Raw genomic sequence first — 57,671 nt, 5'->3', positions numbered from 1 at the left:
GGGCGCTCAGCCGGCGGACTCGGCCTCAACTTCGGCCAGCAGCGCCGACCCGGTGACAACGGTGTCGGCGAAGTGCCGGTGCATCCACGCCAGGTGGTCGTGCCGGCTGCGCATGATCCGCAGGGTGTCCCAGTTCGGGAAGGTCTGCTGCAGCACGTGTTCCTGCATCAGCCGGGCGTCGACCTCGTAGACGTGCTCGAAGGTGGTGATCGCGACGTCGCTGACCGAAGTGCCGGCCGGTGGCGTGTACTGCTCCAGATAGCGGAATTCGGCGGCCGCCGAGGGGCCGGTGGGTTGCCCGTTCGTCATCAGCGGCTCCCGTCATACGCACGGTCGAGCAGGTACTTGCCCGGATTCATGATGTTGTTCGGGTCGAGTGCTCGTTTCACGTCGAGCATCACCCTGAAGCCCCGGCCGAGTTCGTCCGGGAGAAGATCGACCTCGCCTTCCCGGCAGGAGCCGTGGCACGCGCTCATGGAGCCGTTGTGGGCGATGGCGACCGCGGCGATCTTCCGCTTGGCGTCCACCCACGCCGCCCAGGCGCGATCGTCCAGTCGCTGTTCCCAGATGCCGACGTCGATCTCGGTGAGGTAGTCGACGCCGGTGTTCGCCGAGGTATAGGCGAACATGCCCCAGTCGTCGAAGACATCGGTCTTCCGCCGGAGGTCCGCGAGAATGGCGTGCCATTCCCGGCTGACCGCCGGCACCTGCGAGAAGTTGATCGCGGCGTCCTCGCAGTGCCAGGACATCGGGATGACCTGACCGTCCTTCGTCCGGCCGTGCAGGGGGGTGGCGTAACGGTCGTGCCGCGCCGCCCAGTCGCCCTCGGAGATCTCGTCCCCGAGATAGCGCGCGCCGTGCTCCTTCGCGATCCGGAACAGCCGCTTGCCGCCGACCTTGACCTCATCCTCGTAGCCGTACAGCACCGAACAGACCAGTGCCCGGACGTCGGCCGGCTGCGGGATGTAGGCCTCGTCGTCGCGCCGCAGATAGGCAACCTTGTGCTCGTCGAACAGGACCGCCCCGGCGAATGTCGCGACGCCGGCCCGGGCCAGCGCACCGGTGCAGGCGTGCGCATCGAGGTAGTTGTCGAATGCCCAGAACGGGGAGAGTTCCGCCTCGGGTTTCGGATACAGCTTGAGCGTGGCCTTCGTCGCGATGCCGAGGGTGCCCTGGTGACCCATGAACAGGTGCTTGAGCTGGTAGCCGCTGGACGACTTGCTGATCTTGCCGCCGATGCCGTCGCCGACGTGCAGGATCTCGCCGGTCGGCAGGACGTGGTCGAAACTCAGCACCAGGTCTCGGGTATGGCCGTACCGCGCGCCGATCAGCGACCAGCCGCTGGTGCCGATCCGGCCGCCGACCAGCGAGCACGGATATGACGCAGGGTCGTCCGGGTAGAACAGCCCGTGCGGCGCGAGTCGCTCGTTCAGCTTGAGCATGTTGATGCCGGTGCCGACGGTGACAGTGCGGTTCACCAGGTCGATCTCGTGGATCTGGTTCATCTTCTTGACGTCGATGACGATGCCCCGGCGCATCGGGACGGCGCCGTCGGTCAAACCGGTGCCGCCATCACGTGGCACCACGGGCAGCCCGAGCTCGTTGGCGATCCGGACCACCCCGGCCACCTGTTCGGTCGACGTGGGCAGCACCACGAGGTCGGGCAGTCGCTCGGACCAGCGGTGGACAGGGAATGGTGCGGGCACCCTGGCCCGGTTGTAGCGATCGGTTTTCGCGGTGAGGATCTGCTCCCGCGGCAGCACCGTCAGCAGGGCGGTGACGACGCTGTCCAACCTCTCGGCGTCCATCGGCGGCGGCCGCAACGGGTCGCTGCCGATGCTCTCCAGGCCGATGCCGAAGCTGCCGACGGTGGGTTCCGAGGTCGACGTCATCGGTCAGGACCCCCCGCAGCCGCAACCGCCGGCGTGCCCGCCAGAGCCGGAGCTGTTGGCAGAGCCGGAGCCGTTGCACGAACCGCCACAGCCACCGCCCGCGCCGTCCCGGCAACTGCCCCGGGTACGCCGTGCGCGTCCGGGAACCCCGGTCCGCTGCTGCGCGAGCCGCCGATCGCCGACATCGCCCCGCGATCCGCCGACGGTGATGCCGAGGGACTGGGCGAAAAGCTCGTGCAGGTCGATGACGTCGATGTCCTGCGCATCACCGGCCTCGCTGAGCGGGCGTTCCGACCAGGGGCAGGCACTCACCAGGGTGTCGACATCCAGTTCCACCGCCCGCTCCAGCCGGAGTGCGCTGATCTTCGCGGTGAGATCGGGCTTCTCGACGGGCAGGCCGCCGCCACCACCGGAGCAGTACGACCACTGGGTCACCCGGTCGACATCCTCGAAGCGGAGTCCCGGAATCGCCCGCAGCAATTCCCGCGGCTCCTGCCAGATTCCCTTTCGCTTGTTCAGCCTGCAGGGGTCGTGGTAGGTGATCGCCCGGTCAACCGGCACGGTCGGGCTCAGCCGTCCCTCGCGGAGGAGCGACGCGAGAAGGTCGAGTACCAGGACGATCTCGATGTCGAACTCATCGCCGAAGTACTTTGGATAATCCTCGGTGAACGAGATGTAGTCGTGCGGGTCGAGTACCAGTACCCGCCGTGTCCCGGTGGCCCGCCAATTGTCGAGATTGTGCCGGGCGAACCGCTTGGCCTGGTCTACGTATCCCATTTCGGCGGCCGGCCCGCCGCAGCACCACTGGTCCTGCATGAGCCCGAATTCGTATGCCGCCAGTTGCAGCATCTGAGCGACGGCTCGGGGAACAGAGGTGCGGTAGAAGGCGGCCTCGCAATCGACGAACAGCACGGTCTCGCCGCCGATCGGGATGTCGAGCCCGTCGGCCCAGTTGCGGACCCGCTCCTGCGCGACCGGGACGTCGCCGAGCACCGGTTCGTGTGTGACCAGGTCGGTGCGCTCGTTCCACACCTTCCAGTTCGGTTGGTGCACCCCGCTCTCCACGGCCAGCGCCCGCACGGCCTTGACGACGTCGACGGTCCGGGTGCGGAACCGGTAGAAATCGCCGGTGAACAGCGTATTGGGACAGCGCAGCTCGCAGGCCCCGCACTGCGTGCAGTTCACGTAATCGGCTGCCACATCAGCGATGTCGAGCTCGCCGCGTTCCATCGCGATCACGTTGGCGTGGAACGCGGTCGGCGTCCATGACTCGTTGCGCTCGACCTGGGTGACCGGGCAGACCTCGCGGCAGAACTTGTGCCCCGAGGAGAAGCAGTTGTAGGAGGCATTGCGCCACTGCTCCACGAACGCCCGGGTGCGGGGCTCGGCCAAGGGCACAGGAACCGGACCGGCGAGCGTCTCCGGGAAGTCGGCCAGTTCGGGTGGATTGGCCGGGGATCCGGGCGTGAAGGGGACGGACAGCGCGTCAGGCGCCGGTGATCGATCGGGCTGGACCTGGGTCATCGATGCTCCTGGGTGCCGGGAGGGTGACGCAAGGAGAGATGTGTAAGAACCCTAGCCGGAGAAACCTATGCCTTCAATGGTTAAGGTGGCCCGTGGGTGTGGTGGGAGGATTCCCAGCGGGGACCCGGACCGTCCCGCGCAGCGTCTATCGAAGCAGCGCGTATCTAAGCAGCGTGTGGCGAAGCAGCGTCTCGAGGAGGACACGTGCAGGTGCTCAGCGGCGACGCGTGGCGCGCCGTCTTCGCGCCGCTCGACGACGGGGCGCTGCGGAGCGAGGCCGTCGTCCGGCAGGTGGGCAGTGCGATCGCGCTCGGCCTGCTCGGCGACGGGGAGCAGCTCCCGGCGGAGACGGAACTGGCGACGATGCTGAACGTCTCGACTGTCACGCTGCGCGAAGCACTCGCCGAACTGCGCAATCTCGGGCTGGTGCAGACCCGCCGCGGTCGCGGCGGCGGAAGCTTCGTGCGGTCCAGCGAGGACGCGCTCGCCGCCCTCGCCGATTCCCGGCTGGCCGCGCTGGGGACCACCGACCTGCGGGAACTCGGCGACGTGCATGCGGCGGTCGCGGCCGGGGCTGCCCGGCTCGCGGCCACCAGGGCCTCACAGCGCGAGATCGCCCGGCTGCACGACATCGTCGACCGATTGGCGGCGGCGGAGTCGGTCACCGCCCAACGCCGTATCGACGGGCGGTTCTACATCGAGGTCGCCGCCTGCGCACAATCCGTCCGGTTGACGATGCTGGAAATGGATCTGCACGTCGAGCTGGGGCAACTGCCGTGGCCGCCGAGCCGCACACCGAAGCTGCGCGGCAGCATCGTGGCGAGTCACCGCGCGGTGATCGACGCCATCGAGGCCCGGGACGCCGATCTCGCCCGCGCGCTCACCGAGGAGCATATCGAGACCCGGACGCTGTGGTCGATCGACCTGCACCTGCAGGCCATGCGCCGCCGCATAGGCACCGATGCCCGGGCAGGACAGCGGCCGTCCGCAGGAGTCACCCCATGACACGCGCGCCGCGCAGCCGCCCGCCGCTGCGTCATCCGCCGCAGGCTCGCACACAGGGCGGCCGCACGCAGGACGGCCGCACGCAGGACGGCCGCACGCCCCCGGCGGACCCCGACCGCACCGCGGCAGGCATCTGCGGCGCTGTCGCCGCGGTGGTGGAGCAGGTGTTCGGGACGGTCCAGCGCGTTCGCGCGGCCACGGTCGGCGCACTCGATGATGAACCGGCCGCCATGGCCGACCGCATCGATGCCGTTGTCCGGGAGCTGCTGCTCGAGCCGGCACAACCCGCCATCGGCCTCGGCGTGGTCTTCGATCCCGAGCAGCTCGGTGAACGGCCCGCGGACCGGCCGGGAGTCGTTGACGTGCAACAGCTTCGCTGGTGGCAGGTCGACCCGACCGCGGGTTCGCTGCAATTGCTCAGCCCCGACCTCCGGCCGTCCAGCCTGGGCTACTACGACTACCTGGCCGCCGACTGGTTCGACGTTCCCCGGCGGACCGGGCGGCGGCACGTCGTCGGCCCGTACATCGACCTGAACGGCACCGGTCAGTACCTGTTGACGCTGACCGGTCCGGTGACGGTCGGCGGTCGATTCGTCGGCGTGGTCGGTGCCGACGTCCCGGTCCGCAGGCTGGAGGCCCTGCTGATGACGGTGGGCGGAGCCGTGCCCGGCCCGTACGTGCTGCTCAACGACGAGCGCCGGGTGGTGCTGTCGACATCGCCACGGTGGCTCGTCGGGGCAATGGTTCATCTCCGCGAGGGCGAACCCGATCCGCTGCAAGCTGGTCGCCCCGTGGCCGGGGTGCCCTGGACCCTGCACCTGATCGGTCCCGGCACCTGATCGATCCCAGCACGTGATCGGTCCCGGCACTTATTGGGTACCCGCACCTGATCGGCCCAGAGTCATCCGGGTGACAAGTGGGTCTTGCCCTATGACATCTACCTCTATAGGTTTTCTTCCATTCGCGAGACAGGGTCGGCGACGTCCCGATGCCGAACGCTGCCGCACGGACAACCGCTGCACTGACAACCGCTGCACCGCCCGCTGAGGAGACCCGGTGAGCCCATCACCATCACCGAACGGCGCCCCTGCCGACGAGGCGCAACTCGCCGCCCTGGGGTACACCGAGGAATTCCATCGCAGCATGGGCTTGTGGTCGAACATGGCGCTGGGGTTCACCTACCTTTCGCCCCTGGTCGGCGTCTATTCGCTGTTCGCGTACAGCCTCTCGGTTGGCGGACCACCGTCGATCTGGTGGCTGGTCATCGTCGGCGCCGGGCAATTGCTGGTGGCGCTCGTGTTCGGCGAGGTCGTCTCGCAATACCCGCTCGCCGGCGGGATCTACCCGTGGACCCGGCGGTTGTGGAATCGCAAGTTCGCGTGGATCGTCTCGTGGGTCTACATCTGGGCGATCGTCGTGACGATCACCGCCGTCGCCGAATTCGGCAGCGGCTTCGTCGCCGCACTGCTGGGCATCGCGGCGACCCCGGCGATCACCCTGCTCATCGTCTTCGGATTGCTGCTGGTCGCGCTGGCCATCAACTACAGCGGCACCCGGATGCTCGCCCGCATCGCCCGGATCGGGCTCGCCGCCGAGCTGATCGGCGTCGTCGCGCTCGGGCTGTACCTGGTGATCTTCCAGCGGCAGCAACCCTTCTCGGTGTTCTTCGACAGCCTGGGGGCGGGCGGCGAGCAGGCCTATCTGGTGACGTTCCTGGCGGCGGCGCTCAGTGGCCTGTTCCTCTTCTACGGGTTCGAGGCGTGCGGCGATGTCGCCGAGGAGGTCAACGACCCCACCCGGCGCATCCCGGTCGCAATGATCCTGACGATCGTCGTCGGCGGCGTCTCGGGATTCCTGTCCTATGCCGGCTACGTGCTCGCCGCGCCGGACCTGCAGGCAATCGTCGACGGCGAGGAGACCGACCCCATCCCGTCCATCCTGCAGGCAACCCTCGGCACAGCCGGATCGAAGATCTTCCTCGTGGTCACCGTGGTGGCCTTCATCTCCTGCGTGCTGTCCCTGCAGGCCGCCGGGAGCCGGCTGCTGTACGCCTTCGCACGGGACCGGATGCTGCCCGCAAGTCCCTGGCTGGCAAGGGTTTCCGACAAGCATGCCGTGCCGACCAACGCGCTCACCGTCGTCTGCGTCGTCCCGCTGCTGATCGCCCTGTTCGTGTTCTGGCGCCCGGACACCCTGGCCAGGGTCACGGCCTTCGCCGTGCTCGGTATCTACATCGCCTTCCAGGCCGTGGTGCTGGCGGCGCTGCGTCAGCGGCTCCGCGGCTGGCGACCGGCCGGCTTGTGGAACCTCGGCAGCTGGGGCCTGCTGGTCAACATCCTGGCGCTCGGCTACGGCATCTTCGCCATCTTCCTGTTGCTGCGACCGGCGGAGGCCGACACCTTCCTCGACCGGTGGATCGTGGCGATCGGTGTCTGCATCGTCGGTGTCACCGGACTGCTCTACCTGTTCATCGCCCGCCCCGATCGTCATTCCAGAGATGTCCCGCAGGGCGACGCCATCGAGGTGGCGGAGCAACTCCGCCGGCTCAGGGCCGACGCCGCCCGAACCCCTCGTGAGGAGATCCGATGAAGTTCAGCTACGTCATGCTCCCCGATTACCCGCTGGAGGAATCGCTGCAGGCGATCCGGCTGGCGGACGAACTGGGCTTCTACGCCTGTTACGCGGCGGACGAGACGTGGCACAAGGACCTGTGGCTGCTGTTCGCCGCCGCGGCCCAGCAGACCAGCCAGATCCGTTTCGGCCCCAGCGTTTCCGCCGTCGTCCTGCGGGAGCCGACGCTCATCGCGCAGGCAGCGGCGACGCTGGATGAACTGACCGGCGGGCGGGCCGAGGTGGTGCTCTCCAGCGGGAACTTCGGGCTGCTGAGCCAGTACGGCATCGACTGGGCGAAGACAAAGCCGCTGTCCAGGGTGATCGAGGGCGTGCACGTCATCCGCACGCTGCTGGATGACGGTGCGATCACCTTCGACGGCGAGTTCTTCCAGTACAACGGGCTCTTCACGTTCGCCCGGCCGGTGCAGGAGCGGGTGCCGGTGAAGATGGGCGCCATGCGCGGGCCCCGGTCGTTCGAGGCCTCCGCCGAATTCTCCGACGGCTGCCACCACGCGCTCAGCTACACCCGCGAGGCGTACGACTATGCCGCCGAGCACCTCCGGATCGGGGCCGAGAAGGCCGGAAAGGATTGGCGCACGCTGGATTTCGGTGCCTGGGTGGTGCTGTCTGTCGGCCGTGATTCGGCGGCCGCGAAGGACGCGGCCCGGAGCATGGTCGGCATCTATGCGTCATCGATGCCGGCCGAGCAGCTCGAGCGCAACGACGTGGACCCGGAGAGCCTGAAGCCGATCATCGACGCCATCGGCGGCGGAGATCTCGCCAAGGGCATCGAGCTCACGACGCCGGAGATCGCCGAGAAGCTCTCGTTCGCCGGCACGCCGGAGGAGGTGACGGCCAAGATCAAGGAGATCGAGCCGGCCGGCGTCAACCACCTCATCGCGGCCATCACGGACGCGTCGCTGGTGAAGGCGTTCACCGGGCGGTCGATCCCCGGCGTGGCGACCGTCGACGAGCAACTCCGGCTGCTGCACGACGAGGTCATGCCGGCGTTCGCCTGACGGCGCCGCGGAAACCGCCAGAAGTCAGGTCCCGCAGAAGGTCTGGTAGGCGCCGAAGTCCACCGGCGCGCCCTCGGCGTAGCGGTCGAGCCCCGGCCGCGCGTCGTACGGGGAGCCGATGGCCTCCAGCAGCCGCCCGAGCGGTTCGAGGTCGCCGTCGGTGGCCGCTCCGAGCGCCTCCTCGACCAGGTGATTGCGCGGGATGTAGACGGGGTTGACCCGATCCATCGCCTGCGCGTCCGGTGCGAGGGCTCGCCAGCGCTCCAGCCACCCGTCGAAGGCCGCGAGGTCCAGGAACAAGCCGCGGGCGGGCTCCGCGTCACCCCGCGCGGCCGTCGCGAGATGCCGGAACAGGGAGGTGTAGTCGACGGGATTGCTCTGCAGCAGCGTGATCAGGTCCCGGACGATGGCCGACCCGACCTCGTCGTCGAGACCGTCCGGCAGCCCGAGCTTGGACCGCATACCTGCGGACCAGGCGTCGGAGTACTGCCGCCCGAACGCGCCCAGCGACTCGGCCGCAAGCTCCACCGCCCGCTGCTGGTCGTCGTCGATCAGCGGCAGCAGTGCCTCCGCCAGCCTGGCGAGATTCCACTCCGCGGCGACCGGCTGGTTGCCGTAGGCGTACCGCCCACCGGTGTCGATCGAGCTGTACACCGTTGCAGGGTCGAAGGTCTCCATGAAGGCACAGGGCCCGTAGTCGATGGTCTCGCCGGAGATCGTCATGTTGTCGGTGTTCATCACGCCGTGGATGAAGCCCACCAGCATCCACTGCGCGACCAGCGACGCCTGCGCCGCGACGACCGCGTCGAACAGGGCCAGCGCAGGCAGTTCGGACTCCGCGGCGGCGGGGTAGTGGCGGGCGATCGCATGGTCGGTCAGCCGGCGGAGCAGGGCGACATCGCCGGTGGCGGCGGCGTACTGGAAGCTGCCCACCCGAAGATGACTGCTCGCCACCCTGGCCAGCACGGCCCCCGGCTGGACGGTCTCGCGGTGAACGTCACGCCCGGTGGCCACCACGGCCAGCGACCGGGTCGTCGGGATACCGAGGGCGTGCATCGCCTCGCTGATGATGTACTCGCGGAGCATCGGCCCGACCACCGCCAGCCCGTCCCCGCCCCGCGAGAACGGGGTGCGACCAGAGCCTTTCAGGTGAAGATCGTGGAGTCGGCCGTCGGTGCCGGTGATCTCGCCGAGCAGCAGCGCACGACCGTCACCGAGCCGGGGGGAGTAGCCACCGAACTGGTGTCCGGCGTACGCCTGCGCCACCGGGGTCGCGTCACCGGGCAGCAGGTTCCCGACGAGCAGCCGCACGCCATCGTCGGTCCGCAGCCAGCCGGGATCGAGTCCGAGGTTGGTCGCCAGCGGCTCGTTCAGCACGAGCAACCGCGGTTCGGCGACCTCGGCGGCCTGCCAGGGCAGCGACAGCTCCGGGAGTTCGCGGGCGAAGCTGTTGCCGAGGCTGATGGTCGGGGGGAGGACGACAGTCACGTCATCGAGGGTACGTGGCCCGTTACCGTCGCTAGCGGTTGTGCCTCGCCCCGCAGGCGGACGCCGGTGCAGGCGCCGGGCTCGTCCAGTGACGCGTCAGCAGGGTTTTCGCGGCCGCTGGGGCAGGATTTCCCTGCTCGAGCGGCAGTCGGCGCGCTCGCGAACCTAGGAATGGTCCGCAAGCCTGCTCAAGAACGCTAGCGGGGAGCAACCGTTCCGACCCGCCCCCGACGACGAGTCGAACCCGAGGGTGCTCCCCACAGCGTTGACAGTTCCCTCAGCCGGGCGGTCAAAACACATGCCCTGGAGAACGAGCCCGCTCAGCTCCGGGCGGTCTGCGCCTTCGCGACGGGCCCCGACGTGCCGGCGGCGTGCTGCGACCGTCGCTTCTGGGCGCGGCGGCGGTTGTCGGCCAGCACGTGCAGCACGTCGGCGACGCGGCTCGGGTCGGTGATGCGGACGTCGGCGGCGGTGCGGCCGGCTCCGACCTTGATTCCGACGTCGCCCTTCTCCAGCACCCCGAAGGCGTTCTCGTCGGTGATGTCGTCACCGATGTAGACCGTCGCCGTGGCGTGGTTGGCCTTCATCAGGGCTTTCAGCGCGCGGCCCTTGTTGGTCGTGACGACCGTCAGCTCGAGCACCATCTTCCCGCGCAACAGGTGGACACCCGGCCAGCTCGCCGGGTTCTCCTCGATCTGCGTGGTGACGGCGGCGGCCTCGGCAGGGTCCATTCCACGCAGGTGCACCGCGATGCCGGTGGGTTTGGGTTCGAGACGGACACCGCGGTACTCCGCGGTGATCTGCTGGAGCTCAAGGCGCAGCCGGCTGAGCCGCTTGGCGTCCTCCGGGGTGAGCGCCGCGGCCTCGTCGCGGTCCTCCGCGGAGGTCTCCGCGCCGTGCGAACCGACCAGGTGGACCCGCTCGACCGGGCCCAGCAGGTTCTCCAGATCGGCGAGCGCACGGCCCGAGACGACGGCGACGATGGTCCCCGGTGTCACGGTCAGCGTGCGGAGCGCCTCCATGGATTCGGGCAGCGGGCGGGCCGCCGCGGGGTCGTCGACGATCGGTGCCAGACAGCCGTCGAAATCGGTGGCGACGAGCAGCCGGCCGGTCTCGCTGACCTCGGCGATGGCCGCGGTGACATCGCCGGGCAGCCGCGACATCGCGTCGGCGACATGGTCTCTCGTCTGTTCCAGCGCGGACAGGAACGCCGCCGCCCAGCGGTCGACGTCGTGCGTGAGCACCTGCCGGCGGAGGGAGCGCATGCGCCGCCGTGCCTCGACCGTCGGCATGGTCAACGCGGACCGGAGGCCGTTCTTCACGCCGTCCGTGTCGTACGGGTTGACCAGCAGGCCCGCCCGCAGTTCCTTGGCCGCGCCGGTGAACTCGGAGAGCAGCAGCACGCCGCCGCCGTCCACCCTGCAGGCGACGTACTCCTTGGCGACCAGGTTCATCCCGTCCCGCAGCGGTGTCACCGTCATGACGTCGGCGGCCACGTAGAACGCGGCCAGCTCCTCACGCGGGAGGGACTGGTGCAGGTAGTGCACGGCGGGGTGGCCGATCTTGCCGTAGTCGCCGTTCAGCGAGCCGACCTGCTGCTCGATGGCCTCCCGCATCCGCTTGTACGACCCCAGCCGCTCCCGGCTCGGGGTGGCGATCTGCACCATCACGGCGTTCTCGACCGCCGGGTCGCCCTCGGCCAGCAACTCACCGAAGGCGCGCAGCCGGACGTCGATGCCCTTGGTGTAGTCGAGCCGGTCGACGCCCAGGATGATCTTGCTCGGGTGACCGAGATCGTCCCGCAGCTTCTTGGCGGCGTTGTGGATGCGCGGGGTTGCGGCGAGCGCCGACTGCTCCGCCGAGTCGATGGAGATCGGGTAGGCGCCGGCCTTGATGGTCCGGCCGTCGTGCTCGATCGTGCCGCCGGTGGTGATTGCCCCGGTCAGGGATTTGGCCAGCCGGGCGAAGTTCCGCGCCCCGCCCGGCAGTTGGAAGCCGATCAGGTCCGCGCCGAGCAGGCCGTTCACGATCTGGGTCCGCCACGGGAGCCGCATGAACAGCTCGACCGGCGGGAACGGGATGTGCAGGAAGAAGCCGATCCGGACGTCCGGCCGGAGACGGCGCAGGAACTGCGGAACCAGCTGCAGCTGGTAGTCGTGCACCCAGACCGTCGCGCCCGGGGCGGCCAGCTCGGCCGCCTCCTCCGCGAACCGGGCGTTCACCTTCTGATAGGCCTCCCACCACTCGCGGTGGAACTGGGACTCGACGACCGCGTCGTGATACAGCGGCCACAGGGTCTCGTTGGAGAAGCCCTCGTAGTAGTCGTCGACCTCCTGTGCCGACAGCGTCACCGGATGCAGGCTCAGGCCGTCGGTGGTGGTCGGCTCGAGGGTCACGTCGGCGGTGCCCGGCCAGCCGATCCAGGCTCCGTGCCGGCGGGACAGGATCGGCGCGAGTGCCGTCACCAGGCCGCCGGGCGCCTGCCGGGCCTTCGTGCTGCCGTCCGGCATCTTCTCCATGTCGAACGGCAACCGGTTCGCCACGACCACCATCTGCACCTGGCCGCTGAGCGCGCCGTCCTCGATCGCTTCCGACTCGCCCGCTGCCTGTGCGCCGTCCCCGCTGGAGCTGCCGTTGGTGCGACCGTCGGCCGCATCGGTATCGGAAGCATCGGTGTCGATCGGGTCGGTCTCGATCGACTCGGTCTCGACTGCTTCGGTGTCGGTCCCAGTGCTCACGCCGAGCATCCGATCGTCAGCGGGAGCGCAGAAGTCGGTGATGCGGCGGCGATGGTGCGGGACTGTGGGTTGGCGGTCGACACAGGGCTCACCTTATCGGCAGCTCACAACACCCCGACCAGCCCAGCGTGACAACCTTGTCACCTCCGGTGAGTACCTGTCGGCATGTCCGGCTGTCCGCCGGACGTCCCGGTCGGGCGTCCGGCGCTCAGTGTCCGAACGGGTCCGGATCCTTGCCCGGCTGCCAGGTCAGGCCCGGGACGCCCCAGCCGTTCGCCTTGACGGCCTTGCGGGCGGCGCGCGCGTTCTTGCCGATCAACCGGTCCAGATACAGGTAGCCATCCAGGTGATCGACCTCGTGCTGAAGGCATCTCGCGAAGAACCCGGTGCCCTCCACCACGATCGGCTCACCCGCCCGGTCGACGCCTCTGACCTTCGCCCAGTCGGCCCGGCCGGTTGGAAAGCTCTCCCCGGGTACGGAGAGGCAGCCCTCCGAGTCGTCGTCCGGGTCGGGCATGTTCGTGGGGACCTGGGAGGTCTCGATGACCGGGTTGACGACGTAGCCCTTCCGCCGGGTGCCGTGGTCCGGGCAGTCGTAGACGAACACCCGCCGGTCGTCGCCGATCTGATTCGCCGCCAGTCCGGCACCGTAGGCAGCCTCGTTGGTCTCGAGGAGGTCTTCGATCAACATGTCGAGTTCGGGGGTGGAGAACTCGGTGACGGGACGGGTCGGGCGGTGCAGGACCGGCTCTCCGCAGATCACGATGGGTCGGATGGTCATCCGAACAGGGTACGGACCGCGTCCCGGATGTCCGTTGCTGAGGTCGGGATCACAGTGTCGCTGAGGTGCCGTACAGGGGTAGTGTCCCGACAGCGAGGTGAGGCTAGCCTTACCTGAATCGGCGTCACCAACCGTCGCGCACCGATGCGGAACCGTCCCAGGAGGCAGCATGCTCGCGACGTTCGTCATCGGGCTGCGCGAGGGACTCGAGGCCGCGCTGATCATCGGGATCATCGCGGCCTTCCTGAAGCAGAGCAATCGGGCCGACGCGCTGCGCAAGGTGTGGGCCGGCGTCGCGGTCGCGGTCGCGGTGTGCCTGGCGGTCGGAATCTCGTTGCAGCTGTTCAGCGCCGGGCTGCCGCAACGCGAGCAGGAGATGCTCGAGTGCGTCGTCGCGGCCGTCGCCGTGGTGATGGTCAGCTACATGGTGCTCTGGATGCGGGCGCATTCCCGCGGGCTGCACAAGGACCTGCAGGCAGCGACCGGCAGCGCGCTGGCCAGCGGCTCGGCGGGCGCGCTGGTCGTGATGGCATTCCTGGCTGTCATCCGGGAGGGATTCGAGACGGCCGTCTTCCTGCTGGCTGCCTTCCAATCCGCCATCTCGCCGGCGCAGGCGGTGCTGGGCGTCGTGCTCGGCGTGGCGGTCGCCGTCGGCCTCGGGTATCTGGTCTACCGGGGCGGCGTACAGCTCAATCTGTCCAGGTTCTTCCGGATCACCGGTGTGGTGCTGGTCCTGGTGGCTGCCGGGCTGGTGATGAGCACCCTGCGCGCGGCCTACGAGGCCGGCTGGCTGACCCTCGGACAGCAGACGATGCTCGACCTGTCCGCCGTGGCCCGGCCCGGATCCGTCCAGGAATCGCTGCTGACCGGGATGCTCGGCATCCGGTCGAGCCTGCCGGTGGTCGAGGTGGTCGCGTACGTCCTCTATGCGGTGCCGATGCTGCTCGTCGTCCTGTGGCCGGCCAAGCGAACGCCGTCCCGCGCGGCTCTCGGGCGGCTGCTGGTCGGCACCGCGGCCGCCGCGCTGGCCGCCGCGGGCCTGCTGGCGCTGCTCGCGCCCTCGGCTCCAGGTGTTGACACCGCCCGGCAGGGACCGTTCGAGCTGCGGGCTTCGGCCGCGGCCGGCGGCGGAACCGCCCTGGTGACGGTCGGCTCCGACGCGAGGACCGCAACACTCGAGCTGACGAGCTTTCCGGCCGGCGCTCCCCAAACGCTCACCGGAACCGTCCAGTCGGACACCGTCGTCCTCACCGGGCCAGCCGTGACGTCCGAAGTCGACGCCGCCGCGACCGGCCTCCCGGCATCCCTGACGGCGACCGAACTCGCGGCCCAGAACGGCGGCCGGTTGCCCGTCGGGGTCCGTTCGACCGGCGCGGGAGACAGCTTCGACGTCGCCTACCGCGACGCCGTCACCCCGACGGTCCGGGTCGACGGTGCCACCGGGATCGTCACCGCCATCGACTCCCGGTTGGTGCGGACGCTGCTGGTCACCGTGCCCGGTCGCGGCGTCGTGCAGGCGGGAGTCGTCCTGGACGAGCGGGTGGATGCCACCGACGCCGCCTTGGCCGCCGGTGCCCAGCGGCTCGCCGCCTTCGATGCCGACCGCGCCCGCCATCAGGTCGTGGGGCAGGTGATCCCGGCCCTGCTGGTGCTGTTCGCGATCGTGCTGCTGGCGTTCGGTCTGCCGAAACTCCCTCGGCGTCAACCGGTCTCGGCCGCACCCGGGGCAGCGTCCCGGGCACCGTCGGATCCGCCGCAGGTCGACCGGGTCGACCAGTCCCTCGCACTGTCAAGGCCGCCATCGGGCTGAGCCGCCGTTCCGCCGTCACGCCGACCGGCCGCCCGCCCCCGCGAGCGCATCGCGGTCGGTGCACGCCATCCGTCCCTCATCGCATCTCTGGAGATACCCATGACCACACCGCTCCGCCGCGCCCGGCCAGCCGTTTTGCTGACGGCCGGCGCCCTGCTGCTGGCCGGTTGTGGTTCCGCCGCGCCTGCCGCGTCGAGCCCGTCCGCGTCCTCCGCGGCGCCCGCGGCGTCGGCCGGGGGCGATTCGGCGGCCGCGGCGGTCGACGGTCAGGTGAACATCACCGTCACCGAGGCAGGTGGGTGCGCGGCCAGCCCGGACACCGTGCCTGCCGGGCAGGTCACCTTCCTGATCACCAACGTCGATGCGCTGAGCGTCACCGAGGTCGAATTGGTCGCCGACCAGCGCATCGTCGGCGAGCGGGAGAACCTCGCACCCGGCTTCGATTCGACGTTCTCGGCGCGGCTCGACGGCGGCAGCTACGAAGTCTTCTGCCCAGGGGCGACCACCGAGCGGACGCCGTTCACCGTCACCGGCGAGGCAGCCGCCCAGTCGGCCGATCTGACCGCGTTGCTGGACACCGCCACCGCCGACTACGCCGCCTACGTCGACGACCAGATCGCGTTCCTGCTGGTGCCGGTCAAGGAACTGGCCGCGGCGCTCGAGGCCGGGGATCTCGCGGCCGCGCAGGCCGCGTACGTCAAGGCGCGCCCGTTCTACGAGCGGATCGAACCGGTCGCCGAGTCGTTCCCCGAGTTGGACCCGGCGATCGACCTCCGCGCCGGTGACGTCGAGACAGGCACCGAGTGGACCGGATTCCACCCCATCGAGCAGGGGCTGTTCGAGAAGAAGAGCGCCGCGGGGCTTGCCGAGCTCGGTGACCAGTTGGTCGTCGACATCCAGAGCCTGCAGACGGAGGCCGCGAAACTGTCCGCGGCGACCTCGGCGGGCACCGCCGGTGGGTACCAGGCCTTCGAGATCGCCAACGGATCGGCCACCCTGCTGGACGAGGTGCTGGCGTCCAAGATCACCGGTGAGGAAGAGGCGTACTCGAGGATCGACCTGCTCGATTTCGAGGCCAACGTCGAAGGCTCCCTGCAGGCGTTCGCGACGCTGAAGCCGGCGCTCGACCAGATCGATCCCACCCTGGTGCCGCAGATCTCCGCCGCGTTCGACGCGCTCACTGCCGTGCTCGACGGCTACCGCGACCCCGCCGCGCCCGGTGGCTGGACGCCGTACGACAAGCTGACGGCGCAGGACAAGAAGAAGCTCACGGACGCGCTGCTCGTCGTGCAGGAGCCGCTGTCGGCGATCTCCGCGAAGATCACGAACTGACGGCCATGGAACGCACGGACACAGAGAACCGGGGACCGTCCCGGCGGCGGTTCCTCGGCGGGGCGGCGGCCGCCGGAGTCGGGCTCGCCGCCGGCGTCGGGGTGGCGGCCGGCTACGGCATTCGCACTGCTGACGGTGCATCGGCGCCGACCGTCGACGCGGCCACGGCCAGGGCGCAGAACGTGGTGCCGTTCTACGGCCCCCGGCAGGCCGGCATCACCACCGCCCAACAGGAACGGCTGATGTTCGCCGCGCTCGACGTCACGACCACCGATGTCGAGGAGCTGCAGCGGATGCTCGGCCGGTGGGCCGCGATGGCCGCGCGGCTGACCGCAGGCAAGCAGGTCAGCGATTCACCGATCCGGCCTGAGCAGCCGCCCTTCGACACCGGCGAGTCGATGGACCTCGGCCCGCACTCGCTGACCATCACCGTGGGATTCGGTCCGTCCCTGTTCGACGACAGGTTCGGGTTGGCGGACCGGATGCCGGCCGAGCTGGCCCCGTTCGGGACGATGCCCGGTGATGCGGTGATGAAGCCCGCGCTGTCCGACGGTGACCTCTGCATCCAGGCTTGCGCGGACGACCCGCAGGTGGTCTTCCACGCCATCCGCAACATGGTGCGGGCGGCCAGGGGAACGGCTGTGCTCAAGTGGTCGCAGCTGGGGTTCGGCCGCGCCTCGGCGACGGGCGCCGGGCAGTCGACCCCCCGCAACCTGATGGGCTTCAAGGACGGCACCAACAACATGCACGCCGACGACACCGCCGCGCTGGACGAACAGGTCTGGGTGCCTTCCGGCGGCGCCGCGTCGCCGACCGATTGGATGGCCGGCGGCTCCTACCTGGTCGCCAGGAAGATCAGGATGGAGATCGAGAGCTGGGACACCGACCCGCTCACCGATCAGGAGCGGATCTTCGCGCGGCACAAGGCGACCGGTGCGCCGCTGACCGGCGGGGAGGAGTTCACCCCGGTCGACTATGCGGCCGTCGACGCCACGGGCGCGCTTGTCGTCGACATGAACGCGCACATCCGGCTCGCGTCACCGGAGCAGAACGGCGGCGTGCGCCTGCTCCGGCGTGGCTACAACTACACCGACGGCCAGGACCCGGACACCGGGAAGCTGGCCGCCGGGCTGTTCTTCATCGCCTTCCAGCGGGACCCGCAGAAACAGTTCAAGGCGCTACAGACCCGGCTCGGCCGATCCGACCTGCTCAACGAGTACATCGCGCACATCGGCGGCGGGCTGTGGGCCTGCCCGCCCGGCGTCAGCGCGCCCGGTGACTGGTTCGGCCGCTCGCTGTTCCGCTGACGCGCGCGTATCACGGTGACGGCGGGGCTGGCGGCCGTGTCTGGGTCCTGCCGCCCGACCGCCGACGCTGCGGCGTCGCTGCGACCGCGCAATCGGGGCAGGCGTGTCCTCGCAACGCGGTCCCGCCATCGCCCTGACACGTTCGGGGCAATCGGCGAACACCAATGGGCCGAACGAGTGTAATCGCGGTTACCCTGTGGTAGAAAGACCGAAGGGGTGCGTACATCATGCTCCGGTATAGCCCATCCGGCTCACGGCAGAGTTCGAATTGTGACTGTGAGCACGGACGGTGACCGGGGCATTGGCATCCCGGCGGCCCGAGAGCCTCTCGGTCGTCCCTCCAACGAAGGGGACCAGCGTGTCGCAGGCTTACGACGCACGGTCGCAGCAGGCGTTCGCCGCTGCCGTGTGCCGGGTGATGCGTGAATCGCGACGCCGGCAGAAGCTCACCCAGGCCGAGGTGGCCCAGCGGACCGGCGGCCTTGTCAGCAAGGCTGCCCTCGCGAATTACGAAACCGGCCACCGTTCCCTGCGGGTGGACGTGCTGTGGGTGATCGCCGGCGCGCTCGGCGAGGACCTCGGCACGCTGCTCGGCGCGGCGGAACAGGGCGTCGCGCTGCGCCCGAGTGCCGGAACCAGCGGGTCCATCACGGTGGACGTGTCCGAGGTGATGGCCACCAACGACCCGCGGCTGGCCCCGGTCAAACGGTGGTTCGAGTTCCGCACCAACGGGGCGTCATCCGCGATGACGCTGGACGACGGCGCCATTGCCGCCCTCGCTTCGTTGATGAACGTCACGCCGCTGGAGTGCCGGCGGATTCTCATCTCCACCATCCGCGGCGTCCGTCACTCACCGCTGCCCGCCCAGGCTCGCTGACCGTCCCTCGGCTGCCCAGCCGGCATTTGTGGTGGTCCGTTCGGGTGACATGATGCCCTGCACAGCAGCGTCCGGCCCTCTCGTGCGTCCCAAGGATCGGTGACCCCGATCAGGACAATGGTCCTGAGTGGAGAAGTCCGCCGGATGTCGAGCGCGAGGGACAGGTGTGAAGGATCTGACGGGCAACAATGCTGCGGAGCCGGCCGGGGGGCCGCCCGCCGCTGCCGACCATCCGACCGATCGGATCCGGAGCGAGGATGTGGGCGCCGAGGCGACCCAGCGCATCCGCACCGCGGAACACGGTGCGGATCGACACGGCGACGACGAACGCACCGAACTCATCGATGTCAGTGGCCTCGATCTCGGTGGTCGACCGGCAGGGGAGGCGCAACCTCCCGGCCCGCCCGCGGGCAGCGCACCGGCCGGTGGCCCGACCGGCCGTTCACCTCGACTGATCGCCGCCATCATCGCCGGCGCCGTCCTGCTGGTCCTCGCCGTCGTGTACCTCGTCGACCTCCTGTCCACCAGTGGCGAGATCGAGCGCAACACCACGATCGCCGGTGTCGAGGTCGGCGGGATGACGCCGATCGAGGCAACGGCCGCCCTGACGGCGCAGGCGGTCCCCGCCTACAACAGGCCCGTGACGGTCGACGTCCACGGCGAGTCCACCCCGATCGATCCCGCGGACGCCGGTCTCACCGCGGACGTCGCTGCCACTGTGCAGGAAGTCGGCGTGCGGTCGGCCAGCCCGATCGCCCGGGTCTCCTCGTTCTTCATGTCCACCGACGTGCCGTTGGCCGTGACGACCGACGACGCTGCGTTGTCGGCATTCCTCACGGGCATCGCCGACAGCACGGACATCGCGCCGGTCGAGGGCCAGGTGGCCATCGAGGGCACCACCGTCCGGACGGTCGAGCCCGTCACCGGCCGCACCCTGGAGGTCGAGCCGGCGGTTGACGCCGTCGCGACCGCGTGGGCGGCAGGTGGCCCGTCGGCGGTGAACGGCCTCGTGCTGCCGGTCAACGACGCTCCGGTTCGGGCCAGCGCCGCGAAGGTCGACGCGGCCGCCGCGGAGGCGACGAAGATCCTCTCCGCCCCGATCCGGCTGGTCGCCGAGGGCGCCACCGTGCCGGTGCCCGTCGCCGGTATTGCGGCAGCGACCACGGTCGCGCCGGACGACTCCGACGGGTTCACCGTCGCGGTCGACGTGGCCAAGGTGCGCGCGCCGCACACCGCGCCCGTCGAGGCGACCCAGGCCGGGCCCAAGGACGCCGTCATCGCGATTCAGAACGGTGCCCCGGTGATCACGCCCAGTGCGGCGGGCCGCACCGTCGACTGGAAGGCCACCGATGCCGCCATCGGAACCGCGCTGCGCGGCGACGACCGCGACGCGACCGTGGTCTACGCGACCGCGCAACCGTCGTTCACCACCGAGAAGGCTAAGTCGCTGGGCATCAAGGAGGTCATCGGGGAGTTCACCACCGGCGGCTTCGCGTCGGCGTCCGGGGAGAACATCCGGGTGGTCGCGGAGAAGGTCAACGGGGCCGTGGTCGCGCCCGGTGCCACCTTCGGGCTCAACGAGTTCACCGGCCCCCGCGGGGCCGAGCAGGGCTATGTGGAAGCGGCGGTGATCCAGGAGGGAGCGCTGTCGAAGGCGGTCGGCGGCGGCATCAGCCAGTTCGCCACCACGCTCTACAACGCCGCGTACTTCGCCGGGATGGGCGACGTCACGCACACCCCGCACTCGTTCTACATCAGCCGCTACCCACCCGGCCGTGAGGCCACCGTGTTCGACGGCGAGATCGAGCTGGCGTTCTCCAACGACTACCCGACGGGCGTCCTCATCCAGACGGTCTTCACCGACTCGGACATCACCGTCCGGCTGTGGGGAACCAAGCACGTCGAGGTCGAGTCGGTGACCGGCGAGCGTTTCGACACCACTCCGCCGCAGGTCGTCGTCAAGCCGGCCGGCTCGGAGTGCATCGCGTCCGGCGGCTCGAACGGGTTCTCCATCGTCGACACCCGGATCATTCGCGACCTGACCGGCAAGGAGATCCGCCGGGAGGATTTCACCACCGTCTACAACGGCCAGCAGAACGTTGTCTGCTCGGCGGCGGCCGCACCGACGGACCCTGCTGCGGGCGCTCCGGCGGCCGGCACCACCACGGGCGGCTGAGCCGGTCCGGGAGCTGATCGGAGCGGCTCCCGGTTCCGGCTACGCTGATCCACGCCGGGTGTTGACCCGGCAGGCCCGGTTCGCCTGGCCCGCCGCCGTGGCGCAATTGGTAGCGCACCCGACTTGTAATCGGGCGGTTAGGGGTTCAAGTCCCCTCGGCGGCTCTGAGCCCTTTTTTTGTCACTCCGGCAGCGGCCGTCATTCGGCTGCTGAGCGCGCTGCGGCCCAGGTCGTGGGGACGTCCCCACCACCTTCGAGGGTGATGCGGCTGCCGACCTGGGCGAGCAGCGGGACCGGGGAGATCGGCCCGGCGAACAACGCCTGGCCGAGCCCGAAGCCGGTTGCCTGCCGGAGCAGCGGCGGCGGTACGGCGGAGAACATCTCGTCGAGATCCGCGATGTCGCCCGCACCGTTCATCCTCATCAGGATCAGGTTGTCGCACTGCGACACCACGTTGGGGTGCACCTTGTTGGGCCGCTGGCTGGCGACGAACAGGTGCAGCCCGAATTTGCGGCCCTCGCCGGCGATCAACGCGCCGTACTCCGCGGTCCTGAGGAGCAGCGGATCCGATGTCGAGGCAGGAAAGATGTTGTGCGCCTCATCGACCGCGAGAAGCATCGGCGTCCGTTCACGGCGGTGCGCCCACCGGTTGCCCAGCAACACCAGTGACACGGCCGTTCGTTCGTCGGGCCGGGTCAGGCTGCCGACATCCAGGACGAGGCACCGCGGCAGCTCACCGGGGTAGTCGCGCAGCAGGGACGGCTCCCCGTCCCGCCGCCACAGGTCCCAGGTGTCCAGGCCGAGGTTCCGAATGCGCAGCGCGAGGTGCTCGGACTCGGGGCGGCCGGCGGCCACCGCGGCCAGTTCATGCACCGAGTAGGGCTCGGCGAGGGTTGCGGCCACCTGTCGGAGCTGGGCGTAGTCGTCGATGTCGTGGATCGGGTGCAGCTGCAGCAGCAGGGCCTGCACGTCCAGGTCGAAGTCGCTGAAGTCCGCGCAGAGGATCAGGTCGGCGCCCTGGCCACGGGCCCCGGCGACGCGGACGGACCGAGCCAGTTCCCGGTACCTGTTCCCCTCCGGCGAGGTGTCCGCCGGGTCGGCGAGCGCACCGAGGTGCACGTGATCGGAGTTCGGGTCGATGACGACCAGCGGCAGACCGGTGTTGGCCAGCAGTCGCTCGAACAGCACACCGGTGGTGTAGGTCTTGCCGGAACCGGACTGTCCGCACATGAATGTGTGCCGGCCGAATCCCTTCGCCCGGAGCCGGGCCGGGACGCCACCGGACTGCCGGTAGGAGCCCACGACGATCGTCGGATGGTTTCCATCCAGCCCGGCTGCCACGGTCGCCAGCTCGGCCTCGGTCGCCGCCCGCAACGGGATCTCGCCGAACGGACCTGAGGCGCCGGGTGCCGAACCGACGGGAGCGAAGCGATCGGCGAGGAGATGACCCAGGATCGCGGCGGATCCGGTGGTCGCGCGCATCATCGTGGTGACCCGCGCGGAGCTGGCGACGGTGCTCAGCGCGCCCTCTGCGAGCGCCATCGACAGTTCGGGGCCCGTGCGCTCCACGATGTGCGCGTCCTGGATGTGCAGCACGACCAGCGACCCGTCAGCGTGCTCGGCGACAGCGATGGACCCGGTCTCGATCCCGAGGTCCAACGGCCCGGTCCAGAAGGCGCCGTGGCCGTCGGCCGAGTACGCGACCGACGCCACCGGGAACTGCCGGTACAGCTCGCGCCGCGTCTCGTACAGCCAGGTGTTGTCGATCGTCACGACATGTGCTCCTCGGGCGACTGATCGAATGCTCGGGCAGGTATGGCAGCACTGCTGGCGTCGGTCGCGGGGACAGCCCGCCGGCCGCCGTCACGTCAGGCGTCCACGGTGTCGGGTCAGGTTATGGCCTTCGCCGGCACGGACCGACGATGGTTCACCAGAAAAGCCCGGGTTCACCCCTTCTCCTGACGGTTACCGTGGGAGGAGCACAGGAGGGCCGGGGATGAGCGACGGAACGGGCGCGGAGGTGCCGGGCTGCACCGGGCTGGACGGCGCCACCGTGGTCCAGCGGGACGGCACCGTGACCCTGCACGACATCACCCTGCTCGCCCGCCCCGGGGAGTTGCTGGCCGTGCTCGGGCCGTCCGGAAGCGGCAAGTCGACGTTGCTGCGGGCCATCGCGGGCCTGGCCAAGCTCCAGTCGGGGCGGGTGCTGGTCGCCGGTCGGCCGACCAGTTCCGACCCCGCCCAACGCGACCTGGCGATGGTCTTCGAGCGGACCCAGCTGATGCCACTGCTCGACGTGGCCCGCAACATGGGGTTCGGGCTCTCCACCCGCAAGGTGCCGGCACCGGAGGTCGAGCGCCGTGTCGACCAGCAGTCCCGACGGCTCCGGGTCGGCAAGCTGCTGCGCCGGATGCCCAACCAGCTGTCCAGCGGCGAGCAGGGTCAGGTGGGGATCGGCCGTGCACTGGTCCGCACCCCGAAGGCGTTCCTGCTGGACGAGCCGCTCGCGCACGTCGACATCCACGAGCGGGCTCGCATGCGCAGGGTGATCGCGGAGACCGTCAGGTCCACCAAGGTCAGCACCCTGTATGTCACCCACGACCAGTCCGACGCCCTGGCGATCGGCGACCGGATCGCCGTCCTGAAGGCGGGGCGCCTCGTCCAGGTCGGTACGCCGCGGGAGCTGTACGACATGCCTGCCGACCTGTTCGTCGCCGACTTCATCGGTGACGCGCCCATCGGCGCGCTGCCCGGCCGGCTGGTCACCTCCGGCGGGATGGCCGGCTACCAGGTGGGGGAGCGCACCCTGCCGACCTGGCAGCCGGTGCCGCCCGAGCTGGCACCGCACCTCGACCGGAACGTCATCCTCGGCCTGCGGCCGGAGGACGTCCGGGAGGCGGACAACCGGTCCAACCCCGATTCCGTCCGGCTGACCGGGCCCGTTCGGGCGATCGGCCGGAACGGTCGGGACGCTTTCCTGACGGTGGAGATCGCCGGTGCGCGGCTGGTCGCCAGGTTCCCCGGTCGGACAGCCGCCCGGCTGGGCGACGTCGTGACGATCACCGCCGACGCCGGTCGCGCGCACGTCTTCGACCGGTCCGGCCGGGCCCTCTACCACCCGCCGACCTGATTGCGGCGCCGGTCGTCCCCGGCGTTGGAATTAGTGGGTCGGTCTCCTTCACCGAACCGCCGCCTGCAGGCTGAGGTAGGCAGGCTCGGGTGTCCCGGATCAGGTGTGCAGGCCGCCGTCGGAGTACAGCAGCTGACCGTTGATCCAGCCGCCGTCGGGCGAGCACAGGAACGACACCAGCGAAGCGGTGTCGGCGGGAGTCCCCACCCTGCCCAGCGGTGACGCCGCCGCGATCTCCGCCATCGGTTCCGGCGATATCCACCCGGTCTGGACCGGACCGGGGTTGACCACGTTGGCGGTGATCCGCAGGTCCTGAAGCTCTCGGGCGGCGGCGATGACGATCCGGTCCAGCGCACCCTTGCTGGCCCCGTAGGGCAGGTTGTGAACGGTGTGGTCGCTGGTCAGGGCCACGATCCGGCCGGCGCTCCGGTCATTCGGGCCGTCCGGTCCCCGGAAACGGCGCGCGAATTCGACGATCAGCAGCCAGCTGGCCCGGGAGTTGACGGCGAAGTGCCGATCGAAGCTCTCGACCGTGGTGTCCAGCAGCGACGAGTCCACCGATTCGCAGTGGCACATCACCAGGGCGGTCACGGGGCCGAGGGCCGCCTCGACGTCGTCGAACAGCCGCGCCGGGCTTGCCGGGTCCGTCAGATCCTCCGCCAGGGTGACCGTCCGCGCGCCGGCCGCCCGCACGGCTCGCTCGACGGCTGCGGCGTCGTCGTCCCGGGATCCCCAGGGCATCCGCTCGTCGTACGGCACCCATCCCGCGGTTGCGACGTCCCAGCCGTCCGAGGCCAGTCTGGTGGCGATGCCGGCACCGATGCCGGCGGTCCGGCCGGCCCCGGTGACCAGTGCGACGGGTCGGGCCGTGCGCCCGGACTCGGGCGGCGATCCGGTGGGTCCGCTGGGTGGCGTCATCGCGTCTCCTCCTGCTCGAGCCGGCCGCTGGGTAAGCCGGCCGACACACGTTCGCCGCACGAAGTTAACAGCGGCCGGCTTGCCTGCCGCGGGCCGCTCTGTCTAGCCTCGTAGTCAGGTCACGCACGTGCACCGGCGCCGAGGTGGACCACCCGGCACCAGGGTCAGACACGATTTCGACCTTCCCGTATCACCGTCCGAGCGCTGCCTCCTGAAGGTCAGCCGGACTTCCCCGGGCCACCGCCCGATCTGCGGCCGTCCCCCGACGGCCCCACAACACACCCTTAGGACGACAGATGAGCGCCCCAGTCCCCGCCACCAGAGCGGGACGTTGTGATTGCTGTTCCACCCCCTACCGCGCCGGCACCCCGATCGTCTGGGACTCGGCCGTCGCCGGCTGGGTCCTGGCTGGTCACCGCAGTGCCGCGAGCCGCTGAGAGCACCCGGCGAGGGTCCTTCCAGAGAGCCTGACCTGCCGCTCTGGTAGACCACTTGCATGACGTCCAAGCACCTCGAGCTCGAACGCAAATATGAAGTCGATGCGGCACTGGGATGGGTCGACCTGAGCGGGTTGCCCGGCGTCACCGGAGTCGCCGCGCCCGAGACGTTCTCGCTGCGCGCCACCTACTACGACACCGAGCGCCTCGATCTGGCTCGGGCGAAGGTCACCCTCCGGCGACGGACCGGCGGCTCGGATGCGGGCTGGCACCTCAAGCTTCCCGCCGCTGCCGGCGGTCGGTTGGAGCACGGCGAGCCCCTCGGCGATGACGACAGCCCGGTCCCGGCATCACTGGTCGACCTGACGAAGATGTGGACCAGGGGACGGGAGCTGCGGCCGGTCGCCACGTTGAGCACCGAACGGACCGTGTACCGGTTGCTCGGCGACGGCGACACCGTGCTGGCCGAGGCGGCCGACGACCAGGTCAACGCCGAGGCGTTCGGCACCGACGGGGCCGTTCTGAGCTCGTGGCGGGAGTGGGAGATCGAGCTGGTCGACGGGCCCGTGGAACTGCTCGACGCCGCCGGTCCCGTGATGCTGGACGCCGGGGCCGGGCCGTCGGCGTCAGCGTCGAAACTTGCCCGCGCCCTCGGCGAACGGCTGACCGCGCTACCGAAGCGGCCGACCATCGATCCGCTGACCACACACAGCCCCGCCCGTGACGTGGTCCAGACCCACCTCATCGAGCAGTTCGACGCCCTGCTGGTCCGCGGCGAACAGGCCAGGCATGACGTGCCGGACGGCGTGCACAAGGCGCGGGTGGCGACGCGGCGGCTCCGCAGCGCACTGGCGACCTTCCGCCCACTGGTGAACCGGGAGATCACCGACCCGCTGCGGAACGAGCTCAAGTGGATCGCGGGCGAGCTGGGCGGGGCACGGGACGCGGAGGTGCTGCGCATGCGGCTGCTCGACGAGGTGGCCGCCGAACCGGCCGACCTGGTCCTCGGACCGATCGCTGCGCGCATCGAGGTCGAGCTGCAGAGCGACCACCGCAAGGCCCACGACGAGCTGGTCGAAGCCTTGGACTCTGAGCGCTACTTCCAGTTGCTCGACCAGCTGGACGACCTGGTCATCGCGCCGCCGTTCACCGAACAGGCGGACGGCCGCGCGGACAAGGTGCTGACCAAGCGGGTCAGGAAGGCGTACGACAGGGTCGACGGCCTGGTCGGGCACGGCGCACCGGAGGACCTGCGCGAGCGCGACGAGTGGTACCACGAGATCCGCAAGGCAGCGAAGCGGCTGCGGTACGCGGCGGAGTCGGTCGAGTCCGCGTTCGGCGCCCAGGCGACTGCGCTTGCCGAGGCCGCCGAGGACCTCCAGGAGGTGCTCGGCGAGCACCAGGACAGCGTGGTGGCCCGGGAGGCGCTGCGCGGTTTGGGCGTCCGGATGCACCTCGACGGCGACAACGCCTTCACCATCGGCCGGCTGCACGCGCTCGAACAGGTCCGGGGCGACGCCGCGATCGCCGAGTTCGCAACGGCCTGGAAGGCACTGACCCGCAAGCAGGTCCGGCGGTGGCTGAAGCGCTGAACCAGCGTCGGCCGGCGCCCCGTCTGCAGGTCGCGCGCGCCAGGCGGCCCGACCACCGTCCACTGCCACCTGAGCAGGGAAAACGAGCGTCGGCGGGCAGGATTTCACTGCTGACGTGGCAGTCGACGCGAGGGACCGGCCGCGCGTGGCCCGCGGCTGTGGTGGGGCGCGGGGGTTTGGGTGTCGGGGCCGGCTGCGCGTGGCCCGCGGCTGTCATGGGCTGCGCGGGGTGGTGGCTGTCGGGACAGGCCCGGGTGAGCCTCAGCGCGGCCGACGGCCCACGAACACCACCCGGGGCGTCCGGTCCTCGGTGGTTTCTTCCCGCACCGTGGTGGCACGGAAACCCTCGTCGCGGAGCACCTGCAGCCAGACGGGAACGCTGAACAGGCCGGTCCGGTGCGTCTCGTGAACTGCGTCCACCGTCCCGTCGCCGTCCCGCAGCAGGAACGCGTAGTCGGTCTGCACCCAGCTGTCAGACGGATCCGGGTCCCAGGTCCACTCGAGGTACCGGACGCCGCGGCCCGGCGCGGCGCCGGATTGCCCGGAAGTGGCGGGGTCGTCGACGCCGCCGTGGTCGCTGTACGGCTCGAAGGTCTCGACCGTGGCGTCGGGGACGAAGACCGCCGTCCCGCCCGGACGGCAGTGCTCGAAGGCGGTCCGCACCGCGAGCCGGAGGTCCGCCTCGGTGGTCATGTAGTCGATGGCGTCGTGGATCAGGACGGCGTCGAAGGTCCTGCCCAGACGGACGTCACGCATGTCGCCCTGGATGTGCTCGCACCCGAGATTGAGCCGGCGGGACACCGTCAGCATGCCGTCGGAGAGATCGACGAGGGTGAGGGTGAAGTGCGGCGTCAGATGGACGGCGTTGTGTCCGCCGCCGCTGCCCAGTTCGAGCACGGACTCGACGGGACCGTCGGCGTCCGCCAGCAGGCTGCCGACGAAGGCGGCTTCCTCCGCGTACTCCTCCGGCGGCGAGATCAGCGGCCACCACGGTGAGAGGTCGCCGTAGAAGCGATGCTCGGCCGCGGGTTCCAGCATCCGGCCATGGTGACGCACAACCGGGAATCGGGCACTCCAATTGCCCTAGCCGTCCGATCCGATGCTGTGGCAATGTCCCGAGAATGGTCACGTTCAATGCTGCTGCGCGCGCGTTCCTCGAAACCGGCCCGCTCGCGCACCTCGTGACGCTCACCTGGGACGGACTTTCCGCCGATGCCCTAGCCGCCGCCGGGCATCATCGCCCACTATCGCCCGACCAAGATCACCGGCGTCGGTCCGTGGTTGGACTGAACTCGGCGGCTGAACTGAACTGGGCCTGACGCCTACCGCACACGGTCGTGACGCGGGTCACTTCACCGGACAGTGCGGAAACCGTCAACCATTCCGTGTGATCGGCGTCCCATGAGCATGACTGCTCTGATGTACGAAGACCGAACGGCAGAGCACCCGCCTGCCGCTTCGACAACCGACGAGCTCCGGCCACTGACCCGCATGGCCACTCCGGCCGCCCCAGTCGCGGCTGCCCCGGCCCTCACCGCTACCCCCACAGCCACCGACCGCAGGTGCGACGACAACTGCGCATACTGCTGGGGTCCGGAAACCGACTGAAGCCGCCGGCTCACTCCTCAGTCGGTCGGCAACGCCCGTCCGTCGGCGGAAATCTTCGCCGGTAGCCCGAACCGTTCGAAGAGGTCGGTGTCCAGGAAGTACGTGATCCGGGCGATGCGATCGCCGCGCAGGTCCAGTACCTGGATGCCGAACGGCAGGTGCCCGTCGGGCCCCGGGCGGTAGTGCGCGAACGCGGGAGACCCGTTCGCCTGCACCGGGACCAGCACCGACCCGCTGCAGGACGCCCCCGGCCCGAGGTGCCACCGACCGATGTCGGCGCTCCCCTGCAGCCAGAGCTGGAACGGCGGCATCGACGCGGTCGCGTCCTCCCGCAACAGGGTGACCAGCGACGAGATGTCGTAGGCCGTGAACGCGGCGACATACCGCGCGAGGAGTTCCTGCTGAGCGCTGTCGACCGGGTCGAAGCTGTCGTCGTCAGCGAGGTCTGCGGTGGCCAGCGTGGCGCGGGCCCGCTGCAGGGCACTGTTCACCGAGGCAACCGTGGTGTCGAGCAGTTGTGACACCTCTACAGCGCTCCAGCGCAATACTTCGCGCAGGATGAGCACGGCGCGTTGCCGGGGTGGCAGATGCTGCAGCGCGGCCATGAACGCCAGCCGCACACTGTCCCGTTCCACCGCAACATCGGCGGGATCGCCCCCGCTCAGCACGGACCCGTCGGGCATCGGCTGAATCCACAATGATTCGGCCTTCGGCTCGCCCAACGATGCCGCGACGGGTGGTGAGGACGGCCCGAAGTCCATCGGCAGCGCCCGCCTGTTCCGGCCGTTCAGCAGGTCGAGGCAGACGTTCGTGGCGATCCGGTAGAGCCAGGTGCGGAGCGACGACCGGCCGTCGAACCGTGGCAGCGCGCGCCATGCCCTGACCATCGTCTCCTGGACGGCGTCGTCGGTCTCGAAGGTCGACCCGAGCATCCGGTAGCAGTACCCGGCGAGCTCGCGGCGGTGATCCTCCAGCCGGCTCTGCAGCTCGGCGGTGCGTGCCCGGTCCGCCTTTTCCGTCGAATCCGCCGTGGTCGCGGCCAGGGTCCGAGCGGTGGCGAGGTCAGTCATCAGAAAGGGCCCTTCCAGCTTGGCGGTGGCGTGTTGCCCACTGTAGGACCGGCTACCGACAACCGGTCCGCTCGTCACCCGGCCGGCGTCGTCCGCGTCGGGTCGGTCGCCCGGACGGCGGATCAGTAGCCGCGCGAGCTGTCGGCCAGTTCACCGGAGCCGGACATCGCCTGCAGGAAATCGGTGCTCGCGACCGGCCGGGAGAACATCGGGAAGTCCTTGCTGATGGCGTTCTCGTGTTCCTCGACCGAGGTCGCCGCGACGCAGTCGGTCAGGGTGTAGACCTGATAACCCTTCTCGTAGGCGGTCCGCATCGTGGACTCGACACAGCAATTGGTCAGGAACCCGCCGAGCGCGATGGTGCTGATGCCCTTCGACCGCAGGATGAAATCGAGGTTGGTGGAAGCGAAGGCATCGAGGCCGCGTTTGCCCTCGACCAGGATGTCGTCCTCCTGCGGCGTCATCTCGTCCACGATCTCGGCCCCCCAGGTGCCCTTGATGAACGAGTTGGACTCCACGACGCCGGCCAGGATCCCGTACGGCTGCTGGGAGATCTCGCCGTACCCGCGTGCGAACGAGATCGGGACGTGCACGATGGTCGCTCCCGCGGCACGGGCCTTCTCGACCACGTCGACCGTGTTCTGCAGCATGCCGGTCCGCTCCATCACGTCGGACACGGCCGCGTGCAGCGTGCCGCCCTCGGAGGTGAAGTCGTTCTGGTACTCGATCAGCACCAGCGCGGTGGACGAAGGAAGGACGGTGGGGGAGGCAGTTGTCATGACGGACTCCGCTTCGGTGGGGACTCCGACACTAGGACGCCCGAGGTCCCAGCGCATCTGCTCGCGTGACGCAGCGACAACCGGCGGAGAACCCGGCGGAAGCCCTGCTGAAAGCCGGCGCGGCGGCGGCATTGCAGGGTCAGTAGGCGGGGTCGCTGACGATCGCGTTGCCCACCTTGCGGACGAAGAAGCTGGCGATGATGAACACGATGCCGCTCAGAATTGCCCAGATCGCGACGAGCCACAGCAAACCGAGGATGCCGGTTCCAGGGTTGACGAGCAGCATGATGCCGAAGAGGCCGGCCAGCACTCCCCAGGCCAGGAACCAGACCCAACCCGAGCCGGGCGTCTTCCGCAGCCGCAACCCGGCAGCGATGCCGGCGATCGCGGCGAGAATGGCCCAGAACGCGATGATGTAGACGAAGACGGTCGCGACCCCGCGCGGCCAGACCAGCACCACGATGCCGAAGATGATCGCCAGCGCGCCCGAGACGAACGACCAGGTCGACGACTCGCCCGCCTTGCGTTCGGAGAAGCCCTCGAAGATGTTCATGATGCCGTCGACGAAGAGATAGGCGGCGAACAGCACCACGAACACGGTCAGGGTGGCCTGCGGCCAGGCGAACATCAGGATGCCCAGGATCACCAGCAGGATGCCGCGCACCAGCAGCACCCACCAGTACTTCGCAGCGATCGTGCCCATTCCTCGGACGGTCGTCATGACTGTTCTCCCAGCGTCGACACGGGCGTACGCAATCCGACCAAAAGCGGCGAATTCGTGCTGGTGCAAACGGTATCAGCCACGTGTCGCCGATCTCCTCAGTGACAGAACACGTGTCGGGTATGAGGGGAGCACGGTGACCAGCCCCAACAACGCGGTCAGCAAGGCGGCATCGGGTCGCCGGATCATGCCGATCCGGACACCGGATGACGTTCGAATGCGCCACCTCGGTCACCTATCGAAGCACCACCGCTGGAAGCACCACTGATCGAAGCACCACTGATCGAAGCATCACCGATTGAAGCTCTGGGGCGCTGGGTAGGGCCGTCGCGGCACTACCCGGGTGGTCGCGGCGCCTCCGATTCGCCGTCGGTCTGGCCACCGTCGGCGTGGCCGGCGCGAGGGGCGCCGGCTCCGGAGGCGCCGTCCGCCACACCACACGCCATCCGGCGGGCATCGGCACCGGGCACGCCGCCCGTGGTCGCGTCATCCGGCTCAATCGGATCGTGCAGGAGCAACGCCCCGCAACCAAGGCGCCGTCGGCTACGGCGAGTCGGCGCCCTCATCGTCCATGATGTCGTCGGAGTCCATGATGTCGTCGGCGTCCAGCGCCCCGACACCCATCAGGCTCGAGTCGAGAAATGCCTTCTCGTCGGGCCGGTGGCGCAACACGTTCTCCAGGTAGGACTTGGTCGCGAGCTCCATGGAGACCTCGTGGCCGGCGGCCTGCGAGAGGAACCAGCGGTGTTCCAGGACCTCGTGGAAGACCTCGGCCGGCTCCAGCTTCTCCGCCAGGTCGCGGGGGATCGCCTCGATCACCGGGTCGTACACATCGGTGACGTAGTGGTGCGCGACGGTGTCCTCGTCCACCTCGGTCTGCGGCATCACGGCCTGCGACCGGTACGTGTCGAGATCGTTGAGGATGCGGCGTGCCTGGTTCTCCTGCACATCGATGCCGGTGAGCGAGAACAGCCGGCGCCGATGGTGACCGGCGTCGACCACCTGCGTCTGCACCATGACGCGCGGGTCGCCGTCCTTCTCGTTGATCTGGATCTGCGCGACGTCGAAGCCGAGCTCGTTGAGCTTCCGCAGCCGCTGCTCGATCCGCCACCATTCGTCCTCGCCCATGGTCTGCGGCGCGGTGAGCAGGTCCCAGAGCTTCTCGTAGCGCTCGACCACCGACACCGCGGTTTCCAGCGGGTCGACCGCCTCCGACAGCAGGCCGGACATCTGCAGGTCCAGCAGCTCGCCGGCCAGGTTGGTCTCGACGATGTCCAGATCTTGCGCCCGCTGCCCGTTGGACAGGCTCTCCCGCATCTCGCCGGTCTCGGCGTCGACCAGGTAGGCGGCCAGCGCTCCCGCGTCCCTGCGGAACAGCGTGTTGGACAGTGAGCAGTCCTTCCAGGCGAACCCGACCAGGTGCAGCCGCACCAGCAGTTCGGCCAGCGCGTCCAGCAGTTTCATCTCGAGGTCCGGGTCGAGCCGACGGGAGAACAACGCCCGGTACGGCAGCGAGAACCGCAGGTGCTTGGTGACCAGTGCGGCGTCGAGTGGTTCGCCCTCCGGTGTCATCCGGTTGCCCACCACGCCGATGGCCTGCACCACCGGGATCCCCACCTTGGCGAGCTCGCGCAGCAGTTCGTACTCGTGATCCGCGAGCCCCTGGCTGATCTCCTTGATCGCGTACACGATGCCGCCGATCCGCACGAACCGGACGACGTGCCGGGAGATGCCGCGCGGCAGCGAGACCAGCTTCTCCTTGGGCCACTGCGCCAACGGGGTCGACCACGGGAGCATCAACAGGTCGGTGGGATCGGGGCCGGTGGCGAATTGCATGCGCACCGGGTCAGCCTGACACAGCCCGCGGCACCGGACGACTCCTGGCGGCCGTGTCGGCGCGACCGGTCAGCTGTCCTGCCGCCACTGCCCGGCGGCCGCGGCGAGGGCCTCGAACAGCCGCCGGTCCGCCTGGGTTTCCGGGTGCCATTGGACGCCCAGCCGGAAGCGGTCACCCGGGGTTTCCATCGCCTCCAGCAGACCGTCGTCGGCGGTGGCCACGGCCACGAAACCGGGATGATCGACAACCACCTGGTGGTGGTGACAGGCGACCGTCACCGCGTCACCGATGATGCCGGCCAGCCGCGACCCGGGCTCCGTCCGCACCTCGATCGCGCCGTAGATGTCGGGGCCGGGGGAGTGCCGATCCGACCCGGTGACGTCCGGAACATGTTGCAGCAGCGAGCCTCCCGCGGTGACGGCCATCAGCTGCATCCCGCGGCAGATACCCAGCACGGGCAGCCCGATGTCGTCGGCCGCGTCGAGCAGGGCCATCTCCGAGACGTCCCGCTCGTCCCGCCAGTTGATCGTCCACGGGCCCGGCTCTGCGCTGTACCGCGACGGGTTGACGTCCGAACCGCCCGAGATCACCAGGCCGTCGAGCCGGGCGACGATCGCGGAGGCCTGGTCTCCGATTCCGAGCGGCGGGATCAGCAGCGGTGTCCCCCCGCCGCCGCGCACCGCGTCGGTGTAGGCGGCGGGGAGCAGTGTCGCGTCGACCCGGTCCCAGCGACCCCAGGTCGCCGGCTCGCGGTAGGTCGTGATGCCGATCAGCGGGCGGGTCATGGACGAAGATCTTCGTCCGGCCCTGTCACGGCCGGCGGGCGGGTCCGTTGATCGGGCTGCCGGACGGCCGGCCGACGGCCTGCAGCTTAGCGGTGTCGACCGCCGACGGGCGGCGAACCGGTGCCCTCCGGCTGCTGACCGGCAGCCGGTGCGGGCCGGTCTGCTCGGCCGCGACCTCCCGGCGGTCGGAACCGGAGCGATCTGCGGCCGGCCTGTCGGTCCCCGGCAGTGGCGCCCGGCGGGGCGAGGGCCGGTCGGGGCCGCCCGGCCGGTGGGGGGCGTGGAAGAGGTGGTGCGCCGACTTGACCATCTCGAACGGGTCGACCCGCATGGCAAGCCTGGCCGCCTGACGGCGTCGCCCGCGTTCGTTGATGTCCAGGTCGCGCAACACCCGCTCGACCGCCTCCAGCACGGGCTCGCTCAGCTCCCAGCCGTTCTCCTCGGAACCGATGTCGATCAGTTGGAGGTCGTCGATCCGGTCGTGTGCCTCGCTCAGCGCGGCAAGCGCGGCCGCGACTTCCTGCTGGGTCTCGACGATGGTGTCGGTGCCCTCGGCCTTCGCCAGGTCGCCGAACGCTTCGATCGTCGCCGCGAGGTCCAGCAGCAGCGCGCCGTAGAGCTCGCGCAGCGCCTCGCCCCTTGTCGGGTCGACCGTCGGGTTGTACCGGACACCGTCCCGGATCGACCGGAACATGCTGCGGACGGCGACGGTGGTGTGCTCCAGCGCGTCGAGGTCGGCGCGCAGGGTGTTGCTGATGTCGGGGACGACCAGGGCGCGGGGGTTGAGCCGCCTGCTGTTGGCCGCCTGGTCCAGTTCGGTGTCGATCTTGGGCACGTTGCGGCTGAGCACCCGGGCATCGTCCATCCAGCGCTCGGCCTGTTCCTGGGTGATCGGGTCGCGCAGTTCGGCGGCGGATGTCCGGAGCAGGCCGGCCAGCTGTGACGCGAACCGGTGCACGGCCTCGGCGGCGGAGTCGGACTGCACCGCGGGCGGGAACAGCAGGTTGACGGCGACGCCGACCGCGGCGCCGATCAGCGTCTCACTGATCCGGTCGACGGCGGCCGCTTCGGCACCGGCCGCGGCCAGCACCAGCATCGCGCTGATCGGGACCTCGAGTGCGTGCGGCCCGAGCCGGAGAATCTGGCCGACCAGGATGGACACGGCAAGCAGTGCGCCGAGACTCCACCAGGTCAGCCCCACGATGCTGGAGAACCCGACGGCGAGCAGCACGCCGGCGGTCACGCTGGCCACCCGCTGGACTCCGCTGGTCACGATGTCCTTCAGGGTGATCTCGACGACCAGCAACGCGGTCAGCGGAGCGAGGATCGGGACGGTGCTCGGGAACAGCACCTGGGCGACGGCAAAGGCGGCAACGGCAGCGCCGGTCAGCCGCAGCGCCCGGGACATGGAGGTCCGGCCGCGCTGACGGAGCCGAACGCGCAGGCCGGTGATCATGCTGTGAAACAGGGGAGCCATCGTTCGTGCTCCTTCCAGTGGGTCGTCACGTCGAATCAGTGTGGGTTCGAGTCAGTTCAGTGGCATGCTCCGGCAGCGTTGTGCTGTCGGTGGCACGTAGGTAAGACGCCCCGCGGTTGCGGAGGGTGCGTTCGGCGGGCTGTGAGCTGGCTATCCCTGTGCTGGGGCGGGCTGTCGCCGGTCCACCGCCCCGGACCTGCATTCCCAGCGTGCGCTCGCGTTGATCGCCCGCCGCCGGGGACCGGTACGGTTCCCTCACCGCACTGCGCTGCACCGAGAAGCGCTGCCCTGGAACGAGGACGACGTCGTCATGAATGTGCATCCCGCACTGCGCCGGCTGGCCGAGACGTACGGCATTGCCACCGATTTCTGGGATTGGCAGGGCCGGCACGTCGACGTTCCCGCCGAGACGATCGTCAAGGTCCTCGCGGCGCTGGACATCGACGCCTCCACACCGGAGGCCGCCGAGCAGGCCGCACGCGAACAGCAGGATGCACCGTGGCGGCGGATGCTGCCGCCGGTCAGGGTGGTCCGCGAGGGCGCCGAAGCAACCGTCGACGTGCACGTCCGGCACGGTGACCCGGTCTCGGTCTGGATCGAGCTGGAACGCGGCGGAGTCCGTTCCGATCTCGAACAGCTGGAGAACAACGCCGGCCCGCGCGAACTGGACGGCCGGCTGGTCGGGGAGGCGACCTTCCGTCTTCCGGCCGGGCTGCCGCTGGGGTACCACACGCTGCGGGCATCGGCGCCGGACGCGGAGGCGTCGACCTCGCTGATCGTCACGCCGTCCTGGGTCGGGTTCCCGTCCCGGATGGGTGAGAAGCGGGTGTGGGGCATCGCCACCCAGCTGTACAGCGTGCGGTCGTCACGATCCTGGGGTGTCGGTGACGTCGGCGACCTCGAGGACCTGGCCGTCTGGGGCGGCGCCGACCTCGGGGCCGGGTTCGTGCTGGTCAATCCGATGCACGCCGCGGAGCCGGCTGCCCGGATGGAGCCGTCGCCGTACCTGCCGACCACCCGCCGCTTCCGGAACCCGCTGTACCTGCGGGTCGAGCGCATCCCCGAGTACGCCGAACTGCCGGCGGCCGGGCTGGCCACGGTCGACCTGCTCCGCACCGACGTGCACGGCCGGCTGGACGATCTGGACCGGATCGACCGGGACATCGCCTGGACGGCGAAAAGGGCGGCGCTGCAACTGGTGCACGCGGTCCCGCGGTCGGCGGGCCGGGAGATCTCCTACCGCGCCTACCGGGAACGGGAAGGAGCCGGCCTCGAGGACTTCGCCACCTGGTGCGCGCTGTTCGAGGAGCACGGCGAGGACTGGCACCAGTGGCCGGAGGAGCTCCGGTCGCCGGCGTCACCGGCGGTGCACGCGTTCCGGGCGGCCAACGAGGACGTCGTCGACTTCCACCGCTGGCTGCAGTGGGTGCTCGACGAGCAGCTCGCCGCCGCCCAGGCCGCCGCGCTGCGGGCCGGGATGCCGATCGGCGTCATGCACGATCTCGCGGTCGGCGTGCACCGCTGGGGCTCGGACTCGTGGGGGCTGCAGGACGTGTTCGCCGCGGGCATCACGGTCGGTGCCCCGCCGGATGCGTTCAACCAGAACGGGCAGGACTGGCAGCAACCGCCGTGGCGTCCGGACCGGCTGGCCGAGCAGGCGTACGCCCCGTTCCGGGCGCTGGTTTCCACGGTGTTCCGGGCGGCCGGCGGGGTGCGGATCGACCACATCATCGGGCTGTTCCGGCTGTGGTGGATCCCGGAGGGCAACGGGCCCACCCAGGGCACGTACCTGCGGTACGACCACGAGGCGCTGATCGGCATCCTGGCCCTCGAGGCGAAGCGGGCCGACGCGCTGGTGGTCGGTGAGGACCTCGGCACCGTCGAGCCGTGGGTGCGCGACTACCTGCGCGAGCGCGGCATTCTCGGCACCTCGATCCTCTGGTTCGAGTTCGAGTTCGACGGCAGTGGGGCGCCGCTCCGGCCCGAGTGGTGGCGCGAGTACGCCCTGGCGTCGGTGACCACCCACGACCTCCCGCCGACCGCCGGCTACCTCGCCGGCGACCACGTCAAGCTCCGGCACGAACTCGGGCTGCTCACCCGGACGCTGGAGGACGAACTCGCCGCTGACGACGCCGAGCGCAGTGCATGGCTGGAGGAGTTGCGCCGCCGGGGCGCCCTGACCGGTGCGGTGACCGACGCCGCCGAAGCGGCCACGCCACCCGACGCGCCCGATGCGACGGACAGCGAGGTCGAGGCGACTGTGCATGCCCTGCACCGCTATCTGACCTGGACGCCGTCGAAGTTGATCAGCGTCGCGCTGTCCGATCTGGTCGGCGAGCGCCGGACACAGAACCAGCCCGGGACCACCGACGAGTACCCCAACTGGCGGGTGCCGCTGACCGGGCCGGACGGCAAGCTGTTGCTCCTGGAGGATGTGATCGCCGGGCCGCGGCCTGCCGCGCTGGCCCGGGTGGTCAACGAGTCCTAGGGCTTCCGAGGAGGACGCGGTGACGTCACCGGCGGGTCGGGCGGTCGACCGGAGCTGGGGGCTGCTCGGGGTGCCGTCCAGTGCCGCCGCGCACTGGCCGGGCATCGAGAAGGCGCCGGCCGCGCTGCGCGCCGCGGGTCTGGTGAACACGCTCCGCGCAACCGGTGTGGCTCTCGAGGACCACGGCGACCTGCCGGTCACCCGCTGGCGGGCGGCCGGCGCCGACGGGACGCCGAACAATGTCGGGCAGGTGGCGGATGTGCTGCGTGCCACCTCGACCGAGGTCGGAGCGATCCTGGACGCCGGTGAGCGGCCGCTCGTCCTGGGTGGTGAGTGCACGGTGGTGATCGGTGTGGTGGACGCCTTCGTCAGCCGGGGTGTGGACGTCGCGCTGGTGTACGTGGACGGCGGCCAGGACCTGATGATCCCCGTCGACCACCCGGAGGAGCCCATCCTGGACGGCATGGGGGTCGCGCACGTGCTCGACCTACCCGGCACGGTCGCGGAGATCGCCGCGGTCGGCGCCCGCAGGCCCCTGCTCACCGCCGAGCGGATCGCCTTCGTCGGGTACGCCGACGAGGAGGAGGACGTGCACGGGCTGGTGCCCAGCGCACGATTCACCGCCGCCGACGTCGCGACGGACCAGAGCGGGACCGCGCGGGCGGCGATCAAGGCCGTCGGCGCCGGCCCGTTCGTGGTGCACGTGGACGTCGACGTGCTTGATTTCCTCGACACCCCGGCGGCGGACGTTCCGATCTACGGCCGCGGGCTGACGCTGCCGCAGTTGGTCGCGCTGCTGCGCACACTCGTCGCCGATCCGCGCTGCGCCGCCATGACGTTCGTCGAACACAACCCGGACCACGGGGCGCCCGGCGGCGGCACGACCCGCGCACTCGTCGCTGCCCTCGCGGAAATCTTCCGCGCCGACGACGAACCTGCCGCGCAGACCGCCCGGCTCACGACAGGAAGGGCCTGACAGCCGCCATGGAATATCGCAAACTCGGCTCGACCGGGCTGGATGTCTCCCGGATCTGCCTGGGCTGCATGAGCTTCGGCGACCCGGCCCGCGGCAACCATCCCTGGACGATGCCCGAGGACGATGCCCGGCCGATGATCGCGTACGCCGTCGAGCAGGGCATCACCTTCTTCGACACCGCGAACTCCTACTCCGATGGCAGCAGCGAGGAGATCGTCGGCAGGGCGCTCAAGGACTTCGCCCGCCGCGATGAAGTGGTGGTGGCCACCAAGGTGTACTTCAGCGGTCGAACCGGACCTAACACGGGCGGCCTGTCGCGCAAGAACATCATGCGCGAGATCGACGGCAGCCTGCAGCGTCTCGGCATGGACCACGTCGATCTCTACCAGATCCACCGGTGGGACTACGGAACCCCGATCGAGGAGACGCTCGAGGCGCTGGACGATGTGGTGAAGGCCGGAAAGGCCAGGTACATCGGTGCGTCGTCGATGTTCGCCTGGCAGTTCGCGAAGGCGCTGTACACCGCGGACCTGCACGGGTGGACCCGCTTTGTCTCGATGCAGGACCACTACAACCTGTTGCATCGCGAGGAGGAACGCGAGATGCACGGGCTGTGCGCCGATCAGGGCATCGGCGTCATCCCGTGGAGTCCGTTGGCCCGGGGGCGGCTGACCAGGGACTGGGCGGCCGATAGCGCGCGGACCGGATCCGACCCGCTGATCGCCAGCCTGTACGCCGCCGACGACGAGCGGATCGTCCGGCGGGTCGCCGACATCGCCGCAGCCCGCGGGGTTCCCAGGGCGCAGGTCGCGCTGGCCTGGATCCTGTCCAAGCCGGTGGTGACGGCACCGCTCGTCGGCGTCACGAAGATCGGGCACATCGACGACGCGGTGGCAGCGCTGGACCTGACACTGACCGACGACGAGATCGCCTCGCTGGAGGAGCCGTACACACCCCGGCCGATCGCGGGCTTCCAGTGAACCGCTTGCCGTCAGTCGCGCGGCCGGTGTCGCTCCGCCGCCCGGTGGTGCGCCCCGGTGATCAGCGTCCGCGCCAGCTCGGCGGTCTGATCACCCGGATTGACAATCGCCACCCAGCCCTGCGCGGCGTAGAGCGGATGCGGGATGACGGTGTCCAGCGCCGCGTAATCGACGTCCGCCCGGTGCGCTGCGTGCCCGGCGGGCGGGTAGCCGACCAATTCCTCGAAAGCCCGCCTGCCGACGGCGATGTTCAGCCGGAATACACCGTCGCGGTCCAGCTCCGACGCCTCGTCGAAGCCGGTGTAGTTCTTCGTCACGATGGTGACGAACGGCAGGCGGTTGTCCGCCGGAATCGTGCGGTCGGGGTCGTAGAAGAAGAACGAGTCGCCCCAGGCGATCTCGGGTGCGCCGGAGTCTGCGGTAACGGTGAGCGTCTCGACGCCCGGCAGGCGCGCGACGAACCGGATGATCTCGTCTTCGGTCACGTCGGATGATGATGCCACCCACGTCGCCGATCGCGGTCGCGATTCTCGACGACTATCAGGGCGTGGCAACGTCAGTGGTGGACTGGGGGCCGGTGGCCGCCCGCGGACGGGTGGTGGCGTTCGCCGACCACCTGGACGATCCGGACGCCCTGGTCGAACGGCTGGAGCCGTTCGACGTGGTCGTCGCGATGCGCGAGCGGACCCCGTTCCCGCGCGAGGTTCTTGCCAGGTTACCCCGGCTGAAGCTGCTCGTCACGACCGGGATGCGGAACAAGTCGATCGAGCTGGCAGCAGCGGGCGATCTCGGGATCACCGTCAGCGGAACGGGTCTCGTCGCGGAATCCACCGTTGAGCTCGCCTGGGCGCTGATCATGGCCGTGGTCCGCGACCTACCGGGGGAGGACCGCAGGACCAGGGCGGGCGACTGGCAGCGGACCGTTCCGCTGCAGCTGGCCGGGAGCACCCTCGGCATTCTGGGGCTGGGCAGGCTCGGGCAACGCGTCGCCGCCATCGCGCGGTTGTTCGGCATGACCGTCATCGCCTGGAGTGAGAACCTGACGGCGGAGGTGGCCGCCGAGCACGGCGCCGAACTGGTCGGCAAGGCGGATTTGTTCCGGCGCAGCGACGTCGTCACCCTGCACACCCTGCTGTCGCGCCGGACCCGCGGACTGGTCGGTGCCGCTGAGCTGGAGATGCTCGGCCCTGACGGGTATCTCGTCAACACCTCCCGTGGGCCGATCGTCGACGAGCACGCCCTGGTCGCCGCCCTGCGCAACGGCACGATCGCCGGGGCGGCGCTGGACGTGTTCGACATCGAACCGCTGCCGGACGGCCATCCTCTGCTCTCCACGCCTCGGACCATCCTCAGCCCGCACGTCGGGTTCGTGTCGCGGCAGGCCTACGAGGTCGCCTATGGCGATGCCGTGCAGGACATCCTGGGCTGGCTGGACGGGACGCCCGTCAGGGTGCTGGCCGGCCCTGCTTGATCGCCTGCGTCCCGTTGCTTGCCCATTTGAAGACCTTGGATTCACCGAGCCAACCGTTGGTGCGGGCTTCGTCGATACGGTCGCGCAGTTTTCCGATCATCGCGGCCAGCCGGGACCGAGCACGCGGATCGACATTGAGCGTCGGGCATCGAATACAGGCTTATCTGGACTAGTACTCGAGTGAGGCACACTCCCGTCCGGGATCGCCGTGCGGGAGGGCCGTCGCCCCAGGCCAACTCGAGTTGAGAACATCGGCAGCCGGCAACGGCGTGGGCGGACGGGGTTGCCCCCACGCGAAAGCATTGGCGAAACGACTTGCTCCGCTGATGTACTGATGTGCCAGCGTGGGTCTGCCGCGGACGGAGGTAGTAGTTGTGACGGGCTATGACGTGCTTGCCGAGGTGTACGAGTGGCTTATCTCGGACGCGAAGTTGACGCCCCCCGAGTTCGCCTCGGCGTTCGCTGACGTCACCTGTCTCCTTCCGTCAAACGCTCAAGTCCTCGATTGTTCGTGCGGTACCGGACAACTCGCGGTTGGCCTCGCTGGCCTTGGCATGCAGGTTGTCGCGACCGACGCCAGCGAAGCGATGGTTCGCCGGACTGCGGAGTTGTCTGAGGAGTTCAGGGCACCTGTCCGGACAGTGCGGGCGGACTGGCAAGAGCTGCCCGACCATTTCAATGACTCCACCTTCGACATGGTGTTCTGCGTAGGCAACTCGCTGCACCATGCCTTAGGCGCGACAGGGAGGCTTGCTGCCCTGGAGTCGATGTCACGGCTTCTACGCCGTGGCGGACGCTTGGTACTCACCTCCCGCACTTGGGAACTCGTGAGGGCCAGAGGTTCCCGGCTGGACATCAGTGATCGACTCGTCCGCCGGAACGGACGCAATGCCGTCGTCGTCTACCGCTGGGAGATTGCGCCGCATTGGGAGGAGGAGCACCACATCGAGATTGCGGTCGCGCAAGTTGATGCGGCTGGGTCGGTTCTTGTCCGCTCCGAACTGCTGTCGTGCTGGCCCTACCGACACGACGAACTCGAAGTCGAGTTGCACCGAGTCGGACTCCACGCGGAAAGGAGCACGTTCAACCCGGAGGCCGAGAACTACATGGTGGTAGCGAGCAAGATATAGACCGCGTGGCACCGGCGTGGCACCGTGCTCGGGCCGTCAGCAGGGTTTCGTCTCTTCCCTTCCCGTTGTGGTGGTCGGTGCCGGTCGGATGACTCTGGCGACGTCGTCGACGGCGAGCCAGAGGTAGCGCAGGCTGTTGTGGTCGCCGGGCTCGGTCTCAAAGCTGATCAGCGCGCTGGTGGCCGTCGATCGGATGGCTTTGGCGGGCTTATCCGGACTAATACTCGACTCGTCCGTCTTCACTGAGGCGTCCCAACAGGGCGTCCGGGACCAAGTTCCCGCTTGGGCAAGAGAGCCCGTGCGCCTGGGTCGCATAGGGCTCATGGCACTCAGCATGGAGATCTTTCTGAGACGGCTGGTCGAGCCGTCACCCGGGGCAGTGTGCGTCTGGGCGATGCTGGCCGTTGGCTTGATGGCGCTGCCACTCGACGAGCGAGCACTGAGTGTCGGTGGGGACGTGGCCCAAAATGGTGGACCGGCCGGGGTCGGGTTTCCAATGTCGAGGACCTGCTAACCGCAGTGACACCAGACTGTCTTTTGCATCTGAGCGCGCTCACCCGTCCACGGGCACAGGATGAAGGATCCAAAAGGCGCGCCGTTGCGACTCTTCGCCGATCTCGTCGAGCGCCGCACGGACGTCTCGCAGAATGCTCAGAGGCAGTTGTAGCGGCGGCTCATCCGGCTGGTAGGTCGTCAGCCCGGGATAGTCGACCCCCGGCGTAGCGGTCAACTCGATGTGGCAGCCCAGCACGTGATGCACGACTCGACCGCGCCGAACACTTCGCCAAGGAACTCGGAGACCCCGTTGGCGATCTTCGGCTGTGCGGTAAAGCCGGGTTCCGAGGCACCAGCTCCCAGCCCTCGGAGCCGAAGTGTCGAGGATCTGCTTCGCGGCGTGCGTCAGGATCGGCGCCGTCAGGTACTCCCACTTGGTCATGGGCGACCCTACTGCCGGGCGTCGACGCCGTGGCCTGCCCGTCCGGGGTGACCCGCCTTCTGCGGGTAGAGCGTCTCACCGCGCGCCAGCATCTCCACCATCTCGGTGATCTTGCGGGCCCGGCTCTCAGCGCGCTTCATGCTCTCGACGCGATGGATCAGCGCGAACCGGTTGGCGCTCGTGAGCACGTCGAACATCGCCTGCGCGTCCGGCTCCGCCGCGATCGCCGCGGCCAGGTCGTCGGGCGCTTGGCGGGTCGCCGGACCGGCGTACGCCGCGCCCCACCGCCCGTCGGCGCGCGCGGCCTCGACCGCGGCGCGACCGGCGTCGGTCATTCGGCCCTGCTCCTCGAGCGTCGCCACGAGCCCGACGTTTCGCTGGGACCAGCTGCCCTTGGGGCGGCGCGGGGTGATGCGCACTGTGTAGCTGTCCTCGTCGCGCTTGCCGGCCTGGCCGTCGATCCAGCCGAAGCAGAGCAGCTCCTCGACCGCGCTCGCCCACGTGATCGTGGTGTCCGAGCCGCCCTTCTTGGTCAGCACCAGCCGCACGCCGGGCGACGTCGCGTGGTGCTCTTCGAGCCACGCCCGCAGCGCGGCCGGGTCGGTCACGAGCAGCTCGGGCAGCAGGGTTGCCATGGGTCCGACGCTAGCCGCGGTCGCCGACACCTGCGTCGCTCAGGCGGCGAACCGGAGGAGGGCGCCGAACACGAAGTCGAGCCTGTCGTGGCCACGGTGGAGTCAGGCTCCTGCGGGAGCGGTGCCGGCGCCGACGAGCATCTCGCACGGTCCGACGAACCCGGCGGTCCCCTCGAACTGCCGCAGCGCCTGGACGATCTCGTGCCAGGTGTCCTCCTTCTCGGCCGGGGTCAGCGTGCGCATCATCTGGTGCAAGGCGCCGAACGACTCCTTCTGGAAGGTGACACATTCCGCCGCCGAGGGGAACGCGACGGGTGAAAGAACAGTGCGCACCTCGACGTCGACGAAGCCCGCGTCCTCCAGCGCTGTTTCCAGGACCCCGGGACTGCCGAGCGAGAACGGTCCGGGCTGGCCCGGTGCCGGGGCAGGGAGCTGGGCCCGGGACCTGATGATGGCGACCGGGATCGAGAAGAAGGCGTTCGCGCCCGGGGTGGAGTAGACGACCGCGGCGAGCCGACCGCCGGACCGCAGAGACTGCCGCATCCCTTGCAGGGCGCGCTGCTGGTTGGGGAAGTAGATGAGGCCCACGCGGCTGACGACGGCGTCGAAGCTGCCCGGAGGCAGCGAGTCGACGGCCTCTCCGTCGAGTTCCTTCGTGGTGACCTGGTCCAGTCCCTCGGCGGCTGCGTCTCGGGCCGCGCACGCGAGCAGATCGGGCGCGATATCAGTGACCAGGACGTGTCCGCTGGGACCGACGCGTCGGGCGATACGCAGCGACTGTTCCCCGGCTCCGGCGGCGACGTCGAGGACTCGGTCGCCGACCCCGATACCTGCCATGTCGATCATCGTGTCTGTGGCCTCGCCCAGCCAGGTGCCGAGGAAGCCGCCCCATCGGTGCCAGGCTTCGGCGGCGTCCTGCCACTGCTGCCGCGTGGTGATCTTGAATGCTACGGGGTCGAAGGTGGCGGTGCTGGTCATCTCGGTCCTCATCCCTGCTCGTGCCCCTTGGGCGGTTTGGCTTTGCTGGGGCCAGCGTGACGCCGACCAGGAGGAGCCGATAGTCCTCGTTCTGTACTAGCCGCGACCTCGGGGGGTTACTACCGTGATGAGGTGATCGACTACGGCCAGTTCTGCACGGTCGCGCGTGGCGCCGAGGTCCTCTGTGACCGTTGGACACCGCTGGTCGTCAGGGAGATGCTCTGCGGCAGCACGCACTTCAACGAGATCCGTCGAGGCGTCCCACGGATGTCGCCGACCATGTTGGCCAAGCGCTTGCGCACCCTCGAGGAGTTCGGAGTGGTACGCCGCCTGGAGGCGGGACACGGGACGTCCTACGAGCTCACGCCGGCCGGCGAAGACCTGCGCCCCATCGTGATGGCGCTCGGACACTGGGGCGCCCAATGGATCGGCAGCCGCCTCGCTCCTCGCCAGCTCGACGCGGGGTTCCTGATGTGGGACATCCGCCGGTTCGCCCGCGTCGCGGAGTTTCCTGCCGACCGACGTGTCGTCGTGCACTTCGAATTTCTCGACGCCCGTACCCGCGAACAGAACTAGTGGCTCGTAGTTCAGGACGGGATCGTCGACCTGTGCCGGGACGACCCGGGACACGAGCTCGCCCTGCAGGTGGTGTCAACCGTCCGCGCACTGACCGAGATCTGGACCGGCGACCGGTCGCCGAATGACGCGTTACGCAGCCAGGACATCCAGGTGCTCGGTTTCCGCCACGACACCGAAGCACTATGGCGGTGGCTGGGCACCAGCGCCTTCGCCGCCACCCGATCCGCGACACTCCGGTCAAGCTGAAGCAGCCGGCCGCTGTGGACGATGAGCGCCCGAGAAGTTGCTCAGGTTCAGATGACTCTTGCTGTCATCGTCGGCCGACACAGGAACGCCATACGGCACGCGTCTCGACGCCGATGACCATTGGTTGCGTCCGAGGTTGGCTATCACCGCATGGGGACTCGCTTCCGCGCCCCACCGAGGAAGCCGGATGGAGCCAGATCGCGAACTTGCTGGGTGACAGCCATCGCTCACTCGTACCGGACGCCTTCGCGGACCAGCGGATCGATCCGGGCGCGTCGTCCAGTAGTCCGGTCATTAGGGCGTTGGCTGTTCGGTGGGTCGGTTGTTTGAGGATCCCCTTGGTACCCGACCCCGGGCGATGCAGCTTGCGACGACTAACGGCAGGGAGCAGTGCGCCGCGTGGGCCGTGCTGCTCGAGGATGCCGGTCAGGGTGCTGGCCGCCGGCCCAGGTTGATCGCCCACGTCCCGTTGCTCAGCTGAACGGCACTCAGCTGAAGGGCACCGGGCGGTCGGCAAGGTTGCGCAGCGTCGAGGTGAGGGCCCGGTCGGGGTCGGTGACGATGACGGCGCAGAGCGCGAAAGATGCCCGGTAGTCACCGGAGAGTCCACCATCGACCGGGAAGAGGGCGCCGGAGATGGTCAGCGCACCGGCGGCGGTGGGGTCGGGCATCAGGGTCAGGTCCTTGACCAGTTCCGTGCAGGACGTCTGCAGCTGCGCGCGGGTCGTGCCCAGCTGCACGGTCATCCAGGCGAACACTTCCACCCGGTGCGGAGCGAGGCAGCTCACCGGTTTCCTGCCCAGCTCGTTGAAGCACGCCGAGAGCGCCGCGCTGTCCGCGCCGGGACGCCGCATCACGTCGCGGACGGGCCCGTTGAACTGCTGGCTCCCGCCTTCGCCCTGCAACGGGTACACCATGCACGCGGCCCAGCGCTGGCCCGCCGCTCGCTGCTGGGGGGTGGGGTAGACCAGACCGGTATCGACGGCGAGTGCCGGAGCCCACGTGCCTGGTTGAGCCGGGTCGCCCGGCTGACCGAGGTAGCCGTTCAGTTCGTCGGAGCATACTTCGAGTGGGCTGACCGAGCCGGGGCTCACGGTGCCGGCAGCCGCATAGTCGGGGAATACCACCATGACCTCGCCCACCCGGGCTCCGCTGCAGGGCGACAGTTCCGGACTCGGCAGCCGGTTCCCGAGGGCATCCGCCTCGGAGGTGACCTCCAGCTGACAATCACCGACCGACGGCGCCGGGCGAACCGGTGCAGCGACCGGCGTCCCCGCGGTTCGCTGCCCGGACAGGCCGGATGCGATCACGACGAGCAGCAGCACCCCGCACAGCAACCCGGCACCGAGCACCCGCCGGTTCATGGGCGGGAACCGTCAGCAGCGACGCCGGGAGGGTCCACCGAGCGAGCTTAAACGCGCGCGCGCCGGGTCAAGAGGCATGCGGTGATCCGGGCCGGACGCCGCAAGGTCACCGGCTCTTCTGCTTCACATAGCTCCCGGGCGCGTCCTCGATCGGCGGGAACTCGGCGTTCCCTAGCTTCCTGCGCGCGGCGACCAGCCGTCCCGAGTGCGTCGTGAGCCAGTCGTTCCACGCCGGCCACCAGCTGCCCGGCACCCGTTCGGCGTTCTCCAGCCAGGCATCCGGATCGGCGGTGGGCCGTCCGCCGTCCGCGTGCGACCAGTAATTGCGCTTCTTCTTCTCCGGCGGGTTGATGACGCCGGCGATGTGGCCGCTGGCGCCCAGCACGAAAGTGGTGTCGCCGCCGAACATCTGGGTGCAGGCGTAGGCGGACTTCCACGGGACGATGTGGTCCTCCTTGGAGGCATACAGGAACGTCGGCGCCGTGATCTCGCGCAGGTCGATCGTCTCGCCCAGCTGAACGGTTCCGCCCGGCCGGCACAGCCGGTTCTCCAGGTACGACGCCCGGATGTACCAGCAGAACATCGGCCCGGGGAGGTTCGTGTTGTCCATGTTCCAGTACAGGAGATCGAACGGCGGCGGCGGCTTGCCCTTGAGGTAGCCGTTCACGACGTACGGCCAGATCAGGTCGTTGGCCCGGAGCGAGGCGAACAACTGGGCCATCTCGCTGCCCTTGACCAGGCCGCCGGTGCCGATCGCGGCCTCGCGGGCCGCCACCCCCTGTTCGGTGACGAGCAACCCCATCTCGCCGCCCTCGGTGAAGTCCAGCATCGCGGTGAACAGCGTCATGCTGGATGCCGGGTTCTCCCCGCGCGCCGCCAGTGCGGCCAGCGCCCCGGTCAGCAGGCTCGCGCCGATGCAGAAGCCCAGGGTGTTGACCTGGTCGACCTTGCAGATCTTCTTCGCCGTCTCGATTCCGGGGAGCACGCCGAGCTCGAGATAGTCGTCCCAGACGAGGTTCTGCTGGTCAGGGCCGGCGTTGCGCCAGGACACCATGAACACCGTGTGGCCCTGCGCCACCAGGTACCGGACGACGGAGTTCTCCGGCCGGAGATCGAGGATGTAGTACTTGTTCACGCACGGCGGGATGATCACCAGGGGGCGCTGGCGCACCTTCGCCGTCGTCGGCGCGTACTGGATCAGCTGGATCAGCTCGTTCTGGAAGACGACGCTGCCCGGCGTGATTGCCAGGTTGCCGCCGACCTCGAACGCCGCGTCGTCGGTCATCGAGACCCGGCCCTTGGCAAGGTCTTCGGTGTACAGCCGCAGCCCTTCGACGAGGCTCGCGCCGCCGGTTTCCAGGGCGAGCTGCAGCGCCTCCGGGTTGGTGGCCAGCGTGTTCGACGGGCTGAGCGCGTCGATCACCTGACGCATCGCGAACTCCCACTGACCCTTGGTCCGCTCGTCCAGCGGAGCGGCGTCCAGGGCTTTGCGCAGCAGATCGGTCTGTGCGAGATAGGTCCTGGCCATCGCCGCGTACCGCGGGTCCTTCGCCCATTGCTCACCGGCGAACCGGCGATCGGTGATCGCCGGTTCTTCGGTGGTGCCCGACGTCCACAGGGACGCCCAGGTTGTCGTGAGCTGCGCGAGCGTGTCCAGTTGCCAGGCAGCTGTCCTGGTGACGGCATCCGTCCAGAGCGCACCTGTGCGGTCGGCGGTCAGCAGGTCGGTGAACCAACGGGTCGGATCGGAAGTCGAGGGCGCCATGCCGAGATCGTCGTACGCCGACGCCGAATTGTCCCGATCAGGCGTATCCACCTGCTGACCACTTGTGCCTCACAGCTGCGCGGTCAGCTGTGTTGCAGCGAGTGTCCGCCGGACCCGGCAGTGGCGTGCGGCAGTTGCAGGTAGAGCATCTCCGCCAGTCCGTAGGTCACCACGATGCCGGCCATGAAGATCGCGAGCAGGATGTCGTTGCCCTCGAACCAGACGGCAGCAATCCCGACGCCGAGTGTGACAACCCCTGCCGACAAGGCGATCCGGTGCCACAGCCCGCTCGCGAAGATGGCTTGTCCGGCCATCGCGGCAGCGATCAACCCGAGTATCAGGCCGGTTGCCGCCATGCCGCGGGTGTCCTTCAGGAAAGGCATTTCGCCGCGGATCAGATAGCCGATGTACGGCACGACGATGGCGGCGACCAGGAGCGAGGCGATCAGATTCTTGTAGGAGTTTCTCATGGCATGGTCCTTTCTCCACCCCTCAGAATGGACCCGGCCAGGCACGCCGGATAGAGGCGAACGTCCCGGCGTCACGCCGGCGGGCCATCCTGAGTCGGAACCGGAAGAGCCGGTGGCGCAGGGGCTCTCGTAGCACCCACCTTTCGCCGGCCGGCCGATCCGGTTGTCCCGGACGGATAGGTCCAATGGCCCTGACGGTGCCATCCGGAGGGATTCACGCTGGTATCAGCAACGACGGTCAGCAAGGCTCATCGCGTGTGCGAAGGAGTCGATGCTCCTTTCCGCACGGTCCTTCGGCACCGCACCTCGGTGATCGCCGGCTCCCACCAGCGGCCGAAATCCCGCCGGTACTCGTTGGCGGGTGTTCCGCCCCCCGCTGCAGGAAAGGACCGGACCGATGACAGTCCACGAAACCCCGATGATGTCAACGCCTTCCCGTCACGCTGCGGTACCCGACCCAGTGCCGGTTGTGGTGCCGAAGCAGGCCCGCCGGCGGCGTACCGGACCGGTGCTGGTCGTCGGCATCGACGGATCCGCCAGTGCCCGGCACGCTGCACTGTGGGCCGCGCGCGAGGCCGTCCGTCGGCACGCGGCGATGAAACTGGTCTTCGCCTACTTCCTTCCGGCGGCCGGCTACGCCGGGTACAACCCCTACCCCGCGGACATGCTCGCCACCATGTCGGAGGACGGTCAGGCCGTTCTCGACGAGGTCACCGCGGCCGTCCACACGACGTATCCCGATCTGGACGTGACGACGGAGGTCCTGCACGGCGATCCGGCCACCACCCTGCGTCATGCCGCCGATGGCGCCGTGTTGACGGTCCTCGGTGGGCACCACCGGAGTCGCGTCGCGACCGCCCTCGGCTCGCTGGCGGCAAAGTTGATCGCCCGGAACCCGAGTCCGGTGGCGGTCATCCCGGACGGTGAGGAGCCGGAGAACGGCCCGGTCGTCGTGGGCGTCGACGGCTCGCCGGCCAGCGAGGGTGCGATCTCCTTCGCCTTCGAGGCGGCTTCGCTGCGTCACGCACCGCTGACCGCCGTGCACTGCTGGACCGATCCGGCCGGGATGGGGCCGGTGCCGACCTACACGGCGATGCTCGCCGACCCGGATCCCATCGAAGAGTCCGAGCGGGAACTGCTCTCCGAACGGCTTGCCGGGTGGAGCGAGAGGTATCCCGACGTCGCCGTCAAGCAGGTGCTGACCAGGCAGGGCGCGGCCTTCGCGCTCGGTGACCTGGCCTCGACCGCCCAGCTGCTGGTGCTCGGAACCCGCGGGCATGCGGGACTGGCCGGCCTGTTGGCCGGGTCGACCGGTCAGACGCTGATCGGCCACAGCTCCGTTCCGGTCGTCGTCGTCCGGCCCCCCCAATAACCCGGCAGCGGCAGTAACCCGGAAGCGCATCGCGAACCCGGCGAGGGACGCAGTGGCAACCGATCACCGGCCGGCGGACCCGCACCGGCATCACGGAAAGACCCTCTCGGTCTGGCGTAACCCGCTGGCCAGGGGGCCCGACCGGCTGCAGGCTGCGGCCGCGATGGCCGTGGCCATCCTGTGGGCACTGGCACTGCCGATCGTCGCCACGGGAGGATCGATGCTGTGGCAACAGGTCTCGACGGTCGCGACGCAGCAGGCACGGACCCTCACCGCGACCGTCGCGACGCTGGACGCTGACCCGCCGGTCCCCGGGATCGGCGTCTACGGCGTGCCGGTGAAGGGCGAGGCGCCGGTTGCCGCGCATTGGCTGGCTCCCGACGGCACGGTGCGCAGCGGCACCGTGACCGTCGGGTCCGACACCGGTGACGAAACCGCGGTCGGTGCGACCCAGGTCCCGGTGTGGCTGGACGCGGCCGGCAACCCGGCCGATCCGCCGCTCGACTCCGGGACGGCGGCCATCCTGGTGGTGGTCAGCACGGTGGGCGCCTGGTTCATGGTCGGCGTCATCCTGTGGACGGCGTGGCTGACGCTGCGCTGGCGGTTGGACCGGCAGCGCGCCGCTGCGTGGGATCAGGAATGGGCGCAGGTCGAACCGCTGTGGTCCGGTCGGTGACGCGGGCCCGCCGGGCCTCCAATCCCTGATGCCTGCGCGAGTGGTGTTGTCGGGAGTGGTGTCGTAAGTGGTGTCATCGAAGACCGGTTGACGTCACCTGTCATTCGGTAGATAGTCATGCAATGACTAAAGCCGGGCGTCCCTCTGTGCGGCCCAGCCCGCTGATGCTGATGGTGCTGGTGCTGCTGGCCGAAGCCCCGATGCACCCGTACGAGATGCAGCGCCTCATGCAGTGGCGCGGCAAGGACCAGGTGGTGCGGGTGCAGCGCGGGTCGCTCTACCCGGCCGTCGAACGACTGGTCAACGCCGGCCTGATCGAACCGCTGGAAACCGCGCGGGACGGCCGCCGCCCGGAACGGACGGTGTACCAGCTCACCGAAGAGGGCCGCGAGACGGCCGAAACCTGGCTCGTGACGATGATCCGCACTGTCCGCAACGAGTACCCCGACTTTCCCGCGGCACTGTCGTTCCTGCCCATGCTGTCAGCGGGCGACGCCCGGGCACAGCTCACCGCCCGGCTGCTCAGCCTCGGCAGTGAGATCGCGGCGATGCAGTCCGTCGCCGCCGATCTCCGCGAGAAGTACGACCTGCCCAGACTTTTCACGGTGGAGGACGACTACCGGCTGGCGATGCTGCAGGCCGAACATGCCTGGGTGTCCACGATCGTCGAGGAACTGGCCACCGGTGATCTCTATTGGGACGCGCAGACGATCCGGGACTGGGCCGAGGGTCTGCAGCGCGGGATGGGCTCGTTCCCCGGCATCCCACGGGTGCCCGGGGGCGATGCCGGTCCACCTCCCGGGAAAGGAGTTGCCCGGGACGCCTCCGACGCGGATCGCGATCCGCCTTCCTGACGTGCGCTTTCCGCACGTGCGACACAGAAGGGCCGGCGGTGTGCTGCGAACACACCACCGGCCCGGCGCGGGGCAGATGCCCTGCGCCGCACCGCGTCAGCGGTGATGACCGGGATCCGGCCGAAGAGCCGGAACCCGGAGCGGCATCAACCCATCCACAGTGCAAGGAGATGTTCCCATGTCCCGACCCTCGCCGGACTTCCCGGCAACGCGTGACCCGGGCGAACCGGCCGCCGCCAACCATCCGATGACCACGGTGACCGGGGTGCCGGTTCACGGCAATCGACCGGTCCGCCCGACGCTCGTCATCGCGGTGTTCTGCCTCGGCCTGTTCATGACCCTGCTCGACATCACCATCGTCAACATCGCCATTCCCGATCTCGTGACGGACCTGAACGCCACCCTGGAAACGGTGCTGTGGGTGGGGTCGGCGTACTCGCTGACGTACACGGTGCTGCTGATCACGGCCGGCCGGCTCGGCGACATCTACGGTCCGCGAAGGCTTTTCCTGGTCGGACTCACCCTCTTCACCATGGCCAGCCTGGCGTCCGGGCTCTCCCAGACCCCGGGTCAGCTGATCGCTTTCCGCGCCCTGCAGGGCGTCGGGGCGGCGCTGCTCGCGCCGCAGGGCCTGCCGCTGATCACCTCGACACTGCCCGCGGAGAAGCGCGGTCCGGCTTTCGCGGCCATCGGCATCATGTCCGGCCTCGGCGTGCTGCTCGGGCCGACGCTCGGGGGGCTCATCGTCACCAGTGTCGGCTGGCGGTGGATCTTCTTCCTCAACATCCCGATCGGCATTGCCGCGATCGCGCTGGCGTTCGTCTTCATGCCCGACGTCCGTCCGGGGTGCGTCACCGGCTGGACGTGTCCGGTGTGCTGCTGCTGACAGCCGGACTGTTCGGGGTCGTCTTCGGACTGATCGAGGGGGAGCGGTACGACTGGGGAACCGTTGCCGGGTTCCTGACCATCCCGCTGATCATCGCGATCGGGGTGGTCCTGCTCGGGCTGTTCCTGTGGCGGCAGGTCCGCACCCAGGACGCCGAACCCCTGCTGCCGTTCGCGGTCTTCACCGACCGCAGCTTCACCGTGATGACGCTCGTCCTGCTGGCCATGGGGTTCGCGATGGTGGGCCTGTTCCTGCCGTTGACGATCTACTACCAGTCGGTGCTGGGGCTGTCCGCCGTAGCGGCCGGACTCGTCATCGGAACCCAGTCGATGGCCATGATGATCACCTCGGGAGTGGTCGGCGGGCTCTCGGGGTCCGGGCGGATCAGCATGAAGTGGGTGCTCGTCGGCGGCCTGCTGCTGTTCGCGGCCGGGATGGCCTACGTCGTCGCGGTGGCCGCTCCGGACTCCGGGCAGTGGGCGTTCGTGACCGGACTGGTCGCGGCCGGTATCGGCCTCGGCTGCGTCTGGACACCGGTGTTCGGTTTGGCGACCCGCGACATGCCGCCCGCCAGAGCCGGTATCGGAGCTGGAGTGCTGGACACCGTGCAGGAGTTCGGTGCGGTGCTGGCCACGGCGGTGCTCGGTGCGCTGCTCGCGAACCGGCTCGGCAGCGCTCTCGTGTCGCAGGCCCAGCTGGCCGCCGCCGGGTTGCCGGCACCGGCGCGCGGGCCCTTCCTGCAGGGCCTGACGACGGACTCCTCCGGCGGGATCGAGGTCGGTGCCGGGCAGGCAGCAAATGCGGCCCTGCCGGACGGGACACCGGGGCCGGTGGCCGAGCAGGTGCACGCAGCGGCCCAGCAGGTGTTCGCAACGGCCTTCACCGAGGCGATGCGTCCGACGATGCTGGTGCCGATCGTGGTGGTGCTGCTGGCCGCGGTCGCGGTGCTGTTCGTCAGGTCGGCTCCGGCCGAGAAGTCGGGCCGCTGAACGCCGGGCGCTGACGGCCGGGCGCCGACGGCCGGGCCAGGTGCATCCGACCAACGGCCCTGGGGTCCTGACAACGTCTGCGGGCGTTGTCAGGACCCCCATCCCGTTGCAGCGTTTGGCCCGGCGGGGCGGTGGGCATATCGACCGCGTGCAACCGCCACAGACTCCAGACCAGGCTCCCGCCAACCGGATTCCCGATGGCGTTTCCGACAGCCCCCTCGCGGAGCTGCTCGGCGACGCCCGCGCGATCCAGGACCGGACGGTCGGGCTGCGTCGCCGGATCCATCGGCAACCTGAGGTCGGCCTCGTGCTGCCGCTGACGAAGCAGGCCATCCTCGACGAACTGTCCGACCTGGACCTGGAGATCCGCGAAGCCACCGGAACCAGTGCGGTGCTGGCGATCCTGCACGGTGCCCGGCCGGGCCCGACGGTGTTGCTGCGCGGCGACATGGACGCCCTGCCTCTGCAGGAACACACCGGGCTCGAGTTCAGCAGCGAGTTGGACGGCGTCATGCACGCCTGCGGGCACGACACGCACGTCGCGATGCTGGCCTCGGCGGCTCGCGTCCTCGCCGGCCGCCGGGATCAGCTCGGTGGCCGGGTCGCCTTCTTCTTCCAGCCCGGTGAGGAGGGGTTCCACGGTGCCCGGGAGGCGCTGGAGGAGGGGTTGCTGGGCGCGGCGGGCGCCGATGCCGACGGGAACCCGATCGCCGGGGCGTTCGCGCTGCACATCTCCGCCACCTTCCGCAGCGGCGAGATCAACGTCCGACCCGGACCGTTGCTGGCCTCCGCCGACCACTTCGTCGCCCGTGTCCTCGGCCGCGGCGGCCACGCCTCCGCGCCGCACGACGCGCTGGACCCGATCCCGATCGCAGCCGAGGTCGTCCTTGCGCTGCAGAGCATGGTGACCCGGCGGGTCAGCATCTTCGATCCGGCGGTGGTCACGGTCGGTCGCATCACGGCAGGGACGACCAACAACATCATCCCCGCGTACGCGGAGCTCGAGGGGACGATGCGGACGCTGTCCGACGCGACCAGAGCCGACGTTCGCCGCCGGATACGGCAGGTGCTCGATGGTGTCTCCGCCGCGCACGACACCACCGCGACGTTCGAGCTGTTCGAGGGCTACCCGGTGACGGAGAACGACCCGCGGGTGGCGGCCGAGGTGCTCGCGCTGGCGGCCGAGATGCTCGGCGGGGACGCCGCAGTCGAGATGCCGGACCCCATCATGGGTGCCGAGGACTGGTCGTACGTGCTGCAGCAGCACCCGGGTGCGATGGCCTTCATCGGCGCCTGCCCGCCGGACGTCGACCTGGCGCACGCCGTCCCGAACCATTCCAACACCGTCACCTTCGACGAGAACGCCTTCCCCGCCGGCGTCGCGATGTACGCCGGGATGGCGCTGCGCTGGCTCGCCTGACGGTCCGGTGTCTGCGCTGGTGAGCGCACCCGGCTTCGAAGCCTGGGCCCTGAGAACCTGATTTCAGCGCTCGCCACGATGCCGGTCGACAGCGCCGGTCGGCCTCGCACCGGGCATTTCGGTGTCATTCGGCGCCACCCATCGTGAACAGTGCGGCGCGAAAGATCCTTGACACTCGAGCTGTTAACGTTCACACTCGTCGTTGGCCATGGTAATTGCCCAGATGTGACGAGGAGTCCGCCAACGGTGGTGTGTCCGCAGCGTCGACTCGGCGACCGTGGATGCAGCCGCTGCGGAGTGGCTGAATGCCCACGCCGAGGAATTCGCCCATATGCCTCGGTCGGCATGGAATTCCTTCTTCTCGACACGACGAGTGCCAGAACGGCTTTCGTCGGCTGACGCCGCTTCAACAAAGCCCATCAACGGCTGGCTCAGGGCCTCTGAGCAGCCATCGACTCCACCGAAGGAGTACTTGTATGGTTCACAAACGGGTGATCGCCGCCGCCATCGGCGCGGCTCTCGCTTTGACGGCGGTGGGATGCTCTGCCAGCCGCGGGTCCAACGACGCTGCTTCCACGCCGGCCGCAGCCGCACCGACGTCCGCAGCCTCAGCCGCTGAGTCGGCAGGATCATCAACGGCGAGTGCAGCAGCGTCCGCGTCGGGTTCGTCCGCCGCCGCCCCGGCCTCGCTCGCCAAGGGCAACGGTGAGCTCATCGGCGTCACCATGCCGACCAGCTCCTCGCAGCGGTGGATCCAGGACGGCGACAACGTCAAGAAGCAGCTCGAGGCCGCCGGTTACAAGGTCGACCTGCAGTACGCCGAGAACGACATTCCGACCCAGGTCAACCAGGTCGACAACCAGATCACCAATGGCGCAAAGGTACTCATCATTGCTTCCATCGACGGCACCGCGCTGACCACCCAGTTGCAGAATGCCGCCGACAACGGAATCAAGGTCATCGCATACGACCGGCTCATCCGCAACAGCCCGAACGTCGACTATTACGCCACCTTCGACAACGAGCAGGTCGGCGTCGACCAGGCGAACTCGCTGCTCGTCGGGCTGGGCCTGCTCAATCAGGACGGCTCCCCGGGCTCCGCTACGGGTCCTTTCAACATCGAGTTGTTCGCCGGTTCCCCGGATGACAACAACGCCACCTTCTTCTTCAACGGCGCGATGAAGACCCTGCAGCCCTACATCGACAAGGGCACGCTGGTCGTGAAGAGCAAGCAGACCGACTTCCAGACGGTCGCCATCCTGCGCTGGGATCCGGCCACCGCGCAGAACCGCATGGACAACCTGCTGACCAGCACCTACTCCGACGACTCCAAGGTCGACGGCGTGCTGTCGCCCTACGACGGATTGTCGCTGGGAATCCTCAGCGCACTCAAGGGTGCCGGCTACGGCACCGCCGGTCAGCCGTACCCCATCGTGACCGGGCAGGACGCCGAGGTCGCCTCGGTCAAGTCGATCATTGCGGGTGAGCAGTTCGCCACCATCTTCAAGGACACCCGCGATCTGGCCTCGACCGCCGTCGGGATGGCAGGCGCGGTTCTTCAGGGTGAGACCCCGGAAGTGAACGACACCACCACCTACGACAACGGCGTCAAGGTCGTCCCGACGCAGCTGCTCGACCCGGTGATCGTCTACAAGGACAACTACGAGAAGGTCCTGATCGACTCGGATTATTACACCGCCGACGATCTGAAGTAACAGCAAACCCGGTGGGCGCGTGCGGCACAGCGCGCCCACCGGGTTGCAGTCCGTCCGGGGAACGTTCAGCACAATCAACAAGGAACGGTGTTCATCATGGTCGACGACCACATCCTCGAGATGCGATCGATTACCAAGGAATTCCCCGGCGTGAAGGCCCTGCAAGACGTCAGCCTGTCGGTGCGCCGACAGGAGATCCATGCCATCTGCGGCGAGAACGGTGCCGGCAAGTCAACGCTGATGAAGGTCCTGTCCGGGGTGTACCCGCATGGCAGCTACACCGGTGAGATCCACTTCGACGGCGAATTGTGCGAGTTCTCCGACATCCGGCAGAGCGAGCAGCGGGGCATCGTCATCATTCACCAGGAACTGGCACTGAGCCCCTACCTCTCGATTGCCGAGAACATCTTCCTCGGCAACGAGCGCTCCCGGCGCGGTCTCATCGACTGGAACGAGACGAACGCCGCCGCGGCCGCCCTGCTGGACCGGGTAGGCCTGCACGAGAACCCGGTGACCCGGGTGATGGACATCGGTGTCGGCAAGCAGCAGCTGGTGGAGATCGCCAAGGCACTGTCCAAGGACGTCAAATTGCTCATCCTGGACGAGCCCACCGCAGCGCTCAACGACATCGATTCCGATCACCTGCTGGGCCTGCTGCGGGGACTGAAGGACGAAGGAATCACCTGCATCATCATCTCGCACAAACTGAACGAGATCAAAGCGATCGCCGATTCCACCACGATCATCCGGGACGGCAGATCCATTGAGACCCTCGACATGTCGACCGGGGTCAGCGAGGATCGGATCATCAAGGGCATGGTCGG

48 protein-coding genes, 1 tRNA gene and 1 pseudogene (1 of these 50 cut by a window edge) are annotated in these 57,671 nt (G+C 69.2%); 27 read left to right on the top strand and 23 right to left on the bottom strand.

The annotated features are described in order from the left end of the window. Window positions 1-6: 6 nt before the first annotated feature. Genes ACVBEQ_RS13870 through ACVBEQ_RS13860 form a run of 3 tightly spaced genes read right to left on the bottom strand, consistent with a single transcriptional unit; the run spans window position 7 to window position 3,416 of the window. Complete coding sequence (locus ACVBEQ_RS13870) at window positions 7-309, bottom strand: hypothetical protein (protein WP_447153890.1); 303 nt, start codon at window positions 307-309, stop codon at window positions 7-9. Continuing rightward, window positions 309-1,892, bottom strand: a complete 1,584-nt coding sequence (locus ACVBEQ_RS13865; protein WP_447153889.1) for an FAD-binding oxidoreductase — start codon at window positions 1,890-1,892, stop codon at window positions 309-311. The genes ACVBEQ_RS13870 and ACVBEQ_RS13865 overlap by 1 nt, the downstream gene beginning before the upstream one ends. A gap of 3 nt (window positions 1,893-1,895) precedes the next feature. Further along, window positions 1,896-3,416 carry a (Fe-S)-binding protein gene (locus ACVBEQ_RS13860; protein ID WP_447153888.1) on the bottom strand — a complete coding sequence of 507 codons (1,521 nt, stop codon included), beginning with the start codon at window positions 3,414-3,416 and terminating at the stop codon, window positions 1,896-1,898. Window positions 3,417-3,620: 204 nt separating this feature from the next. Between ACVBEQ_RS13860 and ACVBEQ_RS13855 the strand changes: the two genes are divergently transcribed. The 4 genes from ACVBEQ_RS13855 (at window position 3,621) to ACVBEQ_RS13840 (ending at window position 8,053) form a co-directional block, all read left to right on the top strand. Further along, the gene (locus tag ACVBEQ_RS13855; protein ID WP_447153887.1) at window positions 3,621-4,421 is read left to right on the top strand and encodes a FadR/GntR family transcriptional regulator; all 801 of its coding nucleotides are present in this window, start codon (window positions 3,621-3,623) and stop codon (window positions 4,419-4,421) included. Further along, window positions 4,418-5,260, top strand: coding sequence for a PDC sensor domain-containing protein (locus ACVBEQ_RS13850; RefSeq protein ID WP_447153886.1), 843 nt, complete (start codon window positions 4,418-4,420; stop codon window positions 5,258-5,260). Before ACVBEQ_RS13855 ends, ACVBEQ_RS13850 begins: the two co-directional genes overlap by 4 nt. Before the next feature lie 217 nt (window positions 5,261-5,477). Next, complete coding sequence (locus tag ACVBEQ_RS13845; protein ID WP_447153885.1) at window positions 5,478-7,010, top strand: APC family permease; 1,533 nt, start codon at window positions 5,478-5,480, stop codon at window positions 7,008-7,010. Continuing rightward, on the top strand, window positions 7,007-8,053 hold the full coding sequence (locus ACVBEQ_RS13840) for an LLM class flavin-dependent oxidoreductase (protein ID WP_447153884.1): 1,047 nt from the start codon (window positions 7,007-7,009) through the stop codon (window positions 8,051-8,053). Before ACVBEQ_RS13845 ends, ACVBEQ_RS13840 begins: the two co-directional genes overlap by 4 nt. Before the next feature lie 24 nt (window positions 8,054-8,077). Here ACVBEQ_RS13840 and ACVBEQ_RS13835 read toward each other — a convergent pair whose 3' ends face one another. The 3 genes from ACVBEQ_RS13835 to ACVBEQ_RS13825 all read right to left on the bottom strand — a co-directional run bounded on the left by ACVBEQ_RS13835 (window position 8,078) and on the right by ACVBEQ_RS13825 (window position 13,060). Beyond that, window positions 8,078-9,541 carry a protein adenylyltransferase SelO gene (locus ACVBEQ_RS13835; RefSeq protein ID WP_447153883.1) on the bottom strand — a complete coding sequence of 488 codons (1,464 nt, stop codon included), beginning with the start codon at window positions 9,539-9,541 and terminating at the stop codon, window positions 8,078-8,080. 320 nt (window positions 9,542-9,861) lie between these two features. Further along, window positions 9,862-12,093, bottom strand: a complete 2,232-nt coding sequence (locus ACVBEQ_RS13830; protein WP_447153946.1) for a bifunctional alpha,alpha-trehalose-phosphate synthase (UDP-forming)/trehalose-phosphatase — start codon at window positions 12,091-12,093, stop codon at window positions 9,862-9,864. 394 nt (window positions 12,094-12,487) lie between these two features. Continuing rightward, a complete protein-coding gene (locus tag ACVBEQ_RS13825; protein ID WP_447153882.1) occupies window positions 12,488-13,060 on the bottom strand; it encodes a peptide deformylase in 573 nt (190 codons plus the stop codon). Window positions 13,061-13,229: 169 nt separating this feature from the next. On the opposite strand from ACVBEQ_RS13825, the gene efeU reads away from it, so the two are divergent. The 6 genes from efeU (at window position 13,230) to ACVBEQ_RS13795 (ending at window position 20,726) form a co-directional block, all read left to right on the top strand. Further along, complete coding sequence (gene efeU, locus ACVBEQ_RS13820; protein ID WP_447153881.1) at window positions 13,230-14,870, top strand: iron uptake transporter permease EfeU; 1,641 nt, start codon at window positions 13,230-13,232, stop codon at window positions 14,868-14,870. 99 nt (window positions 14,871-14,969) lie between these two features. Next, complete coding sequence (efeO, locus tag ACVBEQ_RS13815; protein WP_447153880.1) at window positions 14,970-16,202, top strand: iron uptake system protein EfeO; 1,233 nt, start codon at window positions 14,970-14,972, stop codon at window positions 16,200-16,202. 5 nt (window positions 16,203-16,207) lie between these two features. Beyond that, on the top strand, window positions 16,208-17,509 hold the full coding sequence (gene efeB / locus ACVBEQ_RS13810; RefSeq protein WP_447153879.1) for an iron uptake transporter deferrochelatase/peroxidase subunit: 1,302 nt from the start codon (window positions 16,208-16,210) through the stop codon (window positions 17,507-17,509). 358 nt (window positions 17,510-17,867) lie between these two features. Beyond that, entirely contained in the window at window positions 17,868-18,386 is a 519-nt protein-coding gene (locus ACVBEQ_RS13805; protein WP_447153878.1) for a helix-turn-helix domain-containing protein, read from the top strand. A 166-nt stretch (window positions 18,387-18,552) separates the two neighbouring features. Continuing rightward, on the top strand, window positions 18,553-20,562 hold the full coding sequence (locus tag ACVBEQ_RS13800; protein WP_447153877.1) for a VanW family protein: 2,010 nt from the start codon (window positions 18,553-18,555) through the stop codon (window positions 20,560-20,562). A gap of 91 nt (window positions 20,563-20,653) precedes the next feature. Continuing rightward, window positions 20,654-20,726: transfer RNA gene (locus ACVBEQ_RS13795), tRNA-Thr, on the top strand. A 34-nt stretch (window positions 20,727-20,760) separates the two neighbouring features. Here ACVBEQ_RS13795 and ACVBEQ_RS13790 read toward each other — a convergent pair. Further along, complete coding sequence (locus tag ACVBEQ_RS13790; protein WP_447153876.1) at window positions 20,761-22,335, bottom strand: ATP-binding protein; 1,575 nt, start codon at window positions 22,333-22,335, stop codon at window positions 20,761-20,763. A 223-nt stretch (window positions 22,336-22,558) separates the two neighbouring features. Between ACVBEQ_RS13790 and ACVBEQ_RS13785 the strand changes: the two genes are divergently transcribed. After that, complete coding sequence (locus ACVBEQ_RS13785; protein ID WP_447153875.1) at window positions 22,559-23,692, top strand: ABC transporter ATP-binding protein; 1,134 nt, start codon at window positions 22,559-22,561, stop codon at window positions 23,690-23,692. 99 nt (window positions 23,693-23,791) lie between these two features. Here ACVBEQ_RS13785 and ACVBEQ_RS13780 read toward each other — a convergent pair whose 3' ends face one another. After that, window positions 23,792-24,610, bottom strand: a complete 819-nt coding sequence (locus ACVBEQ_RS13780; RefSeq protein WP_447153874.1) for an SDR family oxidoreductase — start codon at window positions 24,608-24,610, stop codon at window positions 23,792-23,794. 496 nt (window positions 24,611-25,106) lie between these two features. Here ACVBEQ_RS13780 and ACVBEQ_RS13775 point away from each other — a divergent pair, with 496 nt between their 5' ends. Continuing rightward, window positions 25,107-26,639 carry a CYTH and CHAD domain-containing protein gene (locus ACVBEQ_RS13775; protein ID WP_447153873.1) on the top strand — a complete coding sequence of 511 codons (1,533 nt, stop codon included), beginning with the start codon at window positions 25,107-25,109 and terminating at the stop codon, window positions 26,637-26,639. 261 nt (window positions 26,640-26,900) lie between these two features. Here ACVBEQ_RS13775 and ACVBEQ_RS13770 read toward each other — a convergent pair whose 3' ends face one another. After that, complete coding sequence (locus ACVBEQ_RS13770) at window positions 26,901-27,677, bottom strand: class I SAM-dependent methyltransferase (protein WP_447153872.1); 777 nt, start codon at window positions 27,675-27,677, stop codon at window positions 26,901-26,903. A gap of 83 nt (window positions 27,678-27,760) precedes the next feature. Here ACVBEQ_RS13770 and ACVBEQ_RS13765 point away from each other — a divergent pair, with 83 nt between their 5' ends. Further along, the gene (locus ACVBEQ_RS13765; protein ID WP_447153871.1) at window positions 27,761-27,958 is read left to right on the top strand and encodes a hypothetical protein; all 198 of its coding nucleotides are present in this window, start codon (window positions 27,761-27,763) and stop codon (window positions 27,956-27,958) included. Between the two features lie 306 nt (window positions 27,959-28,264). Here ACVBEQ_RS13765 and ACVBEQ_RS13760 read toward each other — a convergent pair whose 3' ends face one another. The 6 genes from ACVBEQ_RS13760 to ACVBEQ_RS13735 form a co-directional block, all read right to left on the bottom strand. Further along, window positions 28,265-29,317: a sigma-70 family RNA polymerase sigma factor gene (locus ACVBEQ_RS13760; RefSeq protein ID WP_447153870.1), complete on the bottom strand. Its 1,053-nt coding sequence runs from the start codon at window positions 29,315-29,317 to the stop codon at window positions 28,265-28,267. 122 nt (window positions 29,318-29,439) lie between these two features. Next, entirely contained in the window at window positions 29,440-30,096 is a 657-nt protein-coding gene (locus ACVBEQ_RS13755; RefSeq protein WP_447153869.1) for a cysteine hydrolase family protein, read from the bottom strand. Window positions 30,097-30,235: 139 nt separating this feature from the next. Next, the gene (locus tag ACVBEQ_RS13750; RefSeq protein ID WP_447153868.1) at window positions 30,236-30,817 is read right to left on the bottom strand and encodes an HdeD family acid-resistance protein; all 582 of its coding nucleotides are present in this window, start codon (window positions 30,815-30,817) and stop codon (window positions 30,236-30,238) included. Window positions 30,818-31,360: 543 nt separating this feature from the next. Next, complete coding sequence (locus tag ACVBEQ_RS13745) at window positions 31,361-32,653, bottom strand: DUF4032 domain-containing protein (RefSeq protein WP_447153945.1); 1,293 nt, start codon at window positions 32,651-32,653, stop codon at window positions 31,361-31,363. A gap of 69 nt (window positions 32,654-32,722) precedes the next feature. Next, entirely contained in the window at window positions 32,723-33,439 is a 717-nt protein-coding gene (locus ACVBEQ_RS13740) for a gamma-glutamyl-gamma-aminobutyrate hydrolase family protein (RefSeq protein ID WP_447153867.1), read from the bottom strand. Window positions 33,440-33,464: 25 nt separating this feature from the next. Beyond that, on the bottom strand, window positions 33,465-34,916 hold the full coding sequence (locus tag ACVBEQ_RS13735; protein ID WP_447153866.1) for an FUSC family protein: 1,452 nt from the start codon (window positions 34,914-34,916) through the stop codon (window positions 33,465-33,467). Window positions 34,917-35,226: 310 nt separating this feature from the next. Between ACVBEQ_RS13735 and malQ the strand changes: the two genes are divergently transcribed. Genes malQ through ACVBEQ_RS13720 form a run of 3 tightly spaced genes read left to right on the top strand, consistent with a single transcriptional unit; the run spans window position 35,227 to window position 39,360 of the window. Beyond that, window positions 35,227-37,404, top strand: a complete 2,178-nt coding sequence (gene malQ, locus ACVBEQ_RS13730; protein ID WP_447153865.1) for a 4-alpha-glucanotransferase — start codon at window positions 35,227-35,229, stop codon at window positions 37,402-37,404. A 19-nt stretch (window positions 37,405-37,423) separates the two neighbouring features. Further along, window positions 37,424-38,380, top strand: coding sequence for an arginase family protein (locus ACVBEQ_RS13725; protein ID WP_447153864.1), 957 nt, complete (start codon window positions 37,424-37,426; stop codon window positions 38,378-38,380). 8 nt (window positions 38,381-38,388) lie between these two features. Next, complete coding sequence (locus ACVBEQ_RS13720) at window positions 38,389-39,360, top strand: aldo/keto reductase (protein WP_447153863.1); 972 nt, start codon at window positions 38,389-38,391, stop codon at window positions 39,358-39,360. 11 nt (window positions 39,361-39,371) lie between these two features. Here the strand turns inward: ACVBEQ_RS13720 and ACVBEQ_RS13715 are convergent, their stop codons facing one another. Next, a complete protein-coding gene (locus ACVBEQ_RS13715) occupies window positions 39,372-39,845 on the bottom strand; it encodes a DUF6194 family protein (protein ID WP_447153862.1) in 474 nt (157 codons plus the stop codon). A gap of 5 nt (window positions 39,846-39,850) precedes the next feature. Here ACVBEQ_RS13715 and ACVBEQ_RS13710 point away from each other — a divergent pair, with 5 nt between their 5' ends. Next, complete coding sequence (locus tag ACVBEQ_RS13710) at window positions 39,851-40,831, top strand: D-2-hydroxyacid dehydrogenase family protein (RefSeq protein WP_447153861.1); 981 nt, start codon at window positions 39,851-39,853, stop codon at window positions 40,829-40,831. 374 nt (window positions 40,832-41,205) lie between these two features. Next, window positions 41,206-41,961, top strand: coding sequence for a class I SAM-dependent methyltransferase (locus ACVBEQ_RS13705; protein ID WP_447153944.1), 756 nt, complete (start codon window positions 41,206-41,208; stop codon window positions 41,959-41,961). 36 nt (window positions 41,962-41,997) lie between these two features. On the opposite strand, the gene ACVBEQ_RS13700 is transcribed toward ACVBEQ_RS13705, so the two are convergent. From ACVBEQ_RS13700 to ACVBEQ_RS13685, 4 genes are all read right to left on the bottom strand, one after another. Beyond that, window positions 41,998-42,204 (bottom strand): hypothetical protein, encoded by a 207-nt coding sequence (locus ACVBEQ_RS13700; protein WP_447153860.1) that lies wholly within the window; start codon window positions 42,202-42,204, stop codon window positions 41,998-42,000. Between the two features lie 310 nt (window positions 42,205-42,514). Further along, a complete protein-coding gene (locus ACVBEQ_RS13695; protein WP_447153950.1) occupies window positions 42,515-42,721 on the bottom strand; it encodes a hypothetical protein in 207 nt (68 codons plus the stop codon). A 185-nt stretch (window positions 42,722-42,906) separates the two neighbouring features. Beyond that, window positions 42,907-43,533, bottom strand: a complete 627-nt coding sequence (locus tag ACVBEQ_RS13690; protein WP_447153859.1) for a YdeI/OmpD-associated family protein — start codon at window positions 43,531-43,533, stop codon at window positions 42,907-42,909. A gap of 102 nt (window positions 43,534-43,635) precedes the next feature. Beyond that, window positions 43,636-44,511: a class I SAM-dependent methyltransferase gene (locus ACVBEQ_RS13685; RefSeq protein ID WP_447153858.1), complete on the bottom strand. Its 876-nt coding sequence runs from the start codon at window positions 44,509-44,511 to the stop codon at window positions 43,636-43,638. 132 nt (window positions 44,512-44,643) lie between these two features. On the opposite strand from ACVBEQ_RS13685, the pseudogene ACVBEQ_RS13680 reads away from it, so the two are divergent. Beyond that, window positions 44,644-45,336, top strand: a pseudogene (locus tag ACVBEQ_RS13680) (winged helix-turn-helix transcriptional regulator). A 488-nt stretch (window positions 45,337-45,824) separates the two neighbouring features. On the opposite strand, the gene ACVBEQ_RS13675 reads toward ACVBEQ_RS13680, so the two are convergent. From ACVBEQ_RS13675 to ACVBEQ_RS13665, 3 genes are all read right to left on the bottom strand, one after another. Then, entirely contained in the window at window positions 45,825-46,700 is an 876-nt protein-coding gene (locus ACVBEQ_RS13675; RefSeq protein WP_447153857.1) for a septum formation family protein, read from the bottom strand. A gap of 106 nt (window positions 46,701-46,806) precedes the next feature. Further along, window positions 46,807-48,465 (bottom strand): PHA/PHB synthase family protein, encoded by a 1,659-nt coding sequence (locus tag ACVBEQ_RS13670; protein WP_473163179.1) that lies wholly within the window; start codon window positions 48,463-48,465, stop codon window positions 46,807-46,809. 83 nt (window positions 48,466-48,548) lie between these two features. Beyond that, on the bottom strand, window positions 48,549-48,935 hold the full coding sequence (locus ACVBEQ_RS13665) for a hypothetical protein (RefSeq protein ID WP_447153855.1): 387 nt from the start codon (window positions 48,933-48,935) through the stop codon (window positions 48,549-48,551). A 397-nt stretch (window positions 48,936-49,332) separates the two neighbouring features. Between ACVBEQ_RS13665 and ACVBEQ_RS13660 the strand changes: the two genes are divergently transcribed. The 8 genes from ACVBEQ_RS13660 to mmsA all read left to right on the top strand — a co-directional run. Continuing rightward, complete coding sequence (locus ACVBEQ_RS13660) at window positions 49,333-50,307, top strand: universal stress protein (RefSeq protein ID WP_447153854.1); 975 nt, start codon at window positions 49,333-49,335, stop codon at window positions 50,305-50,307. Window positions 50,308-50,359: 52 nt separating this feature from the next. Beyond that, the gene (locus tag ACVBEQ_RS13655) at window positions 50,360-50,983 is read left to right on the top strand and encodes an Rv1733c family protein (protein ID WP_447153853.1); all 624 of its coding nucleotides are present in this window, start codon (window positions 50,360-50,362) and stop codon (window positions 50,981-50,983) included. Between the two features lie 122 nt (window positions 50,984-51,105). Continuing rightward, window positions 51,106-51,837: a PadR family transcriptional regulator gene (locus tag ACVBEQ_RS13650; RefSeq protein ID WP_447153852.1), complete on the top strand. Its 732-nt coding sequence runs from the start codon at window positions 51,106-51,108 to the stop codon at window positions 51,835-51,837. A 178-nt stretch (window positions 51,838-52,015) separates the two neighbouring features. After that, complete coding sequence (locus ACVBEQ_RS13645; RefSeq protein WP_447153851.1) at window positions 52,016-52,723, top strand: MFS transporter; 708 nt, start codon at window positions 52,016-52,018, stop codon at window positions 52,721-52,723. Then, the gene (locus ACVBEQ_RS13640; RefSeq protein WP_447153850.1) at window positions 52,702-53,712 is read left to right on the top strand and encodes an MFS transporter; all 1,011 of its coding nucleotides are present in this window, start codon (window positions 52,702-52,704) and stop codon (window positions 53,710-53,712) included. Before ACVBEQ_RS13645 ends, ACVBEQ_RS13640 begins: the two co-directional genes overlap by 22 nt. A 190-nt stretch (window positions 53,713-53,902) precedes the next feature. Next, window positions 53,903-55,132 (top strand): M20 metallopeptidase family protein, encoded by a 1,230-nt coding sequence (locus ACVBEQ_RS13635; protein WP_447153943.1) that lies wholly within the window; start codon window positions 53,903-53,905, stop codon window positions 55,130-55,132. Window positions 55,133-55,608: 476 nt separating this feature from the next. Further along, window positions 55,609-56,847: a multiple monosaccharide ABC transporter substrate-binding protein gene (gene chvE / locus ACVBEQ_RS13630; RefSeq protein WP_447153849.1), complete on the top strand. Its 1,239-nt coding sequence runs from the start codon at window positions 55,609-55,611 to the stop codon at window positions 56,845-56,847. 96 nt (window positions 56,848-56,943) lie between these two features. After that, window positions 56,944-57,671, top strand: the 5' portion of a protein-coding gene (gene mmsA / locus ACVBEQ_RS13625; protein ID WP_447153848.1) for a multiple monosaccharide ABC transporter ATP-binding protein. The gene runs 907 nt beyond the window's last position; only the first 728 of its 1,635 coding nucleotides appear in the window; it begins with the start codon at window positions 56,944-56,946; the stop codon falls past the right edge of the window.

The organism is Nakamurella sp. GG22 (assembly GCF_052976845.2).
Note: the sequence above shows the minus strand (reverse complement) of the source record. Positions and strands in the feature narration are given on the sequence as shown.

Coding starts and splice junctions, on each gene's coding strand:
- efeB (WP_447153879.1), top strand. CDS start 16,208: ATGGAACGCACGGACACAGAGAACCGGGGACCGTCCCGGCGGCGGTTC.
- ACVBEQ_RS13735 (WP_447153866.1), bottom strand. CDS start 34,916: ATGGCTCCCCTGTTTCACAGCATGATCACCGGCCTGCGCGTTCGGCTC.
- ACVBEQ_RS13720 (WP_447153863.1), top strand. CDS start 38,389: ATGGAATATCGCAAACTCGGCTCGACCGGGCTGGATGTCTCCCGGATC.
- ACVBEQ_RS13690 (WP_447153859.1), bottom strand. CDS start 43,533: ATGGCAACCCTGCTGCCCGAGCTGCTCGTGACCGACCCGGCCGCGCTG.
- efeO (WP_447153880.1), top strand. CDS start 14,970: ATGACCACACCGCTCCGCCGCGCCCGGCCAGCCGTTTTGCTGACGGCC.
- ACVBEQ_RS13865 (WP_447153889.1), bottom strand. CDS start 1,892: ATGACGTCGACCTCGGAACCCACCGTCGGCAGCTTCGGCATCGGCCTG.
- ACVBEQ_RS13850 (WP_447153886.1), top strand. CDS start 4,418: ATGACACGCGCGCCGCGCAGCCGCCCGCCGCTGCGTCATCCGCCGCAG.
- ACVBEQ_RS13830 (WP_447153946.1), bottom strand. CDS start 12,093: ATGGTGGTCGTGGCGAACCGGTTGCCGTTCGACATGGAGAAGATGCCG.
- ACVBEQ_RS13740 (WP_447153867.1), bottom strand. CDS start 33,439: ATGACCCGCCCGCTGATCGGCATCACGACCTACCGCGAGCCGGCGACC.
- ACVBEQ_RS13670 (WP_473163179.1), bottom strand. CDS start 48,465: ATGGCGCCCTCGACTTCCGATCCGACCCGTTGGTTCACCGACCTGCTG.
- ACVBEQ_RS13760 (WP_447153870.1), bottom strand. CDS start 29,317: ATGACTGACCTCGCCACCGCTCGGACCCTGGCCGCGACCACGGCGGAT.
- ACVBEQ_RS13710 (WP_447153861.1), top strand. CDS start 39,851: ATGATGATGCCACCCACGTCGCCGATCGCGGTCGCGATTCTCGACGAC.
- ACVBEQ_RS13675 (WP_447153857.1), bottom strand. CDS start 46,700: ATGAACCGGCGGGTGCTCGGTGCCGGGTTGCTGTGCGGGGTGCTGCTG.
- ACVBEQ_RS13870 (WP_447153890.1), bottom strand. CDS start 309: ATGACGAACGGGCAACCCACCGGCCCCTCGGCGGCCGCCGAATTCCGC.
- ACVBEQ_RS13685 (WP_447153858.1), bottom strand. CDS start 44,511: ATGACCAGCACCGCCACCTTCGACCCCGTAGCATTCAAGATCACCACG.
- ACVBEQ_RS13650 (WP_447153852.1), top strand. CDS start 51,106: ATGACTAAAGCCGGGCGTCCCTCTGTGCGGCCCAGCCCGCTGATGCTG.
- ACVBEQ_RS13775 (WP_447153873.1), top strand. CDS start 25,107: ATGACGTCCAAGCACCTCGAGCTCGAACGCAAATATGAAGTCGATGCG.
- ACVBEQ_RS13745 (WP_447153945.1), bottom strand. CDS start 32,653: ATGCAATTCGCCACCGGCCCCGATCCCACCGACCTGTTGATGCTCCCG.
- ACVBEQ_RS13665 (WP_447153855.1), bottom strand. CDS start 48,935: ATGAGAAACTCCTACAAGAATCTGATCGCCTCGCTCCTGGTCGCCGCC.
- ACVBEQ_RS13840 (WP_447153884.1), top strand. CDS start 7,007: ATGAAGTTCAGCTACGTCATGCTCCCCGATTACCCGCTGGAGGAATCG.
- ACVBEQ_RS13860 (WP_447153888.1), bottom strand. CDS start 3,416: ATGACCCAGGTCCAGCCCGATCGATCACCGGCGCCTGACGCGCTGTCC.
- ACVBEQ_RS13785 (WP_447153875.1), top strand. CDS start 22,559: ATGAGCGACGGAACGGGCGCGGAGGTGCCGGGCTGCACCGGGCTGGAC.
- ACVBEQ_RS13780 (WP_447153874.1), bottom strand. CDS start 24,610: ATGACGCCACCCAGCGGACCCACCGGATCGCCGCCCGAGTCCGGGCGC.
- ACVBEQ_RS13825 (WP_447153882.1), bottom strand. CDS start 13,060: ATGACCATCCGACCCATCGTGATCTGCGGAGAGCCGGTCCTGCACCGC.
- ACVBEQ_RS13660 (WP_447153854.1), top strand. CDS start 49,333: ATGACAGTCCACGAAACCCCGATGATGTCAACGCCTTCCCGTCACGCT.
- ACVBEQ_RS13755 (WP_447153869.1), bottom strand. CDS start 30,096: ATGACAACTGCCTCCCCCACCGTCCTTCCTTCGTCCACCGCGCTGGTG.
- ACVBEQ_RS13765 (WP_447153871.1), top strand. CDS start 27,761: ATGGTCACGTTCAATGCTGCTGCGCGCGCGTTCCTCGAAACCGGCCCG.
- chvE (WP_447153849.1), top strand. CDS start 55,609: ATGGTTCACAAACGGGTGATCGCCGCCGCCATCGGCGCGGCTCTCGCT.
- ACVBEQ_RS13645 (WP_447153851.1), top strand. CDS start 52,016: ATGTCCCGACCCTCGCCGGACTTCCCGGCAACGCGTGACCCGGGCGAA.
- efeU (WP_447153881.1), top strand. CDS start 13,230: ATGCTCGCGACGTTCGTCATCGGGCTGCGCGAGGGACTCGAGGCCGCG.
- malQ (WP_447153865.1), top strand. CDS start 35,227: ATGAATGTGCATCCCGCACTGCGCCGGCTGGCCGAGACGTACGGCATT.
- ACVBEQ_RS13770 (WP_447153872.1), bottom strand. CDS start 27,677: ATGCTGGAACCCGCGGCCGAGCATCGCTTCTACGGCGACCTCTCACCG.
- ACVBEQ_RS13750 (WP_447153868.1), bottom strand. CDS start 30,817: ATGACGACCGTCCGAGGAATGGGCACGATCGCTGCGAAGTACTGGTGG.